The organism is Peribacillus sedimenti, from assembly GCF_046237635.1.
GTDB classification, from domain to species: domain Bacteria; phylum Bacillota; class Bacilli; order Bacillales; family DSM-1321; genus Peribacillus; species Peribacillus sedimenti.
On sequence record NZ_CP143547.1, the window covers coordinates 3,425,343 to 3,483,013 of the forward strand.

Sequence of the window (57,671 nt, forward strand, 5' to 3'; positions counted from 1 at the left end):
GTTGGAAATATTTCTTATTTATCATTGCCTATGTCAAGCACTCATTTTCTTATCAAGCCATGTTGGTACGCTACAGTCCCCCTTTCATGTTTTTTTGGAATCTGTCATCCTTGAACAACACGGACTGAAGGAAATGTAAAGCATTCTCGAGAATTCTTGGTATGTATTTAATTTGCCGATGGAAAATACAATTAAATCTACCGCACCACAAAAAAAGAACTCAGGAATGAGTTCTTTTCAGACAATTATTATAAAGGCAATAAGCTGACTGCTTCTTTTTGTTTTAAGCCTTCCACCATCGCAAGCCATTCCTGTGGTTTTTCTGGCAGGACATTGTAGTAATTTGTCAGAAAATCCACCACAAGGGACGCAGGGATTTCTGTTAGTTCATCATTTCCCGGCATGAAGCATAAATCCAGGCCACTTACCGCCTCTCCATCATTCTGCCAGGAAGGGTGTACATAGCTGAAATCCAATCTGCGGTAGCCCAAATGTGATAATACTTCTCGGCGTACGTAAGGATTCATTGCGGCAACTCCGCCAAAGGCGTGATTCTCTTCTACAATATAAGGATTATAGATTTCTGCGAACATACCGAATAATTCTTTGCCATTTTCTTTCGCTAATTGGTTCAAATCCTTTTGCCGGTTCTGTGCCAGGAAGCGTCCGATACTATGTCCAGACATGCCGATTATAGTAAAATCGGTCATTGCAATATTCCAGTTAGGATAATAACGGTACTCAGTCGAACCCACTACTTCATCTGCTTCGACAGCGACAAACACTCGGATACCAGGATCCTCTAAAGGCTCCTTCCACAATCCAAAGTCCAGTACTTCTTCCGGAGGAAATACTTGCTTCATTAAATCGTGCATCTTTTTGAACAAAGGGTCGTCTATATTATTAATTCTGATATATTCCATACATGCAACTCCTATGTATTAGTAAGGCTTCTTTCGCAAGTTATGAAAATTTCAGGCGTATGATTTCGCCCAAATTTCATGAATATGATACTGATTAAATATTCTTATGCATAGATTATCTGCGAAACAAACCAAATCTTTATTTAAAAGGATTTTTCCATTCCATTAATGTAGCATAATTATGAGACTCTGCATCATCGAGATAGTTTTCTACAATCGCCAGCGGCTTGCGGCCGCATTTAAGCAGGAAGCTGATGACAGGGTCCTTCACTTCTCCGCCGATTATCTTATTCAGGTATTCCTCAATCGTCATCTGCGGGGCGACCTTATGGTATCCGGGCATCCTTCCCCCGCCGAGTAATCGGTCCAGCTTTTTCTCAACCACTACCTGATACATCGACTGCATCATCAATTTTCCAAGTCCAAATTTTCGGAACCTTGGCCGTACACTAATATCAACAATATACATGGTATTGCCCAGCGGGTCATGATTTCTGATATATCCTGAATCGGTTATTTCTTCCCACGTATGCGAAGGCTGGGCAGGATCAAATTGAACACATAAGCCTGTTAATGAACCTGCCAGCTCCCCATCTACCTCCACACAAATCGCCCCATCCGGAAAGAGGCTCACATGGCTGTTCAACTGCTCTTCATTCCACAATAAATCGGCAGGAAATGGAGGAGGAAAACACTCCGCCTGTATCTTAATGAGCTCATCAAAATCATTATGATTATAATTACGAATCACAGCCGGAATAGGCTTCCCATTATCAAACACGTATATTTCATTGTGATAGCCCACTTTCCATCACCCTTCGATTTTAACAGCTTCCCAATCCGGGTATAAGTCACTCCGACGGTCTCTCCAAGTTGTTACTGATCCCTTTTCACGAACTTCATATAATAAGCTTAGGTCAAGGTCAGCTGTTACAATCATGTCACTGTTTAATTCACCTTCTACCAAAAGGCCTTGGGGCGGGAACGGTATATCGTTCGGCGTGATGACAGCTGCTTGTCCAAAGTTGGCACGCATGAAGTCTACTGTAGGTAGTGAACCGATCGTTCCTGTGACGACTACATATACTTGATTTTCAATGGCCCGTGCATGGCTGGTATAGCGTACACGATGGAATCCATGACGGTCATCAGTGCATGATGGACAGAATATTACATCCGCCCCTTTTGCTTTTGCCATTCTGACAATTTCAGGAAACTCGATATCGTAGCAAGTCAAGATTGCAATCCTGCCTTTATCTGTATCGAATACTTCAAGGCCATCACCTGGTGACATATTCCATTCATGGACCTCAGTCGGGGTGATATGCAGCTTCGCTTGTTCACCGATTCTCCCATCCGGATAAAACAGGTGTGCGACATTATAAAGCCGCCCTTCTTTTTGAATGACGTGAGTTCCGCCAATTATATGCATCCCTGTTTCCCTAGCAAACTTTGAAAACAGGTTTTTATATTGTTCAGTAAATCCAGGGAGTTCATTGATCGTCAATTTCGTTCCCTGCTCACTACCGATCGATAATAATTGTGTGGTGAAAAACTCTGGAAATAGTACAAACTCTGAACCGTATTCTTGTGCTGCTTTAATATAGTGTTCGCACTGATCGGCGAACTCTTCAAACGATTGGATAGTATGCAGCTGGTACTGCACAGCAGAAACACGAAATTTCATGATACTCCCCCTTAATTTATCCGTGCAAGTTTACGGATTTTTTATCACTAAATATAAATATATAACAGTAAACAGGATCGTTGTAAACATAAAAGTTTGTTTTTCCAAAACTTTTGTTAACAAGGGCTCACGCATGACATTTTCGTGTATAACCCAATATCTCATTCACATGCCTGCCAATTAGTTTGAGGCCTCGCTATGAAACTAAAAATGGGGTCTGCCCCCCTTCATTGCTTTAGCAGATAATGGAGGCTGGCCCCGTTCAGTACAAATTAAATTTCGAAAAATAGGAAACCTTCCTCTTGCGCTGGTATCGGTGTATAGCCGAGTTACTTATAAAACCCTTACGAGACTGCCTTGGCATTCCATTGGAGCCAGTCTCGTAAGGGTTTGTTCAGCCTGTATTCATGTTTTCTTATAAAGGAGCCGCCGCTCTTTATGCCTGTAATGCTGTTGGTAAAACAGGTCATGAAAGCGGACAAGTTTTTTCCCGTTCGCAAATATGCCCCATAATCCTGGGCCGAGGGCATAGCATGTGAAAAGGCCTCCGGTTTCAGATGCAATGACGTATAGGCTCCGATCTTAATCATCACTGACATTCATGCGGCACCTGTCATGCAGATCGGCAGCATCCCGCCATCCGTTAATTCCCAAAAACCTGACCAAACATCACATCTTTTGGTACCTAAACTCTATTAGCTTCATACCTGGCCGTCGTTTCCTATTGTCCCTGGAACTGCACACGATGCAAATTCGCAAAGATTCCTCCCTGCTCCAAAAGCTCATCATGCCTGCCCTCTTCAGCGATACCATCCTCAGTTACAACGACAATCCTATCGGCGTTTCTAATCGTGGCCAACCTATGGGCAATTACCAGGGTAGTCCGGTTTTGAGACAAATCACTAAGCGCCTTTTGGATGATCATCTCTGTCTCTGTATCAAGCGCAGAAGTCGCTTCATCCAAAATCAAAATAGGAGGATTTTTTAAGAACATTCTCGCAATGGCAATCCTTTGCTTTTGCCCCCCGGATAGTTTTAAGCCTCTTTCTCCTATTTGGGTATCATACCCGTCTGGCAGACCTGCAATGAAATCTTGCAGATGGGCCCGCTTTGCCGCCTCATGAATTTGTTCATCGGTAGCCCCAAGCATCCCGTACGCTATATTCTCCTTGAGAGTGCCTGTAAAAAGAAAAACATCCTGCTGTACGATTCCTATTTGAGAACGCAGCGATTTTTTTGCCATATTTTTTACATCTATATTGTCTATTGCAATACTGCCGCTGTCGACATCATAGAACCTTGGTATTAACGAGCAAATGGTGGTCTTTCCTGCTCCGGATGGCCCGACGAAAGCAACTGTCTCACCGGCGTTTATATTCAAATCTATGTTTGATAACACGGACTTTTTATTGTCATAGCTGAAGCTGACATCTTTAAAACTGATGTTTCCTTTTAATGAGTTTACTTCCACAGCATCATCGACATCTTCAACGTCAGGGTCAATATCAAGCAGTTCTGTAAAACGCTTAAACCCCGCCATTCCCTTAGGGTAAAGCTCCATCAATGCTGCAATTTTATCTATAGGCTTGAACAGTACGTTGACATAAAGCAAAAAGCCGACTAATTCGCCATAACTCAGTCTATCATGATAGCTAAGCCAGGCACCGATAACAAGTACTGATAGAGTCAGGAGACGTGTCAGAATATAAATGCCTGAAGAGCTATAGGACATTGTCTTGTACGCAAGCAGCTTCGCCTTACGAAATCTTTGGTTATTTACATTAAATCTTTGAATTTCATAATCTTCATTCGTGAATGATTGGACTACTCTCACTCCAGACACACTGTCCTCAACCCTTGCATTGACATCTGCTATATCACTGTACATCTGATCCCAAGCTCGATTCATACGGATATTGCTAAAGGTAATCAGCCACACTAAAAATGGAATGATGAACAATGCGACCAATGCCAGCTGAACGTTAACGGTGAACATGATCCAAAACGCTCCAATAAAGGTCATCACTGCTATGAATAAATCCTCCGGGCCATGGTGGGCAAACTCACCAATATCAAAGAGATCGTTTGTAATCCGGCTCATGATATGTCCGGTCTTTGTATTATCAAAGAACTTGAAGGACTGCTTCTGCACATGCTGGAACAGTTGCTGCCTCATATCGGTTTCGATATTGATTCCGAGTTTATGTCCAAGATAGTTCACCACGAACTGAAGCCCTGTGCTGAGGAGATAAAACGCCAGAAGCCCGGCGCTGACCATTATGATTTTCGGCCAATCGTCTCCCGGCAGAAGGGAATCGATGAACCATTGAACTGCAAGCGGGAATCCCAGCTCAAGGAGTGCAACTACGACGGCGCTGGAAAAGTCGATTATGAATAATTTTTTGTGAGGAATATAGTATGAATAAAAGCGTTTTAACATAAGATGCCCCTTTTTCTATTTTTACTGTATAAAAAAACTAAAGTAAAACAGTGGTTTCCTGTTTTTTTGCGTAAACTAAACAATTCTGAATGGAAATGAAACAGCCTTTTTTCTCCTAATACTAAAAATACACTAGAAAGCGATGGGGTGTAAATATTGGAATGCAATTTACATCCTCTGGGTGATAATGGAATCATTATTCAACTTGGGGAAGAAATCAGCGTGGGAACAAGAGAAAAAGTGAAGTCAGTCTCAGCATTATTAGATCGGTTCACCGAACTGGACTGGTTTGTTGAGTATATACCCGCTTTTACAACTGTTACGGTTATTTATGATCCTGCTGCTGTATCCTTCGGTAGCCAGGGGGAATCTCCATACATAATGGTTAGCGACAAACTGGCTAAAGGTATAGCAGATTTAAAAACAACAGTAACAGAAAACGAGAGAATCGTTGAAATCCCAGTCTGCTATGGAGGAGAGTTGGGTCCTGATTTGAAATATGTGGCGGATGTAAATCGGATTAGCGCCGACGAAGTTATTCACCTGCATTCTACAGGTGACTATATCGTTCATATGATTGGATTTGCACCGGGCTTCCCATATATCGGTGGTATGCCGGAACAAATATCTGCTCCGAGAAAAAAATCGCCAAGATTAAAAATTCCAGCTGGTTCTATAGGGATTGCAGGAAGTCAGACAGGAGTTTATCCTATTGAAACCCCTGGAGGATGGCAGCTGATTGGCAGAACGCCTTTGAAATTGTTCAGGCCCGAGAAAGAAATCCCCAGCCTGTTGAGAGCGGGAGACAAAATCAAATTTGTACCGATTACCTTAGAGGAATACAGAAGTTGGGAGGACAGTGATAAGTGATAAAAATATTAAAACCGGGCCTTCTTACCAGTTTTCAAGATTTGGGCAGATACGGGTATCAAAAATACGGAGTCATTGCGAGCGGTGCCATGGACCAGGTCGCCCACCGAATCTCTAACATCCTTGTTGGAAACGACGACGGAGAGGCAACAATTGAAATTACACTATCCGGTCCTGCTATTGAATTTGCCTCCGATGCCCTGATTTCCATATGCGGAGCAGACCTGTCCCCTGAAATCAACGGAGACCCTGCGAAACTGTGGAGACCGATATTTCTCGAGAGCGGAAGCGTACTCAAATTCGGCAAATGCAAAAACGGCTGCAGGGCATATCTTGCCATAGCAGGAGGCTATAGCATACCCAGGGAAATGGGCAGTTCGTCCACTTATCTACGGGCAGGAATAGGAGGGTGGAATGGCAGAGCCTTGAAAATGGGGGATGAAATCAGTCTCCGGACCCCGGGTACTCTTTCCAGCAGGATTGCCAAACAACTTCCCAAGAAATCCAACACGTCTTTCCGAGAAGCAGAATGGACTGTTGCTGGCAATGCATTGCCTATGTATGAGACAAATCCTGTTGTGAGAATTACAAAAGGAGCCCAATACGGGCTGTTCGACAGCTACAGTATTGATGATTTCCTCCATGCTCCATTCAAGATTACAAGCCAATCTGACCGGATGGGCTATCGGCTGGAAGGCTCCAAACTTATGCTAAAAAGTCCGGTTGAAATGATTTCAGAAGCGGTCCGTTTTGGGACGATCCAGGTTCCTTCCGAAGGGCATCCCATCATTCTACTAGCAGACAGGCAGACCACCGGCGGATACCCCAAGATTGCCGAAATTGCAACAGTGGACATTCCTCTTGTTGCACAGTCAAAGCCTGGAGAATCACTGAAATTCCAATTAATGTCGCTCGAAGAATCCCAACAGCTACTCATAGATCGAGAGGAAAACATCAAGCGGATTAAACAGGGCGTCCTTCTGAAATATACATAAAAAGCTATGAAATGATAAATAGATATTAGTCCTTGGCGTGGGAGAAGCTTCCCTGTAGGATAGCAAGGATGTGAATATATTGGTTTGTAAGGCAGCTTAATTATCAATATAAAAATATAATGCGGATTAACAAACCTTAACCGGTTTGGGATTGGTAAAAGCGCCAAATACATCCTGCCACAGACAGAAAAAACTGAGTGATGGTCATACATATCGTGTTTTAAATCCCCAAAAACCTCCCTGCCCACCCTTAAAAAACAGGGAATAGCCGTCTTAAATATCAGAAATAATATATACAGGCAAGCTTTCTCTTTTCAGACATCCAGAGGTGATACATAATAATGGACAAAAAGAGTAATTTTAGTGTTTTGATGGGTGCCGCGTTCCTGATGGCTACTTCAGCAATCGGACCTGGATTCCTAACCCAGACTACAGTTTTCACACAATCCCTGGCAGCAAGTTTCGGGTTTGTGATTTTGATTTCCATAGTCATCGATATCGGAGCCCAAATGAATATTTGGCGAATCATCGCTGTATCGGAAAAAAGGGCCCAGGATATTGCAAACGAGGTTCTCCCAGGACTGGGATATTTTTTGGCATTCCTGATCGTTCTTGGCGGACTTGCCTTTAATATCGGAAACATAGGAGGAGCCGGCCTCGGGATTAATGTATTATTTGGCTGGTCACCTGAAACGGGAGCACTTTTAAGCGGGATTATAGCTGTTGGAATTTTCGTGGTCAAAGAAGCTGGAAAAGCAATGGACCGTTTCGCGCAAATAATGGGATTTGTAATGATTGCTCTTACTCTTTATGTGATGTTTTCAGCCCAACCTCCCTACGCTGAAGCAGCAGTCCGGACGTTTGCACCTGAAAAAGTCAACCTTCTTGCGATTGTAACCCTGGTTGGCGGAACGGTAGGCGGCTATATTACCTTTGCTGGTGGACACCGTTTGCTGGACGCGGGCATCAGGGGCAAGCAAGCTCTGCCTCAGGTTACCAGGGGTGCAGTCAGTGCTATAGGTATTGCTTCGATAATGAGGATCTTTTTATTTCTTGCCGCTTTGGGTGTTGTAGCCCAGGGAATGGCAATTGATCCTGCAAACCCTCCAGCATCTGTGTTTAAGCTGGCAGCCGGGAACTTTGGTTATAAAATCTTCGGCATTGTCATGTGGGCGGCAGCAGTTACCTCTGTTGTGGGCGCTGCCTATACATCCGTCTCTTTTATCGTTACGTTTAAACCACTCATAAAAAAATACGAAAAATGGATTACCGTTATTTTCATAGTTATTTCCACCCTTGTATTCGTGCTCATAGGCAGGCCCGTAAAGATCCTCGTTCTGGTTGGTTCACTAAATGGGCTTATTCTTCCTATAGCCCTGGGTGTAATGTTAATTGCTGCGTACAGGAAAAAGATTGTTGGCGATTATAAGCATCCGGTTTGGATGACCCTTTTCGGTGTTATCATCGTTCTCACCATGGCATACATGGGAGGATATACCCTGATCAACGATATTCCACAGCTGCTAAAGTAAATCGAAAACAAAAGCATGCAATTCAGCATGCTCTTTGTTTGGTTTTCAGCTTAAAGAAGTCTTCTATTTAGGGTAAAAAATGTTTCTTAGGAACAATAGTGAAAGGTACCTTTTTTTCGAATTATTTTTTGAGGTCCAATCATCTATCGCGTTCTCATCGCCGTTTACCTAATCTTATGAAAGAATAAATAAAAGAGACCGTGGCATTCGCTATTCTGGTTTTGCTCACATGGTTTAGTATTACAATGCTTTTGCTCTGTCTTTATCAATTCATTTGATTTTGGCTGAACAATACTTAAAAAGAGGAAGATTTTTTATTGAATTCTGCAAAAAAAAGCAGGGGGAAGGTCAAAAAAATAGGATTTCATAGAATGGATACAGATTTTCAACCGTAATACAAAGTCTTATAATCGAAATTCTGGTTTTTATGGACTTCAGTCAAGAAAGTGGACAATAGGCTTTGATTTTATTTTGTTCTAAATCTCTAGCGCATTTCGTTTGCTGAAGGTTTCTGAAAGTGATCAGTCAAAAACCTGACTGTTCACTTCATACCCAAATGGTGAAATTATTAGTTATAAACTAGCTTGCGAAACCCATATTTCTCTCGAATTGATTAGGTGAACAGAAGCCTAAAGTCGAGTGTTTCCTTCTTTGGTTATAAAAACTGCTGATGTAGTAATTGATTGCTTTTGTTGCTTCTGCCCGAGACTTAAAACGTCTTCTATAAATTAACTCTTTTTTAATTGTCGCATGAAACGATTCTATGCAGGCATTGTCGTATGGATTGCCTTTTCTGCTCATGCTGATTTTAACGTTAAGTTCCTGCAGCCTCTCCACATACTGGTTAGAACAATACTGGGATCCTCGGTCAGAATGGTGGATTAATTCCTTTGTAGGCTGCCGCGTCAGGAGCGCCATGTTTAAAGCCTGCAGCGGCAGTTCCTTTTTCATATGGGAATCCATGCTCCATCCCACTATTTTTCGGGAAAACAAATCCATCACGGTCGACAAATAAACCCATCCTTCCAGGGTCCAAATGTATGTAATATCTGCTACCCATATCCGATCCCGCGCTTGCGCACGAAATTCTTGATTTAAAAGATTAGGATAAAGGCGCAAATCATGATTGGAATCCGTGGTCACGACAAATCTTTCTTCCGGGATAGCACGCAAACCTAAATCCTTCATGATTCGGGCGACCGTTTTTTTTGAAATCGTATATCCCCATTCGATTAAATCATGATGGACCCTGGGACTTCCATAAGTTCCTTCACTTTCATAGTAAGATTTTTTTATTTTCTGCTGGATTTCTTTCTTGTAAGCCTCTCTTTCGAGGTCGACCCTATCTTTGTTATCTATCCACTTGTAATATCCACTCTTCGATACTTTTAAGACTTTACACATCATCACCACAGTATGTTCATCCCGATGAGCATAGATGAAACTGTAAATTATGCTTGGTTTTTTGTGAAGATGTGCATAGCCTTTTTTAGAATTTCATTTTCCTCTCTTAACTGCTGAATCTCTTTTTCATGCTGTTTTTGTAGTTTTTTAAGTTCTGCAGGTGTTATATATGTCTCTTTTTCTGTCCCGTTTCTTAATTTCTTCTTATATTCACTAACCCACCTGCGAAGAGTGGGATACGGCACTTCCAGCTCGTATGCTACTTCCCGGGCTACCCGGCCCTCCTCAACCACTAATTTAGCTACATATTCTTTAAATTCCGGATCACGATGTTTCCCCACTCTGAACACGTCCTTTTAATAATTATGTTTATTATAAGTTATCTTTTTTACGTGTCCACTTTTTAGACTAACTTGATTTATGATCGGAATCCAGGATTTATGCTCGATATCTAAGATTGTATGCGCTAAATACGATATTTATGATCGAACTGCTTGTTAATAATGGAAGTGCTCATATGATATGTGGACTAGACCCCGATCACATCTCCGTGCGGCCTTTCAGGAAAAAGTCTTTGGCCAAGACGATGAAGGACTGAAAACAAGAACTTTAGGAAGGACTGTTTAGAGCACCGTCTTCAGGCATTTTCGTGTCCAATTAATTATGCGCCCAAAAAGAGATATTTCACTTTTTCAGCTATCACGCCAAAAAGGCATGCAAATCAGCATACTTTTTGGCGAATAACCTATTTTAATTTCAAGTGAAGATAAGCTGTGTTTACCTTTCGAAAAAAACTTAGTCCCATATGCTAAACAAGATTCGGCGTTTACATAGACAATCCCATTGTGTTTTTATGTTTGATGACCGTTATATTCTGCCTGATATATTCCCAATTTTGGGGGAAATCCAAGCTTAGCTGCCAGAAGGTAACGCCTCTTAGCCGATAGCCGTCTATTAATTGATACTTGCTTCTGATCCCTCTGATATCATCGAACCAAACTACATGCCTCTCTTCATTTTGCACGTACTGATAATGAGGAGCCTCGTTGGTTTCATCATAAGATATCCTGCTCCCCATTTCTATTGCCCTGTTTTGGGCATTCAGTACAGATATTGCCGTCGTTCGATTTGTCGGAGTTATCCAGTCATATCCATATAAGGCCATGCCCGCCATTATCTTTTCGCGATCTATATTCGCTATTGCATACTTTAGTACTTGTTCCATCCAGGGTAAAGGAGAAATTGGATTAGGCGGGCCTGTAGGATAACCGTAATCAATCGTCATTACGGCTACGATATCTGCCACATCCCCTATTGCCCTGTAATCTTGCCCTCCAACAATCCGGTTTGTTGGATTATCTGCTGTTTTGGCATGAACATTCACCTGGAGCACCAACATACCCAGCTCATTCTTTAATTCTCGCAGAAACTGTGAAAAATCATCACGGCGTTGTGGCGGTATGAACTCAAAATCAATCGACACGCCTCCATAGCCTTTCTGATTTATAAAATTCCTAAGACTGCGGATAAGATTCCTCCTGTATGCTGGATTTTGCAGCACCGCTCCGACAAGCTCAGCACTAAATCCGGCCTCGGTATAATTTCGAATCATGAGCAGAGGCAAAACACCTGCCCGCCTCGATCTCTCAATCATCTGACTGTCATCGCCCATGATAAATGCGAAACCTTGGCTGTTGAAAGAATATGCCACTATAGCAAGGTATGTTAGCTGGCCCCTCTGTCTCTCCAAATTGCGGATCACATCGCTTTCACCAGCAGAGGGAATGGCAAATGCAAGTGTTTCAATTGTCAGCCTGTGGCGTGAAGGAATTGATATTTTCTGTCCGGACACTAGCTTTTCCGGTGACAACCCCGGGTTGGTTCTTATTATGTCAGGAATCGTTACCCCAAAAATATGGGCAACCCTTGACAAAGAATCACCAGGGGCGATTATATAATTTCTATTCTCCTTCATATCTGGAATATACAGTGCCAATCCTGCTACAAGGGAACTGCTAGGAGACAAGCCATTTATTCTAATAAGATCTGTAACACTTATTTTATACCGATGCGAAATGCCGGTGAGTGAGTCGCCTTGTTTCACTATATGGATGGACATAGTAACCACACCTTTTTACGTTCGTATTATTAAGGTATGGCAATAAGTCATGAATATATGTCAGCTCATTAAATTAATGTCTTAATATCATAAAACTCCCCATTCTCAAGATCGCCTTTTTGCAGCAGGTGCATTAATTTTTCCGCTACAAATTCAGGTGTCCTTAAATCGCCTTTTTCTTTGTACATGTTAAATAACGCGGCATCGGCAAAATCCTCTTCAGGAGACTTCCGGATTTCAGCTTGCATATCTGTATCCATTTTACCAGGGGAAAACGAAATGACTGTAGCAGGATTTTCTTCTCGTTTTTGTTCCAACCCCGCAACCCTGGTGAACATTTCGAGACCTGCTTTTGTGCTGCAATATGCACCCCATCCATGATAAGGATTTTTGGCTGCGCCTGATGATATATTAACAATTACTTTCTTGGCTTTTAAACTTGCGGTTCTATGTAAGAATTCATTATTTAGAAACACCGGTGCCAGAAAGTTTATTTTCATACTGGCCTCAAGCTGTTCCAACTCAAGTTTCCCTGCAGGCTTTATTGGCTCAACCACTCCTGCATTGTTAATGAATACAATTTCGGAACTTTCATGTAAGGACTCAAAAATTTGCGCGGCATGTTCTGGAAGCTTAGTTATATCCCCAATATCGAACGTTAGATATGTAACCCTGACACCTTTATTTTTTGCTTCTTGCATCAGTTGCTGATTCAAAGTACGCGATATTAGTATACAATGGCTATCTTCACTGAAGCTAAGCCTGCTAAGTGCCTCGCCGAGACCCTTAGAGGCACCTGTTATTATAAATGTCTTCAAAAGGAACCCTCATTTCTATATTTTGTTTTATTTTAACAAACTAATCCCAAATCTAAACAACAATAGAGCTGCGATTCACAGCTCCATTAGAGTCTTCTTTTATATCCGCCTTAATAAACCCCCTGCACTCTACGCTGTATGACTATGCGAGAATCCCAAATCCCCCCTCTTAACTCGAATGCAGAGTATGGCTTATCTTTGGACGGCATTATGTAGTGAGAAAATATCGCTATTTTTCAAGTTATCGATTATATCTGATATTTGTTCTTCATTTGCAACCATCGCCATTCTGACGTATCCCTCTCCAGACGGGCCAAATGCACTTCCAGGAGTCACTACAAGATTTGCATGGTCTATCAATGCATAAGTAAAATCAATAGATTTCCAGCCGCTTGGAATTTTCGCCCAGATAAACATGCCTGCCTCTGGTTTTTCAACACTCCAACCCACTGAAGCCAGCCCATCTATCAATAAATCCCGTCTTCTTTGGTAAACAGTCCTGCTTTCTTTGCAGAACTCTTCTCCTTGTTCCATAGCAAGAATCGCAGCCTTCTGGATTGGCAAAAAGACTCCATAATCCAGATTTGATTTAAATTGCTGTAAAACTTGGATAATCTCTGCATTCCCAGCAGCATAACCAATTCGGCATCCCGCCATATTGAAGCTCTTTGAAAGAGAATTCATTTCAATGCCAACCTCTTTTGCTTCTGGAATCGAAAGGAAGCTAACCGGCTTGTGGCCATCAAAATATAATTCTGAATAAGCAAAGTCATGAAGGATGAAGATATTATATTTCTTGGCAAATTCAATGGCATGCGAAAAGAAAGATTCACCAGCAATAGCAGGAATAGGATTTCCCGGAAAATTCAGAATCATAAGCTTAGCCTTTTCAGCAACTTCCTCAGGAATAGCATCCAAATCAGGAAGGTAGCCATTTTCTTGTTTCAATGGCATAAAAAACGGGGTGGCGCCAGACATGGCAACTCCCGTTTCGTATGCTGTATATCCAGGGTCCGGCACAAGGATATAATCTTCTTCATCTGCAAGCATCATCGGCAGATGGACTAACCCGTCCTGCGAACCCATCAGCATTGCTATCTCCTTTTTGTCATCAATACTTATGCCATGATTATTCCGATAGTAGCCGGTTACTGCTTCATAGAACTCCTGGATACCGGTCATTGTATATCGGTATGAATCTAATTTTAGAGATTCGCTGCTTAGACAATCCCGGATAAAAGCTGGCGGAGGAAGATCAGGACTTCCTATACTTAAGTCAATCAACGAGAAGCCCGCTTTCATCCTATTTTGTTTGTAGGCTGCAAGTTCATTAAAAATAGATGGTTTAAAAGCAGAAATTTTCCTTGAAAAAGTAAAATTCACTGTATATCACCTTCCCCTTGATTTCGTGTCAATCAGAATCTTAGCTACGATTATACCGTATTTAGAATAAAAAAATCATATTTCCTGAAAGATATCATATGTTGAAACAGTAATCGCGCGAATCCAGAAGGGTCGTTTATTTCATTTCATTTTATCATCTTACCTTTATCCCTTTATAGTGCTAAAGAACTTTTTTCATAAACTTTTTTACTTTATATTGTCAGACTCCTAAACATAAAAATGAGAAAACTGTCGTCCCCTGCTTATCATTAATTTGAAACATTACAACAGTCTGTTTCATATATTAAAGTTCATCATAATAATTTGTGTGCACCTCAATTGTTAGATTGTAATTTATCTGATGAAGGCCTTTTTCTGGGCTCTGTCAGCTGTTTCTTAGGCCTTCATAACTCAAAGAGGATCCATTTTAAAGTTCCGGCGCTTTTTTTGGTCTTCATGACCGCAATTAAGCTCTTTTTCCAACTTTGAAGCTGCTTTTAGCTTCCTCATTCTCATCGAGATTTTCTACTAATTCAACAACCTAAAAAAAGACGCCGTGACGTCTTTTTTTGTTGGCATCCTACCAGTGGTGTGCTTTCGCGTTGCTTCTTAAGATAATGTTTGTCTTTGACATCTGTGTATGTCCATTAACCTGAGATTTAGCGCGCTTGGCCCTGGTCCAATTGTGGTGAAAGAGCGATGATTGTCTATCCAAATGTTCCCGATAACTCAATCTGGTCACCTCTTTTTTAGGATGTCATGATATTCATGGAATATCTATTATAGAATGTACATCTATACTGTTTTTTACCATTAAAATTTATAAAAATGTAACTTTCTGAGATGGTTATTCCATTCACCTCCTTGCAATTTGGGCAGTTAGTTCTTTTCCCATCGCCTCTGTAAGCGCAGCTGCCGTCTCTGGCACAAAAGACTTCAATACGGGATTGACTACGGCAGCCAATATTCCGTTTTGGATAATGTCCAGGAAACCCGTCATCCTGGTTGTTGTGTCCGTTATTTTTTCTGCTCTAAAAAAGCCGCTTCCAGAAAAGTTATCATTCAATCCTGTGAGATTAAAAGTCACTTTTTCAGGTTCTAACCATTCTGTAATATCCACTTGAAGCTTGATCTTTTTCTTCATAATTCCTAAATCGCCGGTGAATATCCAATTTGAGCGGCTGTCACTCAGAATTTCATGGGTTATGTAACCCGGCACCAGTGGCGCCCATTTATCCATTTCAGCAACAAATTCCCATACCTTATGGATAGGAGCACCGACAACAACAGTATGTTCACCCTGTGGCAACGAAAACACTCCCTTTCTCCAACAGCTTATGAACGGCATAAACTAGTTACTATTATTTTACCCAAAAAGAAAACCACTGAACATAATTCAGCGGTTTACCTCTATGTATCTATCAATATTTATTTTGCCCTTCGCTTCACGTCCTGAGTGTAAAGGAAGGCACTAACTTGCCAACCTCTTCCTGCCTGGCATTTTTCAGTTTCGGACGGTAATGCTCTGAAAGTTCCTGGATCTGCTGCCCGGACAATAGGTCTAACTGTTTTAAAACTTCTACGGCAACAGGATACATAGCTCGTGCATTACCATCTTCAATTTTAATGGCGATCCCCATACCGGTTTCATTATCCCCCATACAATAAACAGCTTCAGCACCTGCTTTCCCAAAGAAACGGCCTTTTCCGGCAATCATAAAATCCGTACAGAAGCGATTTGTACCCCCCACCATTTCAGGGGCAGCGACCATCGCTTTTTTGATACGGCTGACAGCTTGCTGACGGGCCACCGGCAATTTATCAGGATTGGCCATCTTCGCGTAACTCAACGCAAGCCTTTCAAGCGGAAGCCCATGTACAGGCACCCCGCATCCATCAATGCCTATCTCGATGTCATCCATGGGGAAATCAGCCATGTCACACACACTTTGTAAAATTCTTTGCTGGACAGGGTGCTGAAGTTCATAATAATCATGAAGAGACTCGTTCATATGTTTGGCAGTCACTAACATGCCTGAATGCTTTCCGGAGCAGTTATTATACAAAGGTGTCAGTTCTCGTCCGCTTCGGATGATCTCCTTATATGTATCTTGCCAGTGCGGTATATGAGTGCCGCATTGCAGAGCTCCCTCTGTCATTCCTGCTCGCTTTAAAATGGACATAACGCGATCGGTATGCATTTTCTCGCCGCTGTGCGAAGCACAGCACAGGGATAGATCTGCATCATCAAAATGATAACGGTCTGCTGCCCCGGTTTCTACTACAGGAATGGCCTGTAACGGCTTCATGGAAGAGCGCGCATAAACTTTTATACTGGGATCACCTGCAAAATAAAGCAATTTTCCCTCCGCGTCCATAACAGCAATATGGCCTCTATGTATACTTTCCACATGATCTCCTCTAATTACGTTCACCAGTTTTACAGAATCCATAACCATGACCTCACTCCATTTTTTAATAACTATGAATATTTTAACTCATGGAATTCGGAAAAATAAGAATAATTTTCATCTCCTGTTACGAATGGCTTTGTATAGGTTACTGTTTCAAGAAATAAACAAAAATCCCCCTCATAAATCGAGGAGGCATAAATGTTATTTTGGCCGCTCCAGTTCAAATAACTGGCCCAGCTTTGAATATGATTGGCCAGCCAGCCTGCTGACCGGTTTAAGGAGTAAAGGATCAATTCTACCCTCTTTATATAGACCTTCTGAGATATGATATTTTACAACTTTACCAATTAAAAAATCACATGAAACCGAGCCATCTTCACCCGGCAATTCGATATGCCGTTCCAGTTTACATTCAAAACGGATTTTTGCTTCCATGATGCCAGGCACTGAAATTCTATCACTCTGTACAGCAGACAGCCCTGATATGGATAGTTCGCTTTGATCAGGGGGCAACTGTGCAGCAGTTTTATTAGCTTCTTCGACCAGTTCTTCGTCAATAATATGAGCAACAAATTCTCCCGTGAGGCAAGCATTCCTTGCTGTATCCTTCTGTGAGCCATTCTTTCGCTGGATTGAAAGGGAAATCATTGGTGGATTTGAGCTTACAATATTGAAGTAACTGAAAGGAGCTGCATTGATCGTCCCGTCCTTACTTACGGAAGTAACAAGAGCTACAGGTCTCGGGATAATGCTGCCTGTCAGGAATTTGTAGTTATCCCTTTCAGTCATGGACTCTGGATTTAATGAAAGCAATATTTCCACCTACCCTTTTATGCCTTAAAATGTTTATCAAACCATGCCGCGGCTGCATCTACCTCGGTACGTGTCAGCTGATGCCCATACTGTTCCCAGTGAACAGATACTGAAGCCCCTGCTTTTTCCAATAAAACTGCTAATTCTTCAGTTTCAGCAGGCGGGCATATCGGATCATTGCTTCCTGCTCCAATAAAGACAGGGAACCCTTCAAGTCCGGGAAGGTCTATTCCCCTTCGCGGAACCATCGGATGATGCAAAACGGCTCCTTTTAAGATGTCTTTATAGTGAAATATCAAGCTTCCCGCAATATTTGCTCCATTGGAATAGCCAACCGCCACTATATTTCGTGCGTTAAAATGATATTCTGCAGCAGCATTTTCTATGAAATCGCGGAGCTCCTCGGTGCGGCTGATTAGATCTTTTTCGTCGAAGACCCCTTCTGCCAGCCGCCGGAAAAATCTTGGCATTCCGTTCTCCAGGACATTACCGCGCACACTCAGGACTGCGGATTCAGGTGAAATAATGGAAGCCAGACCGAGAAGGGATTCCTCTGTCCCCCCTGTCCCGTGAAGTAGCAGTAGAACTGGTGCATCATTGTTGGTTCCTTGCTGAAAAATATGCTTCATGTTCATAATGTATCCTCCTTTAATACCCTTGCTTCTGCAGGCAGAAGTCGTGATTGAATTTCCTGTCTGCGAGGCTCCAGCCATGGTGGAAGAAGCAAACTAGATCCCATTTTGTCCGCCGTTTCATCCCTCGTAAACCCAGGAGGGTCGGTAGCGATTTCGAACAGGATGCCTCCCCGCTCTCGGAAATAAATAGCATTAAAGTACTGGCGGTCCCTAATGGGTGTCACGCCATAACCGGCCTGCTGCACATACTCGCGCCATTTTTCATGATCCTCGAAATCTTCTGCTCGCCATGCGATATGATGAACGGTTCCTACTCCAATGGATCCAGGAGATAAAGATGTAAGCTTGACATCTATGATATTTCCAAGGTTACCGCGAGCTTTGAACCTTGCAAATTCTCCATCCTCCCCAATTTTCGTAAGGCCCAATACTTGTGATAACACATCTTCTGTGGCCTTAGGATTTCCGCTTAATAATACCGCTCCTCCAAATCCCTTAATTGCGAATTCGGCTGGCACCCCTCCGTATGACCATCTGCTCGTTTGGCCATCCTCTCTTTCTACAAGCTCAAGCTGCAGCCCATGAGGATCTTCAAACACCAGATAATCTTCACCAAAGCGTGTTATATGTTCAGAATTCACATGAAATTTTTCAAGCCTGTCCTCCCAAAATGGCATACTGCCTACAGGCACTGAAAACGACGTAATGCCTACCTGGCCAGAGCCTGCCTGCCCTTTATAGGCGTTTGGCCAGGGGAAAAAGGTCATGATTGTCCCCGGGCTTCCCTCCTCATTTCCAAAATATAAATGATATGTCCCGGGATCATCGAAGTTAACAGTTTTTTTAACCATGCGAAGTCCCAATATACCCGCGTAAAAATCGACATTCTCTTGGGGATTTCCTACAATCGCAGTGATATGATGTATTCCTTCGGTACGCATTTGCAAAATCATAGCTCCTTTCCTGGAGTGGTATCCAGCGGTTTTAGTCTTGCTTCTATTTCCTGTCGTCTTGGTTCCAAAAAAGGCGGAAGGGCGAGCGATTCTCCTAAGTGTTCAATTGCTTCATCGGTAGCAAACCCTGGTCCGTCCGTAGCCAGTTCAAACAGGATTCCGTTTGGTTCCCGGAAGTAGAGCGACCTGAAATAAAAACGATCGATGAAGCCCGAGTTCGGAATCCCGGCGTCAGCCACTTTTTCAATCCATTTCTGCATTTCCTGTTCATCCTTGACACGAAAGGCAACATGATGGACTCCTCCCCTGCCCAGCCGCTCAGGAGGAAGGTCCATTCGCTCCTCTATATGCACCTCTGCCCCGGTCCCTCCTTCACCTGTTTCATAGACAGCTATTTGACGTTCGGCGCCGCCCTCGGAAGGATACGTTCCCTTTTTCCTGAACCCGAGGATATCTGTCATAATTCTGGCTGTCTCTTCCATCCTGGCAACAGTCAGCTTTACAGGACCTAAACCTATAACCGCAAATTCAGACGGGATAGGACTTCGCCCCCATGGAGTTCCTGCCGCTATCCCCAAAGTATTTTCATCTGAAACCAGCAGCAGCCGCTGCCCTTCATGGTCCTTGAAAGGGAGGGCCATTCTTCCAAATACAGAAGTAATATCTCCATGTTGTACATTGTTTTCCTCAAACCGCATCTTCCAGTATTCAATGGCCCGATTACTTTTTACCCTTAAAGAAACCTGGCTAATACTGTTTGTACCCTCGTGAGTTCTTGCTGCCATCGGTATCTCAAAAAACGTAAGTTCAGTTCCTGGATTTCCCTGTTCATCTCCATAAAACAGATGGTAGATCGATACATCATCTTGATTTACCGTTTTTTTTATCAATCGGAGCCCTAAAATTTTTGTATAAAATTCATAATTCCCCGGTGCTTTTGCTGTCAAGGCGGATACATGATGGATCCCTTTAAGTTCCATAAGCCAAACTCAGCTCCTTACATTATCTTGATTTCAAGATATTACTGAAAATAAAAAAGAAACCATCAGTCTTATTTATCTTGAATTAAAGATAACTAAAGCTGATGAAATTGTCAATTATTTAATACTATTGGCTAAATGAAGCCTTCACCTCTAAAAGGTTAAGGAACAAAGCTCCGTTTCGATATCTGGCAAAAATATATGAACCTGGGGACCCTTAAAAGGACCCCTTAAAGAAAACGAAACTGACGGCTTGCTTTGTTCCTTTGTAATGGAAATAGGCAGACAGCTCTTGGGAGAAAAACATTCGTTTAACGCAATAGTCACTATCTAATTTTATGGCCATTCAAAGTAAATGTTGGCATACTGCTATGTATCCTTCCTCCAAACAGATTGGGTACACTTTACCATAAATTGCAATTATTCGAGAGTGCTATATCTTTTTTATAACTTTCGCAGGATTTCCGCCAACCACTGTTTTTTTGGGAACGTCCTTGGATACAACAGCTCCGGAAGCAATAACAGCATGGTCCCCAATGGTTACTCCCGGATTGATGATTGCTCCGCCGCCAATCCAGACATTGTTCCCAATTGTTACGGGCTTTCCATATTCCAGGCCGCTTAGTCTTTCTTCAGGGTCCAGCGGATGGTTGGCAGTGTAGATATGTACTCCCGGACCAAGCATGCAGTTGTCACCGATTTTCACTTTGCAGACATCCAGGATGACACAGTTATAATTGGCATAGAAATCTTCACCTATTTCAATGTTATAACCATAATCGCATCTAAAATCAGGTTCAATATAAATCCGCTCTCCTGTAGCACTAAATAACTTCTTAAGCATTTGTTCCCGCAATTCATTCTCATTTTCTATGGTTTGATTGAAATGTCTGGTTTTTCTTCTGGCATACTCTCGGTCTTTCACCAGCTCCTCATCAGAAGCATGGTATAACTCTCCATTTAGCATTTTTTCCTTTTCTGATTTTGACATAAAAATTCTCCCCCAGTGTTTCTTGTTTTTACCCAGAATCAAAAATAATCATCCTTTCTCTAGGATTTCCGTTATGTTATTTTAAAATCACTAAAGTATAACTTGGTAAGTATCGGGAGGAGATATAATGGCGGAACATCATTTTTTGTTAACAGCAGAATGGTCCGGATTACGTAATGGAGTAGGAGAGATAGAAACCAGTCATCTGAAAACCAAGATTTCCATCCCTACAGAAATGGATGGCCCCGGAGTAGGCACCAATCCTGATGAGATGCTGCTCGGTGCCGCAGCAACCTGCTACATCATTACTCTGGCTGCCATGCTTGAGCGCAGCAAGCTTGAAAAAAGGGAGTTACATATGGAGTCTGAAGGGATTGTGGATGTGACTAACGGTGTGTTTACCTATAAGAAAATCATCCATCGACCTACGTTAATTCTGCTTCCTGACGCTTCTGAGAAGGATCGAAGTCTTGCAGAAAAACTTGCGCGGAAGGCCGAATCCTCCTGCATGATTACGCGGGCGCTGCAGGGTAATGTAGAAATATCCGTGGAGGCTACGATAGTAAGTTCTTCGAAATAACAGAAAACATCGTCTGCATCTTAAAAGGAACAAGCTATAGCCTGTTCCTTTTATTATTTGTTTTCTATTGTAACCTGTCCTCTACCTCACGGACTACTTCGTCTGCAGACATTCCGCGTGCTTCAATGACCGATCCCTGATAAGATGTGTCTTGCATTCCCATCATGTTTCCATCCTGGCCCGTTATCACACAGCAGTCGCAGTTCTGTGCATCACCATCCCGCTTCAGTTCGACCACTTCATAGCCTCTATCCCGCAATGCTTCAGTAATATTGGTCAAAGATTCTTCAACACCAACTTTAGCCATTCTTTCACACCTCCTCCATGATGTTAAGCTTTCCCGGCAGCGCATCATCTATGTATATAAAAGCTCTTTTAAAGAGAAAGTAACATTGGAGGTGATGGCTTTGAACCATAAACATAAAAAGGATGGTTCCCAGATGCGTTTAGGATCTCCAAAAGTCGAAGGACAAGGAACTACCAATCAGGAAACCGGCTCATACCCTATCGATTCATCAAGAAAGAAAAAAAAGGTTTAAAAAAATATTCGGGTCAGCTACGTCAGAGGCTGACCCGTTGCCTTTAAGAATCGAGGTTTGCACTTCGAATATCGACTTCAGTCCTTTTCTCTTCTATGACATCCTCTGGCATTCCCTCAATCTCCATCCGTTTTGATGCATGATTTTCAGGCTCCATGCTGGATGGAGGCAAATTATTATTCGGTGCTGCCTGATCATTCCATTTATCCATATTTGATCACCTCATTTTTATCATCTGCCAATTTTAACGGAACTAATCAAACACATAAAATATAAATGTGGTTACAACCTAAATCTAAGGAGGTGCTCACATGGAACCAAGACAACCGGGAAACAAAAATCTTCCCGATTTTGACAAACTTAACGACCGAATCATTCGGGATGCCAACCAGGGACCCATGCTCTACATCCAAACTAATCTGGACAAGGATAATGTAAAGGATGATAACCCCTATATAGCCGAAAATAAACAGGTGGATGGTGAGCTCAAAGAATTCTTCGATGAGCCATGAACCTAACCTTTACCCAAACAGCTTCCATGATTATGTGAGTCGGTGACCCCGCAAAAAAACACCAAGAGGTGGCTGTCTCCACCTCTTGTACGGCTAAAAGTATTTCTTTTTCCAGAAAATAAAGCCTGTAATGCCTGCAAGGCATACAGCAATCACAAGAGTGATAATGAAAGCGAAGGGATTATGCTCAAATGGAAGCCTGACATTCATGCCGTAAAAGCTGGCAACCATTGTCGGCAATGTAAGGATGATAGTCACTGATGTCAAGAACTTCATAGCAATATTTACATTGTTGGAAATAATTGAAGCGAAAGCATCCATCATCCCGCTTAAAATGGAACTATACGTTTCGGCCATTTCAATGGCCTGGGTGTTTTCTATAATTACATCCTCGAGCAGGTCTTTGTCTTCCTCGTACATCTTTAAATAGTTAAACCTTAAAATTTTATCCAGAACTACTTTATTTGACTTTAACGAGGTAGTGAAATAGACAAGACTTTTTTCCAGCGCAAGGAAAGTATACAACTCTTTATTCTTCATGGATTGATGCAATTCCCGTTCTGTCTCGTTAGTTATTTTATTTATTTGTTTCAAATAGCGTAAATAAAAGGATGAAATATCGAATAGTAATTGCAAGGCAAAACGGGTTTTTTTATTCGTATAGAACTCTTTTTTCGTATTTTTTTTATAGCTGTCTAAAATGGGTGTATCCTTAAGGGAAACCGTAATAAAACATTCTTCGGTAAAAATCATACCTATCGGAATAGTCTCATATATCGGCAGGCCTGCATCATCTTGTGTGATACATGGATAATCGACGATAATTAAAAGCTGGCCGTCCTCACGTTCTATTCTGGGCCTTTCTTCTTCATCTAGCGGGTCTTTTATGAAACTGACTGGTATTTCAAGCCTGCTGCATATCTCATTTATTTCAGACTCGGTAGGAGAGACTATGTTGACCCAGCACCCTTTGGTATATTCATTAACTTGTTGCAGCTTTTTATTTTCTGTTGTTTTAAATATTTCAATCATATATATACCTCCTTATCATTTAAGGAAGCAAATCTATCATTTTAGTTGATACCTTAGAAGCTATCAAGCTGCCAATAATCCGAATGATAAAAGCTTCCTTGCATATACTGGGTTCGGGATCATGGGAACCGTTGCTCATTGTATCAACTCCTTTTTCATTTTATTGCTTATATTAGCCAATACAATCTTAATCCTTCTGAAAGTAAACCACAATAACCTCTTGTTCTAATTTTAAAAAATTAATTTATCAATAACTTCAAAAAATTATAATTCCAGAAGGATTTACCGGTGTTTTTGCTGAACATATGTACGATAGATTGGATAAAGGAGGAAAATGATTTGGAAAACAGGCACAGTGTTTTGCTTCAGCAGCTTGAAGATTATCGAAAAAACACATTGAACTGCGTAGAAAACATTACAGAAGAGGAAGCAACTATCGTACCAGAAGGCTTTAACAATAATATTAAATGGAATCTGGGGCATATTTATGTGGACCAATTTTTGTGGATACAGCATTTGACCAAAGAAAAAATAGAACTGCCGGAAGGATTTCTTGAGTTATTTAACTATGGCACGAAGCCCTCGGATTGGTCAGGAAACGTTCCAAGCCTCGACCAGCTCAAACAGCTTCTTATAGGACAGATAGATTTTATTAAACAGAATTACGCTGACACGCTGGAGGAAGAATTTCAAGTAACAGAATCAGGGATGCATACCATGGCCCAGGTGTTGGTCCGCACCATCTTCCATGAGGGTTTACATTTAGGGGCAATAATAGCACTTAAAAGATTTATTAAAAGCAAAAAAACCATAACCGGTTAAAAAATGCTTTGTAAATTCACTGTTATGAAGTCCACAACCTGAACCCCTTGAAGGGGACCACGCAACATTCGTGGTCCCTGCACGAATTGTAAACAAGGTGGTAAAGTGTCTCCCGAAACCATAGGCGATTTTAACGAAACTGAACTGACTCACTTGAAACAAATGCTTAGAATGATGAGGCTTTTTTGCACCTGCTCATTCATAAAGGGCATAAAAAAGGCCCGGAGTCAATATCCAGGCGCAGCTAATTATGTGTGCTGTAATTGTCTATTGTAATAATTGACGCTATACATGGCTCCTTCATCAACCATTCGATTGTCCTCAAAATCGTACGGGTCAGGATGGCCGGCTTTTTCCATCATATCCACACATTGTTCACTACGCCTGCCAAACATGGCCATCATTCTGCACTTCAATTTTTCATACATGCCCATGACTTGAGTTCTATTATCCTTATCTAACAAAAATGAGGCACTGGCAACTCCCATGCCAAGTAACAGATGAGGCTTGATTGTACTTGACCTTGCCACAAATACCATCCTCCTTTCCTTTTTTATGCTATTCCCTCTACTTTTCAGCCTAAAACGGTTCAATGTCATTTACCACAAAAAGGAAAAAATAATAAGAAAAGTACAAGTGCCCTAATCTAATGACCCTCGATGCAGGCACCAGTACATCTTGTACGTGGAAGCCAGCCATCAGTCTAATTTCATTTTCATATTTAACCAATAAAAAGAAACGGCTCAAGGCCGTTTCCTCGTTTCGTACACTACAATTAGAATGACTTTCCTAATTCTTTTGCTCTCGCGATACCGTCTTGCTTAATTTCTTCAGCCCTTTCCGGGAACTGGTTGTGTCCTTCGATAAACAATCCATCAAAGGATGGAACACCGAAGAAATTCATCATGATGCTTAGATATCTATTGCCCATTTCAAATTCAGCCGTTGGTCCTTCAGAATAGATACCTCCGCGCGCCTGGATATGAAGGGCTTTTTTATCAGTCAAAAGACCGACTGCACCTTGCTCTGTGTATTTGAAAGTTTTACCCGCTTGTGCCACGCAATCCAAATATGCTTTCATGATTGCAGGGAAGGAGAAGTTCCATAATGGAGTTACAAATACAAATTTATCAGCAGATACAAACTGTTCACTTAGCTCGTTGACACGGCTGACTTTCGCTTGTTCTGTTTCAGACAATTCATTAAATTGAGAGCCGGAACGAAGCTTTCCCCACCCGCTGAATAAATCTGCATCCAGTTGAGGAATATCCATTTTGTATAAGTCTAAATGAACAACCTCATCATTAGGATTGGCCTCCCGATATGATTCGATGAATGCGTCTCCGGCTGCCATGCTGTAAGAAAGTGTTTTGTCGTGAGGGTGTGCAGTAATATACAATACTTGTGCCATAGATGATACCTTCCTTTTCGCTTTATAGTTTATATAAAAGTAAGAGGTGTCATTTAAGCTGGAGCTGCGTGTGTCATGGATCGCTTTTGTCGGATACTCTTACTGATGGAGTTCCTGATAGCATCCATATAAATATTGTTTGCAGTCCAGGATGAATTACTAATGGTAATCCTTTGATTAATGACTATGTCCTTTTCCACTTACTTTACGTAAGGTAGTTTATTATTACCATTTCCTAACGTCAAGTAATTAGCTTGCCTGCGTTAAGTTGATGCTGTCGGGTTATTGGGTTATACTACTATTACGAGGTGATGTTATGACTAATTCTTCCATATGTCCCCGATTTGAAAAAGGAATGCAAATTTTGAGCAAAAGATGGTCAGGTTTGATTATCAGTCAACTGCTAAGCGGGCCTCACCGTTTTTGTAGTATAGAAGCTTCATTTCCCATAAGCGGCAGAATCCTGTCTGAGCGATTAAAGGATTTGGAACAGGAAGGCATAGTAAAAAGAGATGTATATCCGGAAACCCCCGTTCGTATAGAGTACTCTCTAACCGACAAGGGTAAGGCATTGGCTCCCGTAATCCGCGAAATCGAAATATGGTCGTCAAACTGGATTGAACTCGAAAAGAATTCTAACCCATAAAAAAGGGAAGCATAATTATAGCTTCCCTTTTTGTATAGTCTGAAAACCGAGAAAACCACTATACAGGCATTTTCAATTTAACTCCGCCGTGGTCTTATATTTGCCCTCATGATAAACCAGAGGGGTTCCTTCCTTAGTACGGAGGTGTGTAACCTCTCCGATAAACAGCGTATGGTCTCCTGCCACATGTTTGTTATACACTGTGCAGGTAAGATGCAGTAATGCATTTTCCAGAACAGGCATGCCATTAAAACTTATGAAGTCCACATCATGGTTGCCTGCAAATTGGCCGGCAAAGTACATCGACATTTGTTTTTGGGACTCCGATAAGACACTGACTGCAAATTGACCAGACGAAGAAATAAGTTGATTCATTTTTGCCCTCTCATCGATGGAGACTACTATCAATTTTGGATTCAATGAGACAGACATAAAAGCATTGGCGGTCATCCCGTGCACCTGACCATCAATCTCGGTAGTTAAAACTGTTATTCCTGTTGCGAATTTTCCCATTCCATTTCTAAAAGTTCTGTCATCCACTCCGTAACCCCCTCGCTAATCAGTAGCGGTAATTTATGTTCGTTTCGTTTGAAAACTGCTGGGAGCTGCAAAACCAAACCCAAACCGGTAAAATGCCCAAAAATTGCACACATCATATATTAAAGGCCGTTTCATTACATGATAAAATGAGGCTTATGCTGACCAAGATTCGGCTTCGATATATCTGCTATGTCTCCTGTATGAACATTTAGTACCAATGAAGCATCATTAAACCAGCAATCAGGGGCAGCAGCACCCCAAAATGTTTGCCTGCGCTTGTCATTAATATCCCATCGGATCGGCTGAAAATCCGGGTCACTGGTTAAGTAATCACCATTATATAATTCAATCCGATGACCGTCGGGATCTCTTAAATAGAGGAAGAATGCATTTGATAATCCATGGCGTCCCGGTCCCCGTTCAATTTGATCGGTATATCCCAGTGACGCTAATACGTCACAGCCATTAATCAGGCTCATTGGGTCACTTAACCAGAATCCAATATGGTGAAGGCGCGGACCCACGCCATTCATGAATGCTACATCATGCACAGAAGGTTTTCGGTGAAGCCAGGCTGCCCATAATTTATCTTCTGCTGTCGAGGTATATTCAGAACAAGAAAAACCCAATTCATTCACATAAAAATCATACGCTCTCTGTACATCAGTAACAGCACAATTAAAGTGGTCGATGCGCTGTACTTTTGCTCCCTGATAAAGATCATAGCGCTGGAGCATTCTTTCTGCCCCATCCATCTTTGCGAAAAACTCCACTGGCAGCCCAGATACATCCTGTACTCTTAACGCGCGTCCCAGTGCATGCTGCGAGCCTTCGTCCAGCCATACTGTCTGGATTCCCCTGGACTGAAAGTAATGATCCAGCGAGTCAAGATCAGAGTCCGAATGTACCTTATAGCTTATTGCCTCCACCACCGGTTTTTCCGCTTTTTTTAGAAGGAGGCTATGATGGCTATGTTCTTCAAGACCGCGTAAATATAAATGATTCTCATCAGACTCGGTAACAATAAATCCCAACGCGGTGACGTAAAACTTGCGTGAGGCATCCAGGTCTGTGACATGAAGAATTGCCCTGGCCGCACGAATAATAGTAAAATTCATATGTGAGTCCTCCATTACACAGCAGAGAATTTGGATCCGGATGATGCTCCTTTTCCAAGGAAATCCTTTATTCTGTCCTTAAACTGCTCTTTATCGTAATTATCAAAATAAGCCATTCCCATTCTGACAGGATCCCCGAAGAAGTAATATTCATAGTGCATTTGCCTGCTCCCAAAGGCACTTAAAGTTAAATCCCAGGCCAGCCTGAACAGCTGGACCCTTTCATACCCGTCCAGGCTCTTTCCCTGTAACCCCCGCTCAATAATTTTGCCAATTTCCGGATTTTTGAAATCAGCCTCGGTAGGTATTCCCATCAAACCGGAGGCCCCCAGTACCCGTACAATCTCAATCAGGCGAGGGTAAATCCTCGGGTACCAGTTGCGTGCTGCATTCAGTGCATGATAATCCGGTGTCATGGTACCCCATTGGTCTGGCTTGGCATTATGCTCAGCACGGTATAAATGAGACTTCATCGCCTCCAATGTCAGCATTATTTCAGTACCTTTGTCCTGAACATGCTGAAATTGGTCAATTCCGATTGCATCCATGAGGGATAATGCAACACCGAGAATAAACTCAGTCTTTACTATGTTTTTAGCAACAACCTGATGAGACATATGGACGACTGCATTTGTTTCACGGAAGGTCCTGTTGCATATAGAGGAGTTCCCGCAAACAAATACTCTGTGCCATGGAACAAAGACATTCTCAAACGAAACAATGGCATCCCCTTCCTCAAACCTGGAAGATAGAGGATGATCATAATGGCCTCTGCCATAATCAAACGATTCGCGGCAAATAAATTTTAATCCAGGAGTGTTATTCGGAATGGCGAAAGCCAAGGAATAAGGATCGTCCAGTTCTCCAGCCTTTTTTACTGTAGACGGAAAAACCAGTATCTCGTCTGTGATGCCTCCCTGTGTCGCTAACAGCCTTATACCATCTACAATGATTCCCTCATTGTTTTTCTCAACAAGGTGAAGCGCCGCATTTGCATCTTTTTGCTCATACTGTGCTTTTGCCCGGTTGACCTGGGGATGAATCAGTGTATGAGTTAGAGAAATGTCATTTTCACGCGCATACTCATAGTATGTCTTAGTATTTTCAGCAAAACTGGAATCTGCTTCTGCAAAAAAACTGCTGGATGCCCCCATGGCCATAACTTCAGCATTTAAATAATCGGGAGACCTGCCCATCATTCCTCCGGATGTCATGGCCCATGCCTGTATGGCCATTCGCCGGGTAATGATATCTTCTATTGTTTCAGGACGCAGGAAAGTAGTTCCAACCAGATGGCCGGAAGTCGGAGAGGTATATAGCATGACACCGGGTTTTTCAAATTGTAAATCATAAAGTCTGGCCATTGAATCGACTACCCCTTTTAAGGCTGGGTGTACCGTGACATCCTTGACTCTTTCACCATGAATATAGATATTATTGTCAGCATTCTTTAGGCGCTCCTTGTACTCTGCTCCTGTTTTGGCTGCCATTCTTTTACTCCCTTTCTATTTTCATTGTGATTTATTCAAGCCGAATCGCGGGATGTGGTGGTCGCCGATCGCCACATGGATCACCTTTGGTTCAGTATAGAATTCAAACAGGGCATAATGGCCCCCTTCCCTGCCGATGCCGCTGGATTTAGTTCCGCCGAACGGTATTCTAAGGTCGCGAACATTCTGCGCATTAATCCAAAGCATGCCAGCTTCCACCGCCTGTGCCACTCTATGCCCCCTTTTTACATCATTGGTCCATACATAGCCTGCAAGACCGTATTTAACGTCATTGGCAGTGGCTATAGCCTGATCTTCTGTTTCAAATTCCATGACAGCCATAACCGGACCAAATATTTCCTCCTGGCATACCTTCATATCATTCCTTGCCTCCAACAAAAGAGTAGGAGGAACAAAATTGCCCGCACTCAGATTTTCAGGAAGCGGGGCCTGAACCACATCACAGCCTTCCTTCCTGGCAAGCTCGATATAGTTGTTCACTTTATTGAAGTGTTCTCTTTCAATCAATGGGCCAAGCTCTGTAACTGGATCCATAGGGTCACCCATCCTGATGCAGGAAATACGCTCCTTAAGTGCAGATATAAAACGGGCCTTAATATCTTTGTGGACAAGGACCCTTGAATTGGCTGTGCATCGCTCACCGTTAAATGAAAACAGTCCCCATACCGCCGCATCCAATGCTCTTTCAAAATCAGCATCATCGAATAGGATAAGCGGGGATTTCCCCCCCAGTTCCATGGAGGTTTTCTTTAATGTATCTGCCGCATTCTTTATAATAATAGAGCCCGTTGCCGTCTCACCTGTAAATGAAACGGCTCTGACCTCCGGATGGGCAACTAAAGATGCGCCAGCCGTTTCTCCATACCCATGCACTACATTAAAAACACCTTTAGGCAGGCCTGCCTTTTGAATCACTTCGGCCAATATGTTTGCACTAAGAGGGGAAAGTTCAGCCGGCTTTAAAACGACTGTATTTCCTGTAGCAAGTGCGGGTGCAACCTTCCACGTTTCAAGCATAAACGGGGCATTCCATGGAGTAATCAGCCCTACGACGCCAAGCGGCTTGTAGATTGTATAATTGATGAATTCATCATCCACCTGATACGCCTCGCCGTGGAATCTTGTTTCCACCATTCTTGCGTAGAAACGGAAATTCTCAGCTGCACGCGCTGTCATATTCTTTGTCTGGCTTATGGGAAGCCCTGTATCCAGAGCCTCCAAAACAGCGATTTTCTCTATTTCATGATCGATGATATCGGCAATCCGGTTGATGTATTTCATCCGTTCGGAAACCTTCATTTTGCCCCAGGGCCCTTCTGTAAAAGCTTTCCGTGCCGCGTTTACCGCTTTTTTTATGTCCTCTTCCCTTCCCTCTGATACCTGGTTGATCACATTATTGGTATAAGGATTGACATTTGCGAATGTGCCTCTGGATTCCGACTCTACAAAATCTCCATTTATATAAAGTTTTATATCATCAACATGTGGGACTATGGATCCTTTCCCCTTATCAGAAACCTGATTAGCCATCTTTGTCACTCCTTACCCATTGGCAACCCGGTCGGACAGGTCAACGTATTTTTGTACAACCGAACGAATCTCCTCCTGGAGCTGTTTGGTTGGCATATCCATCGGCAGCCTCAAAACCGGGGAGATTTTGCCCATCATGCCCAATGCAGCTTTTAACGGAGCCGGGTTGGTATCTTTGAACAATACATCATTTAGCTCCATCAATTCATAATGAAGAGACAGGGACCTTTGGATATCTTTTTCAGCCCAGGCGTTATAAATGTCTGCCACCTTATCCGGCACAATATTTGCCGTGGCGCTTATATGGCCAGCACCTCCAATGGCAAGCATGGGATAGCAAAGAAGTTCAATGCCGGAATATAGCAGGAATTCCCTTCCGCATGCTGCCAGCACACGGTTTACATGCTCGAAATCTTTATTTGATTCTTTCACGCCGATAATATTCGGACAGTCCTCGCTTAGCCTTGCTAGAGTCTTCACTTCCATATTGACAGCTGTCCGGCCGGGAATATTGTAAACAATGATTGGTATCTCCACCGAATCTGCAACCGCCTTGAAATGTTTATATAATGCATGCTGGGATGGCCTATTGTAATAGGGTACAATAACCAGTGCCGCATCAGCCCCTAATTCCTGTGCTTTTGTTGTTAAATAAAGGGTTTCCTTATGATTAGTGGAGCCTGTACCCGGGACAAAAGGTACCCTTTTGCCTATTGTCTCCATGGCGGTTTCCATAAGCTTAATCCGTTCGACCATGGAAAGGGAGCTTGGTTCTCCTGTTGTTCCTGTAACCGATATCCCGTGGCTGCCCTTTGCAATATGCCATTCAATCAAGTTTTTGAAGGAGACTAAATCGAGTGATTCATCTTCATGAAATGGTGTTACAATGGGTGCAATCGAGCCTCGCAGCTTCTGTTTAGCTTCAGCCATTCCTGCCATTCATTCAACTCCTCATAAAGTATCCGATTTTGAAAGCATTTACATTTCAACTGTAACATGTGTTATGCTATAGGAAAAATATTGAAAATATTAGTTTTCCATATAAAATAAATATAGAAAGAGGGGTATTATGGATTTAAAACAATTGCACTATTTCTGTACAATTGTTGAAGAAGGACAGGTCACCCGTGCTGCTAAAAGACTTCATATGTCGCAGCCTCCTCTCAGCCATCAGCTTAAGCTGCTCGAAGAAGAGTTCGGCGTAACTTTGTTTGAGCGTGAAGGCAGGAAGATGGAGCTCACCGCTTCAGGAAGGATTCTTTATCAAAGGGCAAAACAACTCATTTCTCAGGTTAACGATACCGTTACTGCAGTAAGGGAGACATCAAACGGAATTCGGGGCAAACTTGCCATCGGGGCCAACAAGTCTTGCTTTTCCCATCTATCTGAGAGGATTCGATTGTTTAGAGAAAGCTTCCCGCACGTAACCTTCCAATTAAGAGAAGGTGATACCTACCACATTAGCGAGCTCCTTAAAAAACGGGAAATCGAGCTTGGAATTGTAAGGCTTCCCGTAGACGGCGACGACTTTTCCATGCTGCCCCTCCCTGGAGAACCCTATATTTTTGTGCTTCCAAAAGATTGGGTAAGACACACTAATAACCAGGCTTCAATAAACATGAAACAGATTTCCGAATACCCTTTATTACTGCTGCATCGAGCTAACGGTGTAGGCCAATTCGAGCTCGTCCTGAGCGAATTCAAAAGACACGGACTGGCTGCAGATATTGTTTGTGAATGTCCGGACCCTTCCATGATCCTTTCCCTTGTTGCAAAAGGTGTAGGTGCTTCCATCGTCCCAGCATCCACCCTTCACTCCATACAAATGTCGGATATTTTAGCCTTTACAATCGAAGATGCAGCGATAGAATCCAATTCTGCAGTAATTTGGTTACAAGACAGATACCTTTCCAAAAGCGCCATTCATTTATTAAAATCATTCGAGAATCTCCGTACAAAAAGAATAATTCCCACAAGCTAAAGTTTATGGTTCCATATTTGAAAAATTCAGTTAAATATTCTATGATTCAAGAAGTATTACTTTTGGCATGAGCCTATGTCGTCTTTACAATTCCAGTGCAGAACTTTTTTCGAACCCCCACCAATTTCATGTAGTCTTGTCACCGCCCGTTCATTTAGATCGCCTACCTTCTGGAAGGAGTTGGTAACATATGAGGAAAGTGGCAGTTAATCAGCCAGGCTTACTGCTTCAGAGAGACATGCAGCCGGAATTGCTATATGAAAAAATAACAAATGACAGTTTCATATGTAATCCTGTAGTAAGTGGGACCGTTTACGGAACACTGCTAAATTATAAGGGAGAGCTCGATTCTCTTGGGAATGCAATGCATGCCTCTCCTTACATCCAACCACCCAAAGCACCCATCCTTTATATAAAACCTGCCAACACTTTAAGCGGCTGTAATATGCCTATCCCGCTCCCTAAAGGCACAGCAGAACTGCAAATAGGGGCCGCATTAGCCGTTATTCTCGGGAAAACCGCCAAGGACGTTGCAGAAGATTCGGTTTTTGAATACATAGCTGGTTATACAGTAGCAAATGATGTCACCATCCCGCACAGCAATTTCTTTCGACCAGCCATCAAAGAAAAATGCCGTGACGGCTTTTGTCCTATTGGTCCCTGGATTGTAGGGGCTGAAGCTGTCCCCTCTCCAGACCGCTTAAGTATAACTGTATTTATTAATGGCCAGCTCAGGCAAAAGAATTCGACTGCTAATCTACTCAGGCCGGTTTCTAAGCTGGTTTCTGAGGTCAGCCGTTTTATGACACTATATGAAGGAGATGCCCTTTTGGTGGGCATTCCTGAAAACCCGCCTTCTGCAAAGGATGGAGATACTGTCCGGATTGAGATTGAGCAGGTAGGCGTACTACAGAATACAATTCTTTCAGAAACTGCCATGGTTTTGAAGGGGATGTTGTAATGAAGCGTGCAAGAGTAGCCTATTTAGGAGGGATTCATGATGCCATTGAAGAGGAAGGAAAATTGAGGCTGGGAAATAATTTACTGGCAGGTTTCGAGGATGTGGTCTGGCTTCCTCCCATAAGGCCAAGAACAGTCTTCTCCCTGGGGTTAAATTATAAGGACCATGCCAAGGAACTTAGTTTTGACACACCTGAGGAGCCCCTTATTTTTTTAAAGGGCCCCAACACATTTATAGGGCACCGGGGAACTACTGTACGTCCAAATGATGTCACCTTCATGCACTATGAGTGCGAGCTTGCCGTGATAATCGGGAAACGGGGCCGCAATATTAAACCAGAAGATGCGTACGGACATGTTGCGGGCTACACAATCGCTAATGACTATGCGTTTCGAGATTATCTCGAGAATTATTATCGGCCAAATTTGATCGTTAAAAATCGTGATGCCTCAACTCCCATTGGACCATGGGTAGTGGATGCCGAGGATATCCCGGATCCGATGAATCTGACTTTAAGAACATACATCAATGGAAAACTCACTCAGGAAGGCACAACCAGGGACATGATCTTCAGAATCCCAGAGCTAATTCAATTTTTGAGCAGTTTTATGACTCTTGAAAAGGACGATATGATCCTTACTGGAACACCCAGGGGATCAATAGATACCAAGATTGGTGATGAGGTGATTACGGAAGTAGAGGGAATAGGAAGATTGGTAAATACAATAGTCGGGGAACACAGCCCTGCTACTTCCAGAAAGGAAGGATTGTAATGCCCCATTTTATACTCGAATACACCGATAATATCAAAGAACAGGCAAATATCCCTCAGCTCCTGGAAAAGATTAATACCCTCCTGATGTCAAAATCCCCCATTATCCCTGTAGGAGGTATCCGTTCACGAGCGATTGAGCTGCAGGATTACAGAGTGGCAGATGGAAGTGAAGATGATGCTTTTGTCCATGCTACCTTAAAACTGGGTGCTGGGCGCTCCGATGATGTAAAAAAGGAAATCTGCGAGGATCTGTTCAACACAATGAAAGACCATTTTTCTGTTCTTTATAAAACCCGATTCCTGGCCCTATCACTTGAACTATATGAATTTACTGAGACAGGTACCTATAAACTGAATAATATTCATGACAGATTCAAAAATTGATGATTGAAGCATGCAGTTTGAAAAAGAGGCTGCATTAAATTATGATTTTCTGTATCGCTTCTGATTCCCTCCCCCCTGGGGAGGTTTTTTACAGCAAAAGAGCCAGCTTACTCAGCCCGGCCCTTTTGTTTGAAATGCAATAAATTTTGTGAAAATCCGCTTTACTTTTCAACCCGCTTTTTCGCAGGATTGCAGTTTGGGGGCCGCGTTTGTGTGGATTCTGCAATTTTCATTAAATAGTAGCATTCCTCCCTCGCCATATGGTCTGCCATTAATGGAGAAAAAGCGCTGAGTGCCTGATCCGTAAGCTCTAATTCTTCCAGCTCATTCAAAAAAATCCTAAACAATTCAATTTCAAGCTTAACTTCTTTATTCATCCTCTCCAATGCGGGAAATTTCGCGACGTTTGTACGCAAATAGCCTGTTAATTCTACAGCCTTTAAGTAAAAATCTTCAAATTTTTTACTGAATACCGCTGATTTATATTTTATATCTCTTTCCGTACTATCCATCCGATCATTTATGATACCTGCATGCCCAGAGGCGTCCAGCAGCCAGAGAAGATGGTGGTGAAGCTCATGGAACACCGGAGGAGAGACACCCTTTTGCAGATATGCCATAACGGCAAGATACTCTTCTAATTCATTGACCATATGATTTAGGAAGGTTGGTGTCAGACTAATTTTTATTCCGCCTTTTAAGTGGCGCTTAAGTAAATGGAGTTTAAATTTCCTGAAATGGACAGTTAATTCTTTGACATTTTCCGTAAAGGGAATAACCTGCTCTTCATTCACCCCCTCCACCCTGGCCAAAAATCCATCAAAATGTTTCCTGAAATATAATGCCTTTTGTATTTCATCCTCTTCTTCTGGCGAAAGAGAGTCCAGAATAAATCGTGCATGGTCGCCAAGTACTTGCAGCCAGAAACTGTGTTCGAATCTCATATCATCCATAAAAGCCATTCTCATCCCCCCTATCCACATCCATTTATATTCTGGGACAGAACAAATTAGACTGGGGATAACCGGTACACAGCAAGTTTATCTGTACATTCAAAGTGGTATATTCTGCAAATAAGGGTTTCACACTACTATAAAAGTGATCACTTCAATCCCTAAAAAAAACACTGATGATAGGCGGCGTTCATATATGACATATAAAGACTGTATTATTATTGGCGGAGGCATCGCCGGTCTTCAGGCAGCCATTCAATTAGGCAGGTATAACCACGACATTCTCGTTATTGATTCCAATCATGGCCGTTCCACGATTTGCAAAGGCTATCACAATATTCTCGGATGGCCGGATGGTGTCAGCGGGGACGAGCTCAGAAAGCTTGGAAGGCAGCATGCAGAAAAATACGGAGTTGAATTTTCATTAGACAAAGTTATACATTTAGCAAAGTCGGATGGAGGCTTTAAGCTGGCGACAGAACAAAATAAGGAGTATACAGCGAAAACCGTTTTTCTCGCAACCGGCCTGGTTGATCATCTCCCAAACATAGAGAATCTGTACCCTTGTCTGGGCAAAAATATATATGTATGCCCAGACTGCGATGGCTATGAAATTACCGGCCATAAGACAGCGGTCCTGGGAGGCGGAAAAACGGGAGTAAATATATCACTTATCCTGACATATTGGTCAAAGGACATTACTTTTATCAATCATACCAAAGCCAAACTGGAAGACCAGCAATTAGCCGCGTTAAGAAAGCATGATATTCAGGTAATAGATCAACCGATAGAAAAAGTATTGCTGAACGAAAATGAGGAGTTAACAGGTTTCCTGTTGCAAAACGGTGAAACAGTTGAAGCGACAAGAGGTTTTACCGGCTTTAGCGGGAATAAAATAAACACGGAGCTCGCCGAACAGGTAGGGATAGAATTAAATGATACAAACCATGTTATTGTTAATCCCCGCACCAAAGAAACAAATGTCGAAGGAATATGGTCAGGTGGCGATATGATTGCCCACTCTGAACAGGTTACGATCTCGATGGGTGACGGCTCACAGGCAGCCATCTGGATCCATAAACGATTACTTGGCGAACAACCTCCTAAGCATTGATACTGATCCTCTATAATAACAGTGGCCTAGACATATTGTGCGAAATGTATGGTCCTTAGGCTACAAAAAAAATTAAGAGCTGCTATTGCAGCTCCTTTTTTACGACCTTCCCCTTGTCCTTCCTGTAAATACCTTAATCAAAATAACGATTACCGCCAAGATTAAAAGGATATGGATAAATCCAGCTGCAACCTTAAATACGAGGCCAAGGATCCATAAAACAAGCAATATTCCAGCTAATGTCCAAAGCATATTTGTCCATCCTCTCTTTGATTCTGTGTTTTCTCCTAAATTACCCTAAAAAGACCATTTAAAAACACATTCTAAAGGATGCCCAATTTCTGTTTTTCTTCCTCTATCTTAGTTATTTCAATTCTTTCAAAAAGAGGATTTATATCTTTGATACGTCCCTGGACTCTTTCAATGAGTCTCCATTCCGCCACATCCAGCTCCAGCATTTCTGCCGCCATTCTAGTTGAAAAGGGGAGGAAAGGTTGCAGCATTGCAGTTAGATTGGCAATCGCCAGTAAGCAATCAACTATGATCTGTATGCAGTGATCCCGGTTTTCCTTTATAGTGATCCATGGCTTATTGTCATCGAAGTATTTATTAAAGCTCCTAATTAATCCAAATATCATTTCCAGGGCCTTTTTGAAATCTCCTTTCTCAATTAGCTCGCCTGCCTTCACAAACATCACGTTTATTTCTTCCAGCTTCCCAACCGTTCCTGCCGCTTCGGGAATATCTCCATTAAAGTACTTTTCCACGAACTTCAACGTTCTATTGACCAAATTCCCGTAAGCACCAAGAAGTTCACTGTTGTGGCTGTATATAAATTCTCTCCAGGAAAAGTCTGTATCCCTTTTTTCCGGGCCATTAATGGTTAAAAAATATCTTATGGAATCCGGATGGTAATCCTTTAGAATATCAGGAACCCACACTGCCCAATTTTTACTGGTGGAAAGCTTCTTCTTCTCCACCGTTAAATATTCGCTTGATATAATATGATCAGGAAGACGGAGATTCCCCAATGCCAACAGGATTGCAGGCCAAATGATAGTATGAAAAGGAATATTGTCTTTCCCATGTACATAATAAGCTTTGGATCCATTTTGCCAAAACGGCTGCCAATCCTCGCCTGATTCCTGGGCCCACTGTTTGCTCGCAGTTAAGTATCCGGAAACAGCCTCAATCCAGACGTAAATCTTCTTTTCTGTAAACCCGTCAATAGGTACAGGAATGCCCCACTCTAAGTCTCTCGTTGCAGCCCGGTCTTGCAATCCTTCTTGAAGATACCGTTCAGTAACCCACTGCGTTTTCACGCCATTTTCCATGCTTCTTTGCATTCTCCGCATATGATTCGATCTCCTCTTGAAGTTTGGAAATGGCAAAGTAAAAATGCTGCGTATTCTTTATGTCCGGCTCCATGCCACAAAGCTTGCATCTTTTACTTTCAAGCTCAAGCGGGTCTAGAATATGGGAACAGGCATCACATTGGTCCCCACGTGCCGGATTCTTGCAATTAGGACATAATCCTTCGACGTAGCGGTCTGGGAGAAATTGAGTACATGTTTTACAGTAAGCCTGGTCCACCCTTTTCTTGTATATATACCCTTTTTCAAGTAAGCTTTTGAAAATCGATTGGACCTCCCTATGGTGCTGGGAAGAATCAGTCCTTGAATACAAATCATATGAAAAGCCCATTTCTTGAAAGCATTTAGCGAATTCACCGTGATAATTGTCTGTAATCTTAGAAGCTGGTACTTGCTCCTGCTTGGCCCTAATCGCGATTGGAGTACCATTACAATCGCTTCCGGAGACATATAGTACTCGTTCTCCTTTAAGCCTGTAATATCTTGCAAGAATGTCTCCAGGCAGCAGACTTGCGATATGCCCCAAATGAAGAGAGCCATTTGCATAAGGCCATGCGCCCCCAATAAAAATTGTCATTGTAAATCCTCCTTAAAAAAAATAAAAAAACCCCGCCCATAGACAAATTGTCTAAGGGCGAGGTTTAAATCGCGGTACCACCTTAGTTTGCCGGCGCAATAAGCCAGCCTCTATGAAGTACGGAACAGCAAAATCTGTTCTTATACCCTGACATTTTTAACGGATGCCAAATCCCGTCACAATCTACTCCATTAAATGTTTCGGTGTGAAGCTCAGAGACCATTTTCAATCAAATTATCATCGCTTCTTTTCAGCTGCCGAAGCTCTCTGTACATGATTCCATTGATTTACTTTTCTCATCATTGCCTTTGGTCGATTATTTATCAGTATACTCTTTTTATGGATAATTTTACAATATATTTTCATTTGTAATTATGCTTATCACTTTCAAGGGCGATCAAGATTTTACAGCATTTTGGTTAATCGATTCATTTTAATTTTTTTAATGGAAAGAAAAAGAATTGCTTCTGTTTACAATAATGCATGAGCGGCGGGCTGTTTTGGTTCCCTTCTAACAGCTCGAACATAGTATTCCGGGATACTGATGCCTGCACACTGGCAACAGCCCATTTATCATGGTGGATATCCCCCCTGAACATGTTTTCGCCTATGAAACTATACATACAATACCGTTCCAGAAGCCAGTTATCCAAAGTTCCCGGCAGCGGATTAGTTGGCCCGGATTCAGGATAATAGTTTACATCAATCATTTTATTGTTTTTTATTCTATTACTGTAAAAGTTGATTTGATTATTATTCTTGTTATATTTCATCCTTGCTTGTCTATAGGGCAGACCTGTTGATAGCTTCGCACCTAATACAGCTAAAGGATGATCAGCGTCCAGGCTAAAGAAATAGATTCCCGGAATACCCTGATAGCGTACATAAGTCCTGACATTCAGCTCCGTATACTGATTAAGCATAGGTATAGGAGGAAGATACCTGGCCCTCATACCCGTGACATAAAATGGGATGATGCTCACCCATGCCTCCCCCTTAAAGGTGTCAATTTCCAGGCTGTCAGGTACCAATTTTCTTATATCCTCAACTTTTACGGGCCAATGCATAAACAGCAAGTCATTCCAAACCTGAGTGAGAATCCAGGGTGATTTTGGCAGGGGGAATGGCCGATGGTTTAATTGTTTAAATTCCTTATGCACCTAATCCCTCCTTTCTATTCCCATATTCGTACTTTCTCCCTTATTTTCATTCTTGAAACTATTAATTGAGGCTTTTTCACTTGAATGGCCTGCTACATTTGTTTTTTCCTCATAATTTTCTTTAAACGGCAAAAAATATACGCATCTTATAAAGGAGTGGTCTACAAATGAAGAAAACCATTTTTTCTCTCCTCATCCTGGCAGCCTTAATCTTCAGCCCATTTGAGTTATCAGCAAATGCACAGCTGCAAGAAGCACCAAGTCCCCAGAAACCGGCACAATTAACGGATGGGCAGAAAAAGCAGCTGGAGGAAATTCATTTAAAGCTGTTGGAAGATAAAAAACAAATGGTGCGCAAATATGCAGAATTCGGGATTATACCGCAAGAAAAGGCTGATCGAATGATCCAGCACTTTGAAGATCATTATAATCTGATGCAAAAAAATGGTTTCATACTTCCACACCATCCCCACCATTTTAAGAAATGGCATAATAAGCAAAACGGCGGGCAGTAAACATATTATTCCATACAAAAAGGCCAGCCTGAAATGTCAGATTGGCCTTTTTGTTTGGAAGGAAGCATCCTTTTCAGAAAACAGCATGAACCCCGATTTAATTTAAAAACGGGTGTTATTCTCGAATCTTGTGTTGATTTTTATCAATATTGGCATACCCTACTATGCACTCTAGTCATATTTAAAACCATATCGGGAATGACACTCCAAGTCGGCAACACATTTAATAAAAGCCGGTTGGAGCATGGATATAGTTTTAGTCTTGCATTCGAATGCCAGAAAACTGGTTTTTTTCTAACAACAAACTCCACGTTATGAACAATTTATTAATTTCTTAGGCCTACTATTTCGTTGCATGCTGGGCGAACCGGTAATTAAAAGCCTTCTAAGCTCGCAACATATTAGTTTATGAGAAAAATACCGGGTTTAGCGGAATCTGAATCAGTATGATCGAAAGCACGGACATAATGAGTGAAAATTGAAGTGTTTGACCGAACTGCCAAATCGAATAGTGAATCCCATACTTCTATATCCTCGTTTCTGATTAAATTCTTACATATGTTTGCAATCTATTTTTATTTAGACTTAGGGGCAGGTGTTGTATCCGCCACGGATAAAATTTTTATATAAATGTAAGAGGAATTTTATTTCTGATATCGAAATAATTAAGGATGCAAGTATTAGAAAGGATGGATTGAGATGGGTACACAAGGTATTCTTGCGGAAGACTTATTCAAATTAAAATCCGTTACAGACCCCCAGCTTTCACCTGATGGGAAAATGGCGGTATTTGTCCAAACAGAAATTGACGAGAAGACGGAGAAGTATTATTCCAATCTATACGTTTATGACTTTTCAGCAAAAACGCTAAAACAGTGGACATATGGACAGCATAGACATTCATCTCCGAGATGGTCGCCTGACGGCCAGTTTTTGGCTTTCTTATCAAACCGTTCTGGAAAAAATCAGCTATACATCATGAGTGTCCTTGGCGGTGAAGCTAAACAGCTTACCGACCTGGAAAACGGTGCAACAAAACCGATTTGGTCTCCCGGGTCAGACAAAATATTGAGTTCTTCGTTTGTAACAGCCGGCGGATCCCTGCTTGATACAAAAAAGGAAAAGAATGATAAAAACGATATCAAGACAGCCAAAATTTATGACCGAATCAAGTATAAATGGGATGGCAGAGGCTATTTTGACAATAAACATCAGCATTTATTCACTGTCGATATAGAATCAGAGGAAATAGACATACTTGCTGAAGGAGAGCTGGATTACACTCCATGTTCTTGGTCTCCGGATGGAAAGCAGATTACATATAGTACTGATGAATCGGAGGATCGCGATTATAATCTCCTTTCTGATGTTTTCATTTTGGACATCGAATCCAAAAAGTCTAAGAAAATCACCAGCAGCACAGGATTTTTTGGAGATGCCGAATGGTCTCCTGATGGGAAATACATCAGCATGGTCGGACATGAAAAGGAATATTTGGGTGCCACTCTTTCAAAAATATGGCTGTATGACACCTCTAGCGGAGATACAACCTGCCTCACGAAAGACTGGGATGTACAAATAGGTGATGTAGCAATTGGGGATTTCCAAATAGGGACAGTTGATCCTGGATTACTGTGGACTAACGACAGCCAGGGCTTTTACTTCCTGATCAGCGACCATGGAAATACAGGTGTTTATTACGGCACAGTGGAGGGTGCAATGTATCCCTCCCTGCTTGAAAAACAGCATGTTTATGGCCTGACCATTAACGCTGAAACTCATGAAGCAGTTGTGGCAGTCAGCACTCCTACCCAGCCAGGCGACCTCCATAGCATCAATTTGTCGACCGGAGAAAAAGAACAGCTTACATTTGTAAACGATTCGTTTCTCGCAGAAAAGACTCTTTCTAAGGCTGAGCCCCTATCGTTCAAAGCAAACGACGGGCTTGAAATACATGGCTGGATCATGAAGCCGGTCGGTTATGAAGAAGGCAAAAAATACCCTCTCATTCTTGAGATTCACGGCGGTCCCCATGCCATGTATGCAAACAGCTATTTCCATGAATTCCAGACGCTGGCTGCTTCAGGGTATACAGTTTTATTCACGAACCCGCGTGGAAGCCATGGATATGGCCAGGAATTCGTGAATGCTGTTCGCGGTGACTACGGCGGAAAAGACTATGAAGACCTAATGTCAGCGGTCGATTATGCTTTGGGCCAATATGATTTTATTGATCCGGAAAAATTGGGCGTAACGGGCGGAAGCTATGGCGGATTCATGACCAACTGGATTGTCGGACATACAGATCGCTTTAAAGCAGCTGTTACGCAGCGTTGTATCAGTAACTGGATTTCATTCTATGGGGTGAGTGACATCGGGTACTTTTTTACTGATTGGGAAGTAGGAGGAGATGTTCTAGAATCCGCAGAAAAGCTATGGCAACACTCGCCGCTAAAGTATGCAGGCAATGTGACAACTCCTTTGCTGCTATTGCATGGAGAACTGGATTATCGCTGTCCGATTGAACAAGCAGAACAGTTCTATGTTGCATTGAAACGGCAGAAAAAAGAAGCGGTGCTTGTATCCTTCCCAGGTGAGAACCATGAAGTTTCAAGAAGCGGTGCACCTAGGCTGAAACTTCAGCATGTGGAACATATAAGAGATTGGTTCAATAAATACGTGTAAGTTGTTTCATAACGACCTATAGTTGGCAACACGGGCAGATAAAAAATCTGCCCGTGTTCTTTTATCTGCTGCTTTCTTCTTCGTTATTATCACCTGGGTATCCTGCATAATTATCGCTTACCTGCTCATGAGTTTCTGCAAGACCGGACGATAATTGGTCATCCTTCTTATAGTCTTCGTTATGAAAAGTTCTTCCGGCAATATGGCTAGTATCAATCTTTGATTTATTTTCTTTGCTCATCTTTATTTCCTCCTAGTCAGTCAACGTATTTGCCATGGTCTGGTTTCGCAATGGCATCGAATTCTCTGGCCAGTTTTGCCAATCCGTCAGATAATTCCTGTCCTGACATTGGCATTCCATGGCCGGTTGCAGCAACAGCTGGTTCGAGCTTTTGCAGCTTTTTGACGGATTCTTTGGCTGCTTTCCAGTCAGTGGTGAAATATCTAGGCGGGCCATGTATTTCCTTGTCTTGAGTTATAACCTTGTAAAGCGATTCTTGCTTGACCGTCACAAATGCGTCTCCGGCAATAAGTGCTCGGTCTTTTTCCCGGAACAAAGAGATATGGCCTGGTGCATGTCCCGGAGTATGAACCCATCTCCATTCAGCAAGTCCTGGAACTGTCCCATCAACCGGAATCGGGTGAATATGCGGTCCCAGATCAATTCCTTCATTCGGGAACATTCGAGACATCTTGGCGACCAATCCTCCCTCGACAGTTGGGTCAGGCTCAGGATAATCCTTCCGTCCAGTTAAATAAGGTATTTCCAGTTCATGAGCATACACAGGAACCTTCCAATGTTCTACAAGTTCAACCAAAGCACCTACATGGTCAAAATGGCCATGTGTCAATATGATGCATGAAGGAGGCCGGTCCTCTCCGTACAATTCCTTTGCTGTACCAATAATTTCATCAGTTGAACGAGGCATGCCTGCATCGATTAGCACCCATTCAGAGTTTTTATCCGGGTCGCCAATAAAGAATACATTTACAATCTGGATCGGCAGGCAATAAATATCTTCCGCTGCATACCTCCCGTCCCCGCTTGCAACAGAGGTTACTGGAAGGAACTTTTTCCCAAGGTTATTGTCATCCATATGGCACCTCCTGAAAATAAAAGGACAATTTTATTGTTTCAGAAATAGAACATTAACATTCATAAAGCTCTTTCCTTTTGGCCATACATTATCTGATACCCGTTGCCGGGTAGAAATATTCTTCGTGCCTGTCATTTCTTACGGTTGGCGCGATTTACAAAAAAAATCTGCCCTATGGACAGATTTTACTTATTTAGTAGACATCCTGACGTGTAAATACAGCGAACGAGACAATGAGAGCAGCCGCCCACCATATTCCCAGTACGACCATAGACGACAGCAGAGTCATCCCTTCTATCGGTGGAGCGGTACCGGTCAGGTAATTCGTTAACTTTAAATTTACCATGAAGAGATATTTGGCAGATGCCCAAGAAGATACCATATTACTTAAGATCATGCCTGAAATAAGAGCAGCGAGCATCACTCCCATTCCTGCGGCAGTGCTCCGGATTAAAACGGAAAGCATAAAGGACAAAGTGCCGACAACCAAAGCCACGAACCATACAAGACCCAAATCCATCAGCAGAAACTTCCACTGGCTGATTAACCTTACATTGCTCGTATCCAGGTTTCCTCCTTCCGCAACAAATCCAGTAATAACGGGTGCATCCAATCCATGATATCCAAACACGATTCCAGAAAGGGCATATGACAGCACTCCTACCATCCCGACAATGATGGAAACTGCCAAAAGCAGGGTTATATACTTGCTTAAAAGAATGCGCCATCGCTTAACCGGCCTGGTTAAAAGCAGTTTTACCGAACCAAGGCTGTGCTCGGAGGAAACAAGATCGGCCGCTATGATCATGACAAGAAGCGGGATGAACATATCAATTGAATTTTCCACAAAAATTCTCACAAATGTTGCCGCTCCTGGTTCTGTCGGATTGATGTCATGGTCGAGATAGTATTGCTGCTGCTTAAGAGTCACCTGCAGCTGTTCTCTCCATTCATCTGACATTCGACTGGAGCCAAGCCGGTTTGTAATATCAATGATCTGCTGCTGGACCACAGCACGCCAATCCCTTGTGCCAAGTTTACGCAGCTGCTCCTCAGTTTGCTTATATTGAGCATATGTAAAGAGTATGACCAATACAGAAACAATGAGACCTATAACCAGCAGCCTTCTTCTTGCAAACAGCTTCATCATTTCATTTTGTACTAACTTATTCAAAACCGGTACCTCCTCCAGTCAATTCAAGGAACAAGTCTTCAAGTGCCGGCAGCTTCCGGTTCATCTCTATCACAGAAACCCCTTCTCTCATTAATTCCAGGTTCCACAAACCAGCCTTCTCTTCACTGAAATAGGTCTGGAGATACCCATCGTCCAGTGTTTCAACCTCCGTATAACGCTCCAGCACCTCTCTCCCTTTTGCTAATGGCTTCAGTTTCCAATGCATTTTCTCCTGTCTGTTCAATAAGTTCTGTACAGTATCAATCTGAATGATCTTGCCTTTTGTAATAATGGCAACCCTGTCACAGAGCAGCTGGATTTCACTCAGAAGATGGCTGGAAACCAAAACACTGAGTCCCTCTTGTACAGCGAGTGTGCGAATGAATTCACGCATTTCACGGATACCTGCCGGATCAAGTCCGTTTGTCGGCTCATCCAAAATCAACACCCTTGGATTGTTGAGCAAAGCCTGGGCAATCCCAAGCCGTTGGCGCATTCCAAGCGAGTAGGTTTTTACTTTGTCGTGAATTCTTTTCTGGAGCCCTACTAAATCAATAACCTCATTCATTCTTTGTTCATCCACATCCGGAAGCATCCTGGCAAAATGCAGCAAATTATCCCAGCCGGACAAGTATGGGTAAAGTTCCGGGTTTTCCACAATGCAGCCCAAATGCCTCATTGCCTCGGTAAAGTTGTCACGTACATCATAACCACATATCCTTATTGAACCAGATGTTGGCCTGATCAATCCGACAAGCATCCGGATGGTAGTTGTTTTTCCCGCACCATTCGGGCCGAGGAACCCGAATACCTCCCCTTCCCGCAATTCAAAATTGAGGCCTTTAATTATTTCCTTATTCTTAATTTTTTTTCGCAAGTCTTTGACGGAAAGTGTAACCTGGCTCATTGCTGCCCCTCCCATGTGATTAAAGGAGCGACCCGTTCTGAAATCAAACGGTATCCCTCTTTATTTGGATGAAATTTATCCGTATATAGATAATCGTCTACGGAAAGCTGGAACAAATCAAAGGTAGGTACTAATACTGTTTTTGGAAAAGCGCTTAAGGTTTCTGCAGTCTGAAAATTCCATTCCCTGACAACGGCGCTTGTTTCCGCTCCGTCGTCAAGTTCGATAAAAGGGTTATATAATCCAACCATGAAAATAGCTGCCTCCTTGTTTGCCTTCCTTATATCGTTAATAATGGATTTTAGATTTGAGAGATACTGCGTCTGTAAAGCCATTATGTTTTCCTGTTCAAATTCCAGCAACGACCTGCCTTGTTGAAATAGGTCGTTTCCGCCTATGGTGATAAGGACAGTATCCGCTGAAGATAGCTGGCGCTGCACTTCCGCTTGTTTAACCTGTTTCATTAACTGCGAAGAGGTCTGTCCATTTATTCCAAGATTATGAACAATTACATTCCCCTTATAGCGTTGTTTAACATCCTGTGTAACCAATCCTACATAACCTTTACCTGTTTCATCCCCGGTTCCTCTTGTAAGGGAGTCTCCAAGGGCTACAATTGTTAAGTCACTTTCCTTATTTTTCGGCTGGCTCGCGGGTTCCTTCTTTGTAAGACCGGTTTCACTTGATCCATAATAATCCTGTACAGCCCAGCCAAATCCAAAAAACCAGAGGGCAGCGAGGCATACGGAAACAATAGTTATTACTTTTACTCTATTTTTTTGCAATTGTAATCTTCCTTTCACGTATAACTCATAATCATATTAAAGCATAACTTTAGGCAGATTAAAAAAATGTATCATTCTTTTTTGCTGTATTATGGAAATTCGTGTCCTTAATGCCGTCATGCCAAAAATATTTCCGAATTACTAACAGACAAATCCGCCTTTTCAGAGTTCGAGCATAAATTTCGAAGTTCACTCATACTTGCCGCGATTTCGAGCATAAATATCGGATTTCGAGCATAAACATAAGACTTCGAGCATAAAATCCCTTTTTTCGAGCACAAACTTATTTCTGTTAGTTCAGAAGGCATTAAGTCCGGCTTGATAATGGTTGTATGAAAAAATATAAAATGGAATTAAAAATTTGTAGAGAGAACATTGTTTTTTCGCGCTGGCAAATCCTATTTTTCTGTGTTCGAGCATAAAACTCCATTTTTCTAACAAAAACCTAGTAGTCCGGAAGTTCTTTCGCAATTTTTGCATTGAGTTCAAGCAATCGGCTGGTAACAGTCTGTTAATAAATCATCAATTCCCATCCACACAAAAAAACCAGTTCCGCAAGGAAACTGGTTGTATATACTCAATATAAGGACTAAGAAAAAAAGCTGCCATTGCCGTAGCGTGTAAGAAAGTTTTAAACCACCACTCCTCAAAGTGGGTGTTTGCAGAAACGTTCCTGTATATCCAAAGTCCGTGACATTGGCCCGCCATTCCGGTTTCGATGTAAAACTCCCTGTTACAGCTTAAAGGTTAAAACTTTATTATGCAATACGAACAATGCAGCCTTTGATAATTATCATACACTAATAGACGCTGGATAACAATATCAATATCTTCCAAATGAGCTGATTAAAGGCTGTTTGTACTGCCCCTCCGTTTCTCCATCAACAGCTTTACCTTATCGGCAGGCTGCCAGCAATTGAATTTATATGTTGTATGGGTCTCATACCCCAGTCGGGAACATATATATTTTAATTTTCCATTTTCTTTCACGCTTCGAAAATGTATGCAAGTGGCACAACAATGAAAAGATTCCATAATCCTCCCTCCTTTTCTCATTATATATTATTTCAATTGCTGCCTGGCAGTTTTGGTATCCAAAGAAAGGACAAATCGGTTTTGTGTCGTAGTATTAATGTAGAAAAATTACAAGGAGAATGACCATGGAATCAATTACAATTAGATATCTCGGGCCCAAGGATGCGGAGGAGTATGTCAGGCTGCGCCTCCAAGCCCTTCAGGAGAGTCCGGAATCCTTTCTGGCAACCTATGAGGAAACAATCGCTGATGAAAATTTGATCCAGACATACGAACACCGGCTAAAAGATGGTCCAGACCATTTTACACTCGGAGCATTTGATGGCGGATTATTAGTGAGCGTAGCCACACTGGTAAGGCAAAACAGGGCGAAAATCAGGCATAAAGCCGAAATATTTGCTGTTTATACGGCGCCCTGCAATCGCAGAAAAGGAATATCCAGGAGGATTTTAAAAGAATTAATAGCAAATGCAAGAGAGATGCCAGGCTTGGAGAAAATCATGCTTACCGCAGTCACTGAAAACTAGGCAGCAATCAATCTATACGAATCGATAGGTTTCATAAAATATGGTACGGAAAGATTTGCGACTAAATATAATGGCCAATATTGGGATGAGACTGACATGGTTTTATTTCTGTGCTGAAACTTTGGCATATTACGTCTGCCGCAAAATGACCCGCTCACTTTATAAAATCCCTCCCATTGGGAGAAGGGTTGTTTTTGATGTCTTTAACTGTTATAAAAATTTTTATAATTCAACAAAACGCAAGTTAACACCGGGCCTGCGAACGCGCCGTCAACTATTATTAAGGAAACCAGGAAGGTTTCAGCTTTCCGGCGGCACACAGTGAAACACCCTATTTGTCATAAGGTTAAAATACCAGCCTTAGAGCTTCGTTCCATTTTGATAAGCAAAACAGTAAGAATTACTCCCGCTAATGTCATTGCTCCAAAGAATAGATAGACAACGTATATACTGGTTGTTTCCATAAGGATCCCGCCAAAGAATGTAAAAAACCAGTTGCCAAGTCCGTTTCCAAAAGCTGAGTAAACAGTGACTGCGGTTACAGTAATATGAACCGGTACAATATTTCGTATGTATTGCAAGCCTGCGGGAATGAATAATCCTATCGCAAATCCCTGAATGACAGAGGTAGCATACACCAAACTTAATGCTGGCTCGGTAAAATAAAATACCCATCTTACTAGCGAAGCAATTCCAGCTATGAGTGCTACAGGAAGCAAGCCTAACCTTCTGGACCAGCCTCCGGCAATCCGCATAAACGGGACTTCGGACAATACAGCTATCAGAAAAGCAATCCCGATGCCGGTATACGTCCCTCCCCTGTCTTCTACAAATAAGCCAAAGTAAACATTATTGGCCAGATTAGGTCCGAATATCAGAAAAGTAACTACCAAAAACATAATAAATCGATTCAGCATGAACAATTCTTTAAGACCTGCTGCAATAGCAATTCGTTTCTCCTGATTTTGCTGTGGCAGCCTGACAGCCAGTATGGCAGCTATTGCAAGGCCTATGGCAAATGCATAAAATATGATTACCGGCCCAGTTGCGGTTTCTGATAAACGACCCATGATAAATACCGCAAAACCAAAGCCCAGAGAACCAAATAAACGTATGCTCCCATAGTTGGCACCTACCTTGCTTGCATACTGAAGCGAAATACTGTCTGACACCGGAATCATGCCGCTCTGAAACACAGATAGCATAAAAAAAAGGACAACAAGCAAATAATATTGATGTAGGAATATAAATCCTAAACCAAATACTCCTGCAAATAAAGTGGCGATCGCTAAAACCTTGGCAGGCTTCCTTGTAATATCACATACAATGCCCCAAACCGGTTGAAAGATGATCATCGTTATAGGCCCGATGGACATTATAGTGCCGATCTGATACCCATTAAAATGTTCCACTTCGCTTAAATATACACTAAGGAGAGGAGTGAGGCTGCCGACAGCAAAAAACGAAAATAAATAATAAGCCTGTAAATTAATGATAGTTTTCTTAATATTTTTCTCCACTGAAATGTATCCCCCTGTTGTTATAACACCGAGGTTTCAATAATATCTCTTGGTATTGGCAATTAATATGAACGGGCATAATTCCGTGCACATTCCTCGAATATTAATAATTGGCAAACACTTTCTTTCTTTTGTTGCAGCAACTATCATAAAATATTTGCCGGACTATATTCTGCTGCAGGCAACATAACATTAAAGGTTGTACCTCTGTTGATTTCACTTTCAATGGACACCCGACCATTGTGGCTTTCTATGATTTTAAAACTCACCATGAGTCCAAGTCCGTTACCGGTTTTTTTCGTAGTATAAAACGGTTCACCCAATTTTGTCAGTTCTTCAGGAGGAATTCCTACTCCTGAATCCTGGATCGATACCACTACTTCCCCATTTGCCAATTTTGCAAGGATTCGGAGCCTCCCTCCGCCAGGCATTGCTTCGATTCCATTCTTGATGAAATTGAGGAACACTTGCTTTAACCTGTTTTCATCACATGAAACCGGTATCTGCTCCCTGTCATACTCAAAATGTATGGTAATCTCTTTTTTCCTGGCTTCAAATTCTAAAAAGGAAAGCACCCTCTGTATAATAGGGATGATATTTTTAGTTTCCAGACTGGCCGCCCGCGGCTTTGCCAACACCATAAAATCTTCTACAATATCATTGACACGGTCTATTTCCTCTAGGATAATATCCAAAAATTCACGACGCTTGCTGTCTGTTTCGTCCAGCTGTAAAAATTCAGCATATCCCTTCATTGAAGTAAGCGGGTTGCGTATCTCATGTGCAACACCAGCAGCTAATTGTCCTACAGCAGCCAGTTTATCCTGCCGATGGAGAAGATCTTCCGCCTGCTTTCTCTCTGTAATATCATTTCTTATCGCCAGGTATTGATAGGGATTCCCCTTTTCATCCAGAAAAGGAACAATCGTAGTATCCACCCAATAAAAAGAGCCATCCTTTGCCTTATTCCTGATTTCACCCTTCCATACTTTTCCGGAAGCGATTGTCTTCCAGAGTTCGGCGAAAAATTCTCTCGGGTGATATCCTGAATTTAACAAGGAATGGGTATTGCCTATCAGTTCGTCTCTTGAATACTTTGATATTTCACAAAACTTGTCATTTACCCTGGTTATTACCCCTCTTTTATCTGTAAAGGCAACAATAGAGGATTGATCTAAAGCATAATTGATATCCCCAACTTCTTTCAGCGAGTCTTTTAGGTTCTCTTCAGCTATTTTCCTGTTTGTGATGTCCGTTCTAATAGCAATGAATTGATACGGTTTTCCATTTTGCAGAAAAGGAACAATCGTAGTATCCACCCAATACATGGTCCCGTCCTTTGCCCTGTTACATAGTTGGCCCTTCCATGTATGCCCTTTTTGTATTGTCGCCCATAAATCACTATACATTTCAGGAGGATGAAAGCCCGAGTTCACGATACTATGTGTGCTTCCGATGAGTTCTTCTTTTCTATATTGGGAAATCTCAATGAATTTTTGATTCACATAGGTAATAATCCCCTTTGCATCCGTTATTGCTACAATCGAGGACTGGTCCAGGGCTGACCTTATATCTCGCAAATACTGGTCGCTTTTAGCAAGCCGTCTGCTGATAATGGCACTTGTGCCGAGCAGCCCTGCAAGAATTATAAACGTCAGAACAGCAACAACATAGATAATGGATGAAGTTTGAAATACTTGATTTGCGGAGTTAGCCGCTTTAACCATCGGCAGGGCGCTCAAATATAAAGAAAACCCTTCTGCTATGGTACCAGTGATGATTATAGCTGAAACATATTTAAACCAGAGGCGCTCTTTTGTTCCTGAATGATTTGCATAAAAAAGCACCATGAACGAAAACAAAAACAAAAAAAACATCAGGAAGCTGGTGACCAGGAATAATGTTATATTCATCATAAGAGTATGATGAAGTGAATACATGCCTATTACATAATTGGACATAACAGCCATGGTAAGCAAAATGCTTGCAGTGAGGATATTAGGCAGTTTTACCTCGGCGGTTATCAAAGATAACATTCCTATTGCCGCAAGAGCAATCCCTAATACGATGGAAAGTACGGTCAGCGGAAGATTATACGTATTTGCCCCGCTGCCATCGAAAGCCAGTATTCCGAAAAAATTAAATGTCCAGATTCCTATTCCCATGGAAAAAGTTGAACCTAAAAATAAGAACCGTTTATTTCGCTCAGCACTATGGAGCATCAAGAGCAGGTCAAGGGCCGTGTAGGTTGACATATAAGTTAATACAGTCGCTAAAAGCAATAAAATAGGATTGGTGGATAAAGTAATCTGACTCACTAGTGGACATAACCTCACCGTCTCAAAGTTTGATAACCTTATCATAAAGTAATTGCCAATGTTATAAAAGGACTATTTACAAACTCTTGAGAAACTTCTTAAAATTCCCCGGATGTTAGTCTTTTCCTACCTATTTGCAGACGTTATAGCACAGTATAATCTCTCCATAAGTCAGGCAGCATGGACTGGTACTTTCTTTGGAGGAATCTATCATCGATAAGCACAATCATTCCATGGTCCTGTTCAGATCGGATCAGTCTGCCTCCTGCCTGGAGGACCTTGTTCATTCCCGGATAAACATAAGCATAATCGAACCCATTTTTTTCGTGTTTCTGAAAATAATTTTTAATGATATCACGTTCCGGCCCAATCTGCGGCAACCCCACTCCGACGACCATTACACCGTTAAGCCTATCCCCTTTTAGGTCAATTCCTTCTGAAAACACGCCTCCCAGTACTGCAAAACCGACAAGTGTCCCCGCTTCCCCTGTATCAAAACGCTCCAAAAATGCCTCTCGTTCTTGCTCTCCCATGCCGGCTTCCTGTATGATGGTCTGTATTTCACTTATACTTGTAAACTCTTCATATACCATTGACATGTATTGATATGAAGGAAAAAAAACCAGATAATTTCCTGAACGGGAGAGGATCAATTGATTGATAACCTGTGCAATTTCAGGAGCGGAGGTTTGCCTGTCGTTATACCTAGTCGAAATCTTCTTAATATAAACCTCCACCTGTTCCGGCAAAAACGGTGTTGGAACCGATATTGAAAAATCCCCCTCCTGTCCTCCTAGCATTTCAATATAGTACGGCATGGGTTCAAGTGTAGCAGAAAAATTGATCCTGGACCGAAATCCCTTTGAAATCTTCCTAAGAATGTCTGAAGGATCCAGACATAGCAGCTTGGCTCTTACTTCCCTGCTGCCTGACTCTATATAATATACAAAGTGCTCATCAAACAATTCAGCAATGCGCAAAAATGATAAAGAAGAAAAATAGGCATCCAGCAATAAGGGATGCTGTTCCATAAACGCAGTATCAGCAAGCAGCCCTTCTCCTTGTTCTGTAAATTTCTTCAGCAGCAAAATCAGCTGTTCCGGCAATGCTTCTGATATAACATACGGCTCCGCTCCAGCCTGTTTCCTTACATTAATAAAAAATTGATTTAGTTCCTTTGTCACCTGGTATAACTCTGCATGGGAATGCTGAAATTCCCGTTTCAGTTGAAGGAATGTCGATTTGACCAATTCCGCGGAATACATATCCCTTGCCCTGTCCACAAGATTGTGAGCTTCGTCCACGAGAACTGCAGTCCGCTTCTTTTGTTCTTCCAGCAGCCTTTTCAGGGAAACCCGGGGATTAAATATATAATTATAATCACCTATGATAGCGTCAGCATTATACGCAAGATCCAGAGAAAATTCAAAAGGGCACAGCCTGTGTTTTTTTGAGTACTCTTCAATAACTTTCCTCGTAATGATTTGCTCATTCTCCAAAACATCCAGCAACGCTTCATTCAGCCGGTCATAATATCCATCTGCGTACTGGCAGGCACCCGGTGTACAAATGGCCTCATCCTGAAAGCAAATCTTTTCCTTGGCTGTAATCGTTACCGCCTTGATCACCATCCCTTTTTCTGTTAATAATGCCAGGGTCTCCTCCGCCACAACCCGTGTTATCGTCTTCGCCGTAAGGTAAAAGAATTTGTTTAGGTGATCATCCGAAAAAGCTTTGATGACAGGAAAAATGGCAGAAATGGTTTTTCCTATGCCGGTAGGGGCATTGGCAAATAAATTCTTTCCATCCTTTATCGTTTTATAAACGGCTCCTGACAGCCTTCTCTGTCCAGCACGATATTCAGGAAAAGGAAAATCAATCTTACGCATGCTTTTATTCCTCGCCTGAAGATGCTGGACCTGCCACCGGGCATATGGATAAAAATTTTCCGCCATATCATAGATAAAATCGCGAAGCTCATCAAAAGAATATTTTTTTTTGAAGCGTCTAAGCTGTCCGGTTGGAATATGGACATAAGTTAATTGAACGTCTATGTTCTCCAGCTCAGTATCCTTTGCGTAAATATAGGCGTATACTTTCGCTTGAGCCCAATGCACAGGATGGGTGTCCTCCATAAGATCATCGAATTCGCCAGAGGTTGACTTGATCTCATCAATCGTAACTCTATCGTTTCCATATAATAATCCGTCACAGCGGCCCTCAATCAAAAATTCAATATCATGTGCATTAATCCTTGTTTTGAGGTATACCTCTTTTTGATCCGCCTCAGCATACTGGCCCTGGACTTCCTTATGAATCCTGGTTCCTTCAGACATCTGGGTCATTGTTTGAAATCCTGTATAGATACTGCCACTTCGCAATACATATTCAACAAGCGCACGGGCAGACACTTTAAATTCAGAAGACATTACATCACCTCTCATGTGCAAGATTTGTCATCAAAAGATATGACCTCTTATCAAATAAGCTATAACTGCATTGTCCAAGTGGATATACCATATGTAAGCAGTTGAAAAAAACTTAATAACCGTACAGATAATCGATATAATAAAATAAATAGAGGTTGAAAGGAGGAGTGATAATGTCCAATTTACCCCCACAGATTCAAATTGCGGAGGTTGTGCAAAATAAAGTTCAGCACAAAAAGTTATCCGCCGGTAAAATTATTCAAAGGGCACTTCTGATCACCCTGGGGGCCATGCTAATGGGAGTTGGCTTAGAGATATTCCTTGTGCCCAACAAAGTAATCGACGGGGGAATAACGGGTATATCAATCATGCTGTCTTATTTATCCGGATTTCCTCTAGGCTTCTTCATCTTCCTGCTTAACCTGCCTTTTTTCTTCATAGGGTATAAACAGATCGGAAAGACTTTCGCCATATCCACAATTTATGGAATTATAATCCTTTCCATAACCACCACCCTGCTGCATCCGGTACCTGCCCTAACACAGGACATTCTGCTGGCAACCATATTTGGCGGCATTCTACTCGGTGTAGGAATTGGTGTCGTAATCCGTTACGGCGGTTCACTTGATGGCACCGAGATACTGGCTATTCTCGCTAACAAACGTCTCCCTTTCTCTGTGGGTGAAATTGTCATGTTTTTCAATTTTTTTATTCTCTCCCTATCCGGATTCGTTTTTTCCTGGGACAGGGCTATGTATTCCATTTTAGCCTACTTTGCAGCTTACAAAACGATAGATATTACCATAGCAGGGCTTGACGAATCTAAATCAGTCTGGATTATATCAGATGAATATCAACAAATTGGCGATGCAATCATAAATCGATTAGGCCGGGGAGTTACCTACCTTTCCGGTGAAGGAGCATTTTCAGGCGATGACAAAAAAATTATTTTTTGTGTGATCACCAGGCTTGAGGAATCCAAACTTAAAGAAATAGTCAGTGAAAACGATCCTTCAGCCTTCCTTGCGATTGCAGACATTGCAGAGGTGAGAGGAGGGCGTTTTAAGAAGAAAGATATTCACTAAAAACAAGCACCCAAAGACGGCTGCTTTCCTGAAGTATCTTTTTCGCAATTGGCTGTGCCTGCAGTCCGTTTGGAAAACTCCAGGTGGCATATGACACCGACCACGCCATTCATCAACTGATCGCCGCAGAAAAAGAACATCAGTTCCCTCTCAGCATAAAAGGATAGGACTGACAACATTCGCCAGTCCCCTATAAACGTATTTTTTTGATACCGTATGCAGGCACTCTTTACTTCATGCCTGGATTATTAATCGCTTGAAGCATTTTTACAGATGCAACCATTTCGCTTTTGCATAAAGGACACTCCGGTTTTTCTTCGTAGGTAAAATTTGCCCTTATCCAGCCATTGCATTTGTCTGATGTACATTCCCAAACCTTTGTTTCTTCGGGCTGAACTTCTTCGCCATTATTATTGCGTTTGTACAATACATCTCACTCCTTCGATTGTTAAAGTATTTTTTCGATAAACAATCCTTTTTCTCTTTGGAACAAGATGAAAGAACTGCCTTTCAACCTAATTTTTAGGTAGGCTTTGTATAATTATATCATACTGAACCATGAAGCCGGCATAGTTAAAAACTTGAAAGCACCTATATCGGTATGGCTCGAGTCCAAAGTTCTAAATTACTTCATACAGAAAAAGGCTGCCCCTATAGGACAGCCTTTTACCAGCATGTGATTTTTTCATCTTGCTGCTAAGCTATTTTCCTTTAACAAAATAATGGGAAAATGCTGGAGAGTAATTTTTAGCGCCCAACCCAAAACAATGAAAGCCCTGCCTCTCTCCCATCAATACGGTTCCTAGACCGCGCCAGTGAGAATCAGGTTCCGGCTGTTAGCACATGTTTATTAAAGGGATTAGTCGAAAACTGCCTTCGGAGATGTGTGAAAGCAGATTTGAAGAAAGAATGCTGAAGAATAAAATAATAGAGGTAAAAGAAATATAAAATGTAAAACATTCTTAGTTGTTATCCATCTAAAAAATTCTGACTTTCTTTAAAAAATGCCGTGAGCCGCATTATACTTTAATAAAGATGTACCATTAAATTACCCTCACTGTTCCACTACTCAGTGCAACAGAATATAAATTATATCAAACTACCTCAAAAATGTAAAT

Annotated in this window: 58 protein-coding genes, 1 other RNA gene, 1 pseudogene and 1 other annotated feature; of the genes and pseudogenes, 17 read left to right on the plus strand and 43 right to left on the minus strand. The window is 42.0% G+C overall.

Annotated elements, in window-relative coordinates; genetic code table 11:
* Positions 1 to 248: 248 nt before the first annotated feature.
* From V1500_RS16840 to V1500_RS16860, 5 genes are all read right to left on the minus strand, one after another.
* Positions 249 to 923: a GNAT family N-acetyltransferase gene (locus V1500_RS16840; protein WP_409300998.1), complete on the minus strand. Its 675-nt coding sequence runs from the start codon at positions 921 to 923 to the stop codon at positions 249 to 251.
* A 139-nt stretch (positions 924 to 1,062) separates the two neighbouring features.
* Positions 1,063 to 1,728, minus strand: coding sequence for a GNAT family N-acetyltransferase (locus V1500_RS16845; protein WP_409300999.1), 666 nt, complete (start codon positions 1,726 to 1,728; stop codon positions 1,063 to 1,065).
* 6 nt (positions 1,729 to 1,734) lie between these two features.
* Entirely contained in the window at positions 1,735 to 2,610 is an 876-nt protein-coding gene (locus V1500_RS16850) for a carbon-nitrogen hydrolase family protein (protein WP_409301001.1), read from the minus strand.
* 344 nt (positions 2,611 to 2,954) lie between these two features.
* Positions 2,955 to 3,209 carry a hypothetical protein gene (locus tag V1500_RS16855; protein WP_409301002.1) on the minus strand — a complete coding sequence of 85 codons (255 nt, stop codon included), beginning with the start codon at positions 3,207 to 3,209 and terminating at the stop codon, positions 2,955 to 2,957.
* A 122-nt stretch (positions 3,210 to 3,331) separates the two neighbouring features.
* Positions 3,332 to 5,050 carry an ABC transporter ATP-binding protein gene (locus tag V1500_RS16860; protein ID WP_409301004.1) on the minus strand — a complete coding sequence of 573 codons (1,719 nt, stop codon included), beginning with the start codon at positions 5,048 to 5,050 and terminating at the stop codon, positions 3,332 to 3,334.
* Positions 5,051 to 5,206: 156 nt separating this feature from the next.
* On the opposite strand from V1500_RS16860, the gene pxpB reads away from it, so the two are divergent.
* The 3 genes from pxpB to V1500_RS16875 all read left to right on the plus strand — a co-directional run bounded on the left by pxpB (position 5,207) and on the right by V1500_RS16875 (position 8,447).
* Complete coding sequence (gene pxpB, locus V1500_RS16865) at positions 5,207 to 5,920, plus strand: 5-oxoprolinase subunit PxpB (RefSeq protein WP_409301006.1); 714 nt, start codon at positions 5,207 to 5,209, stop codon at positions 5,918 to 5,920.
* Complete coding sequence (locus tag V1500_RS16870) at positions 5,917 to 6,915, plus strand: biotin-dependent carboxyltransferase family protein (RefSeq protein WP_409301008.1); 999 nt, start codon at positions 5,917 to 5,919, stop codon at positions 6,913 to 6,915. Before pxpB ends, V1500_RS16870 begins: the two co-directional genes overlap by 4 nt.
* A gap of 341 nt (positions 6,916 to 7,256) precedes the next feature.
* Positions 7,257 to 8,447: an NRAMP family divalent metal transporter gene (locus V1500_RS16875; RefSeq protein ID WP_409301009.1), complete on the plus strand. Its 1,191-nt coding sequence runs from the start codon at positions 7,257 to 7,259 to the stop codon at positions 8,445 to 8,447.
* 579 nt (positions 8,448 to 9,026) lie between these two features.
* Here the strand turns inward: V1500_RS16875 and V1500_RS16880 are convergent.
* The 13 genes from V1500_RS16880 to V1500_RS16940 form a co-directional block, all read right to left on the minus strand.
* Positions 9,027 to 9,902 carry an IS3 family transposase gene (locus V1500_RS16880; protein WP_409305893.1) on the minus strand — a complete coding sequence of 292 codons (876 nt, stop codon included), beginning with the start codon at positions 9,900 to 9,902 and terminating at the stop codon, positions 9,027 to 9,029.
* Complete coding sequence (locus V1500_RS16885; RefSeq protein WP_409300131.1) at positions 9,899 to 10,192, minus strand: transposase; 294 nt, start codon at positions 10,190 to 10,192, stop codon at positions 9,899 to 9,901. Before V1500_RS16885 ends, V1500_RS16880 begins: the two co-directional genes overlap by 4 nt.
* A gap of 485 nt (positions 10,193 to 10,677) precedes the next feature.
* A complete protein-coding gene (locus V1500_RS16890; protein WP_409301011.1) occupies positions 10,678 to 11,970 on the minus strand; it encodes a glycoside hydrolase family 18 protein in 1,293 nt (430 codons plus the stop codon).
* A gap of 68 nt (positions 11,971 to 12,038) precedes the next feature.
* On the minus strand, positions 12,039 to 12,788 hold the full coding sequence (locus tag V1500_RS16895; RefSeq protein ID WP_409301013.1) for a (S)-benzoin forming benzil reductase: 750 nt from the start codon (positions 12,786 to 12,788) through the stop codon (positions 12,039 to 12,041).
* A gap of 192 nt (positions 12,789 to 12,980) precedes the next feature.
* Complete coding sequence (locus V1500_RS16900; RefSeq protein ID WP_409301015.1) at positions 12,981 to 14,171, minus strand: LL-diaminopimelate aminotransferase; 1,191 nt, start codon at positions 14,169 to 14,171, stop codon at positions 12,981 to 12,983.
* Between the two features lie 580 nt (positions 14,172 to 14,751).
* Positions 14,752 to 14,904, minus strand: a complete 153-nt coding sequence (locus V1500_RS16905) for a YpzG family protein (RefSeq protein ID WP_409301017.1) — start codon at positions 14,902 to 14,904, stop codon at positions 14,752 to 14,754.
* A gap of 123 nt (positions 14,905 to 15,027) precedes the next feature.
* A complete protein-coding gene (locus V1500_RS16910) occupies positions 15,028 to 15,480 on the minus strand; it encodes a CoxG family protein (protein WP_409301019.1) in 453 nt (150 codons plus the stop codon).
* Positions 15,481 to 15,616: 136 nt separating this feature from the next.
* Positions 15,617 to 16,624, minus strand: coding sequence for an asparaginase (locus V1500_RS16915; RefSeq protein WP_409301021.1), 1,008 nt, complete (start codon positions 16,622 to 16,624; stop codon positions 15,617 to 15,619).
* Between the two features lie 162 nt (positions 16,625 to 16,786).
* Positions 16,787 to 17,398 carry a flavin reductase family protein gene (locus V1500_RS16920; protein ID WP_409301023.1) on the minus strand — a complete coding sequence of 204 codons (612 nt, stop codon included), beginning with the start codon at positions 17,396 to 17,398 and terminating at the stop codon, positions 16,787 to 16,789.
* Positions 17,399 to 17,415: 17 nt separating this feature from the next.
* A complete protein-coding gene (locus tag V1500_RS16925; protein ID WP_409306022.1) occupies positions 17,416 to 18,027 on the minus strand; it encodes an alpha/beta hydrolase in 612 nt (203 codons plus the stop codon).
* A 2-nt stretch (positions 18,028 to 18,029) separates the two neighbouring features.
* Complete coding sequence (locus tag V1500_RS16930; protein WP_409301024.1) at positions 18,030 to 18,986, minus strand: ring-cleaving dioxygenase; 957 nt, start codon at positions 18,984 to 18,986, stop codon at positions 18,030 to 18,032.
* Positions 18,983 to 19,966 (minus strand): ring-cleaving dioxygenase, encoded by a 984-nt coding sequence (locus V1500_RS16935; protein WP_409301025.1) that lies wholly within the window; start codon positions 19,964 to 19,966, stop codon positions 18,983 to 18,985. The genes V1500_RS16930 and V1500_RS16935 overlap by 4 nt, the downstream gene beginning before the upstream one ends.
* A gap of 433 nt (positions 19,967 to 20,399) precedes the next feature.
* Positions 20,400 to 20,957: a sugar O-acetyltransferase gene (locus tag V1500_RS16940; RefSeq protein ID WP_409301027.1), complete on the minus strand. Its 558-nt coding sequence runs from the start codon at positions 20,955 to 20,957 to the stop codon at positions 20,400 to 20,402.
* Between the two features lie 127 nt (positions 20,958 to 21,084).
* Here V1500_RS16940 and V1500_RS16945 point away from each other — a divergent pair, with 127 nt between their 5' ends.
* Positions 21,085 to 21,537 carry an OsmC family protein gene (locus V1500_RS16945; protein WP_409301029.1) on the plus strand — a complete coding sequence of 151 codons (453 nt, stop codon included), beginning with the start codon at positions 21,085 to 21,087 and terminating at the stop codon, positions 21,535 to 21,537.
* 64 nt (positions 21,538 to 21,601) lie between these two features.
* Here V1500_RS16945 and V1500_RS16950 read toward each other — a convergent pair whose 3' ends face one another.
* Positions 21,602 to 21,844 carry a YkuS family protein gene (locus V1500_RS16950; RefSeq protein WP_409301030.1) on the minus strand — a complete coding sequence of 81 codons (243 nt, stop codon included), beginning with the start codon at positions 21,842 to 21,844 and terminating at the stop codon, positions 21,602 to 21,604.
* Positions 21,845 to 21,944: 100 nt separating this feature from the next.
* Here V1500_RS16950 and V1500_RS16955 point away from each other — a divergent pair, with 100 nt between their 5' ends.
* Entirely contained in the window at positions 21,945 to 22,076 is a 132-nt protein-coding gene (locus tag V1500_RS16955; protein WP_409301031.1) for a YuzL family protein, read from the plus strand.
* 43 nt (positions 22,077 to 22,119) lie between these two features.
* Here V1500_RS16955 and V1500_RS16960 read toward each other — a convergent pair whose 3' ends face one another.
* The gene (locus V1500_RS16960) at positions 22,120 to 22,287 is read right to left on the minus strand and encodes a hypothetical protein (protein ID WP_409301033.1); all 168 of its coding nucleotides are present in this window, start codon (positions 22,285 to 22,287) and stop codon (positions 22,120 to 22,122) included.
* Between the two features lie 100 nt (positions 22,288 to 22,387).
* Here V1500_RS16960 and V1500_RS16965 point away from each other — a divergent pair, with 100 nt between their 5' ends.
* Entirely contained in the window at positions 22,388 to 22,588 is a 201-nt protein-coding gene (locus tag V1500_RS16965; RefSeq protein WP_409301035.1) for a hypothetical protein, read from the plus strand.
* A gap of 93 nt (positions 22,589 to 22,681) precedes the next feature.
* Here the strand turns inward: V1500_RS16965 and V1500_RS16970 are convergent, their stop codons facing one another.
* Positions 22,682 to 23,620 (minus strand): magnesium transporter CorA family protein, encoded by a 939-nt coding sequence (locus V1500_RS16970; RefSeq protein ID WP_409301037.1) that lies wholly within the window; start codon positions 23,618 to 23,620, stop codon positions 22,682 to 22,684.
* A 339-nt stretch (positions 23,621 to 23,959) separates the two neighbouring features.
* Between V1500_RS16970 and V1500_RS16975 the strand changes: the two genes are divergently transcribed.
* Positions 23,960 to 24,442, plus strand: a complete 483-nt coding sequence (locus V1500_RS16975) for a DinB family protein (RefSeq protein WP_409301039.1) — start codon at positions 23,960 to 23,962, stop codon at positions 24,440 to 24,442.
* A gap of 248 nt (positions 24,443 to 24,690) precedes the next feature.
* On the opposite strand, the gene V1500_RS16980 is transcribed toward V1500_RS16975, so the two are convergent.
* Both V1500_RS16980 and V1500_RS16985 read right to left on the minus strand, forming a co-directional pair.
* Positions 24,691 to 24,972 carry a hypothetical protein gene (locus tag V1500_RS16980; protein WP_409301040.1) on the minus strand — a complete coding sequence of 94 codons (282 nt, stop codon included), beginning with the start codon at positions 24,970 to 24,972 and terminating at the stop codon, positions 24,691 to 24,693.
* Between the two features lie 245 nt (positions 24,973 to 25,217).
* A complete protein-coding gene (locus tag V1500_RS16985) occupies positions 25,218 to 25,853 on the minus strand; it encodes an FMN-dependent NADH-azoreductase (protein ID WP_409301042.1) in 636 nt (211 codons plus the stop codon).
* Between the two features lie 316 nt (positions 25,854 to 26,169).
* On the opposite strand from V1500_RS16985, the gene V1500_RS16990 reads away from it, so the two are divergent.
* Entirely contained in the window at positions 26,170 to 26,499 is a 330-nt protein-coding gene (locus V1500_RS16990) for a winged helix-turn-helix transcriptional regulator (RefSeq protein ID WP_409301043.1), read from the plus strand.
* Between the two features lie 72 nt (positions 26,500 to 26,571).
* Here V1500_RS16990 and V1500_RS16995 read toward each other — a convergent pair whose 3' ends face one another.
* The 5 genes from V1500_RS16995 to hpaI form a co-directional block, all read right to left on the minus strand.
* The gene (locus V1500_RS16995; RefSeq protein ID WP_409301045.1) at positions 26,572 to 27,039 is read right to left on the minus strand and encodes a flavin reductase family protein; all 468 of its coding nucleotides are present in this window, start codon (positions 27,037 to 27,039) and stop codon (positions 26,572 to 26,574) included.
* Between the two features lie 134 nt (positions 27,040 to 27,173).
* Positions 27,174 to 28,157, minus strand: coding sequence for a 3,4-dihydroxyphenylacetate 2,3-dioxygenase (gene hpaD / locus V1500_RS17000; protein WP_409301047.1), 984 nt, complete (start codon positions 28,155 to 28,157; stop codon positions 27,174 to 27,176).
* A 14-nt stretch (positions 28,158 to 28,171) separates the two neighbouring features.
* A complete protein-coding gene (gene hpaB, locus V1500_RS17005) occupies positions 28,172 to 29,647 on the minus strand; it encodes a 4-hydroxyphenylacetate 3-monooxygenase, oxygenase component (protein ID WP_409301048.1) in 1,476 nt (491 codons plus the stop codon).
* 21 nt (positions 29,648 to 29,668) lie between these two features.
* The gene (gene hpaE / locus V1500_RS17010) at positions 29,669 to 31,198 is read right to left on the minus strand and encodes a 5-carboxymethyl-2-hydroxymuconate semialdehyde dehydrogenase (RefSeq protein ID WP_409301050.1); all 1,530 of its coding nucleotides are present in this window, start codon (positions 31,196 to 31,198) and stop codon (positions 29,669 to 29,671) included.
* A gap of 12 nt (positions 31,199 to 31,210) precedes the next feature.
* Positions 31,211 to 32,137: a 2,4-dihydroxyhept-2-ene-1,7-dioic acid aldolase gene (gene hpaI / locus V1500_RS17015; protein WP_409301051.1), complete on the minus strand. Its 927-nt coding sequence runs from the start codon at positions 32,135 to 32,137 to the stop codon at positions 31,211 to 31,213.
* Between the two features lie 130 nt (positions 32,138 to 32,267).
* On the opposite strand from hpaI, the gene V1500_RS17020 reads away from it, so the two are divergent.
* The 4 genes from V1500_RS17020 to V1500_RS17035 all read left to right on the plus strand — a co-directional run bounded on the left by V1500_RS17020 (position 32,268) and on the right by V1500_RS17035 (position 35,299).
* Positions 32,268 to 33,179: a LysR family transcriptional regulator gene (locus tag V1500_RS17020; RefSeq protein ID WP_409301053.1), complete on the plus strand. Its 912-nt coding sequence runs from the start codon at positions 32,268 to 32,270 to the stop codon at positions 33,177 to 33,179.
* A 190-nt stretch (positions 33,180 to 33,369) separates the two neighbouring features.
* Positions 33,370 to 34,140, plus strand: a complete 771-nt coding sequence (locus V1500_RS17025) for a fumarylacetoacetate hydrolase family protein (RefSeq protein WP_409301054.1) — start codon at positions 33,370 to 33,372, stop codon at positions 34,138 to 34,140.
* Positions 34,140 to 34,913, plus strand: a complete 774-nt coding sequence (locus V1500_RS17030; protein WP_409301055.1) for a fumarylacetoacetate hydrolase family protein — start codon at positions 34,140 to 34,142, stop codon at positions 34,911 to 34,913. The genes V1500_RS17025 and V1500_RS17030 overlap by 1 nt, the downstream gene beginning before the upstream one ends.
* Positions 34,913 to 35,299, plus strand: a complete 387-nt coding sequence (locus V1500_RS17035; protein ID WP_409301057.1) for a 5-carboxymethyl-2-hydroxymuconate Delta-isomerase — start codon at positions 34,913 to 34,915, stop codon at positions 35,297 to 35,299. The genes V1500_RS17030 and V1500_RS17035 overlap by 1 nt, the downstream gene beginning before the upstream one ends.
* Before the next feature lie 161 nt (positions 35,300 to 35,460).
* Here the strand turns inward: V1500_RS17035 and V1500_RS17040 are convergent, their stop codons facing one another.
* Positions 35,461 to 36,267, minus strand: a complete 807-nt coding sequence (locus V1500_RS17040; protein WP_409301059.1) for a DUF2935 domain-containing protein — start codon at positions 36,265 to 36,267, stop codon at positions 35,461 to 35,463.
* A gap of 181 nt (positions 36,268 to 36,448) precedes the next feature.
* Between V1500_RS17040 and V1500_RS17045 the strand changes: the two genes are divergently transcribed.
* Positions 36,449 to 37,366, plus strand: coding sequence for an NAD(P)/FAD-dependent oxidoreductase (locus tag V1500_RS17045; RefSeq protein WP_409301060.1), 918 nt, complete (start codon positions 36,449 to 36,451; stop codon positions 37,364 to 37,366).
* A gap of 99 nt (positions 37,367 to 37,465) precedes the next feature.
* Here V1500_RS17045 and V1500_RS17050 read toward each other — a convergent pair whose 3' ends face one another.
* The 3 genes and pseudogenes from V1500_RS17050 to V1500_RS17060 all read right to left on the minus strand — a co-directional run bounded on the left by V1500_RS17050 (position 37,466) and on the right by V1500_RS17060 (position 40,476).
* Positions 37,466 to 37,618, minus strand: coding sequence for a lmo0937 family membrane protein (locus V1500_RS17050; protein WP_409301061.1), 153 nt, complete (start codon positions 37,616 to 37,618; stop codon positions 37,466 to 37,468).
* Positions 37,619 to 37,689: 71 nt separating this feature from the next.
* Positions 37,690 to 39,316: pseudogene (gene metG / locus V1500_RS17055) on the minus strand (methionine--tRNA ligase).
* A 50-nt stretch (positions 39,317 to 39,366) separates the two neighbouring features.
* Positions 39,367 to 39,628 (minus strand) — a binding site (T-box leader).
* A 116-nt stretch (positions 39,629 to 39,744) separates the two neighbouring features.
* Positions 39,745 to 40,476 carry a YqjF family protein gene (locus tag V1500_RS17060; protein WP_409301063.1) on the minus strand — a complete coding sequence of 244 codons (732 nt, stop codon included), beginning with the start codon at positions 40,474 to 40,476 and terminating at the stop codon, positions 39,745 to 39,747.
* A 167-nt stretch (positions 40,477 to 40,643) separates the two neighbouring features.
* Here V1500_RS17060 and V1500_RS17065 point away from each other — a divergent pair, with 167 nt between their 5' ends.
* Together V1500_RS17065 and V1500_RS17070 are read left to right on the plus strand one after the other, a co-directional pair.
* Positions 40,644 to 40,991, plus strand: a complete 348-nt coding sequence (locus tag V1500_RS17065; protein ID WP_409301064.1) for a YckD family protein — start codon at positions 40,644 to 40,646, stop codon at positions 40,989 to 40,991.
* A gap of 699 nt (positions 40,992 to 41,690) precedes the next feature.
* Complete coding sequence (locus tag V1500_RS17070) at positions 41,691 to 43,676, plus strand: prolyl oligopeptidase family serine peptidase (RefSeq protein WP_409301065.1); 1,986 nt, start codon at positions 41,691 to 41,693, stop codon at positions 43,674 to 43,676.
* A gap of 61 nt (positions 43,677 to 43,737) precedes the next feature.
* On the opposite strand, the gene V1500_RS17075 is transcribed toward V1500_RS17070, so the two are convergent.
* From V1500_RS17075 to ssrS, 6 genes are all read right to left on the minus strand, one after another.
* Complete coding sequence (locus V1500_RS17075; RefSeq protein ID WP_409301067.1) at positions 43,738 to 43,917, minus strand: YozQ family protein; 180 nt, start codon at positions 43,915 to 43,917, stop codon at positions 43,738 to 43,740.
* A 16-nt stretch (positions 43,918 to 43,933) separates the two neighbouring features.
* Positions 43,934 to 44,773: an MBL fold metallo-hydrolase gene (locus V1500_RS17080; RefSeq protein WP_409301069.1), complete on the minus strand. Its 840-nt coding sequence runs from the start codon at positions 44,771 to 44,773 to the stop codon at positions 43,934 to 43,936.
* Positions 44,774 to 44,966: 193 nt separating this feature from the next.
* A complete protein-coding gene (locus V1500_RS17085) occupies positions 44,967 to 45,947 on the minus strand; it encodes an ABC transporter permease (protein ID WP_409301071.1) in 981 nt (326 codons plus the stop codon).
* Positions 45,940 to 46,854, minus strand: coding sequence for an ABC transporter ATP-binding protein (locus V1500_RS17090; RefSeq protein ID WP_409301073.1), 915 nt, complete (start codon positions 46,852 to 46,854; stop codon positions 45,940 to 45,942). Before V1500_RS17090 ends, V1500_RS17085 begins: the two co-directional genes overlap by 8 nt.
* On the minus strand, positions 46,851 to 47,639 hold the full coding sequence (locus V1500_RS17095) for an SGNH/GDSL hydrolase family protein (protein ID WP_409301075.1): 789 nt from the start codon (positions 47,637 to 47,639) through the stop codon (positions 46,851 to 46,853). Before V1500_RS17095 ends, V1500_RS17090 begins: the two co-directional genes overlap by 4 nt.
* Before the next feature lie 595 nt (positions 47,640 to 48,234).
* A non-coding RNA gene (gene ssrS, locus V1500_RS17100) (6S RNA) lies at positions 48,235 to 48,425 on the minus strand.
* Positions 48,426 to 48,799: 374 nt separating this feature from the next.
* Here ssrS and V1500_RS17105 point away from each other — a divergent pair.
* The gene (locus V1500_RS17105; RefSeq protein WP_409301077.1) at positions 48,800 to 49,201 is read left to right on the plus strand and encodes a GNAT family N-acetyltransferase; all 402 of its coding nucleotides are present in this window, start codon (positions 48,800 to 48,802) and stop codon (positions 49,199 to 49,201) included.
* Between the two features lie 338 nt (positions 49,202 to 49,539).
* Here V1500_RS17105 and V1500_RS17110 read toward each other — a convergent pair whose 3' ends face one another.
* The 3 genes from V1500_RS17110 to V1500_RS17120 all read right to left on the minus strand — a co-directional run bounded on the left by V1500_RS17110 (position 49,540) and on the right by V1500_RS17120 (position 55,468).
* Positions 49,540 to 50,721, minus strand: coding sequence for an MFS transporter (locus V1500_RS17110; protein ID WP_409301079.1), 1,182 nt, complete (start codon positions 50,719 to 50,721; stop codon positions 49,540 to 49,542).
* Between the two features lie 146 nt (positions 50,722 to 50,867).
* Positions 50,868 to 53,039 carry a PAS domain S-box protein gene (locus V1500_RS17115; RefSeq protein WP_409301081.1) on the minus strand — a complete coding sequence of 724 codons (2,172 nt, stop codon included), beginning with the start codon at positions 53,037 to 53,039 and terminating at the stop codon, positions 50,868 to 50,870.
* 143 nt (positions 53,040 to 53,182) lie between these two features.
* Entirely contained in the window at positions 53,183 to 55,468 is a 2,286-nt protein-coding gene (locus V1500_RS17120) for an ATP-dependent DNA helicase (RefSeq protein WP_409301083.1), read from the minus strand.
* 173 nt (positions 55,469 to 55,641) lie between these two features.
* Between V1500_RS17120 and V1500_RS17125 the strand changes: the two genes are divergently transcribed.
* Positions 55,642 to 56,553 carry a YitT family protein gene (locus V1500_RS17125; RefSeq protein ID WP_409301085.1) on the plus strand — a complete coding sequence of 304 codons (912 nt, stop codon included), beginning with the start codon at positions 55,642 to 55,644 and terminating at the stop codon, positions 56,551 to 56,553.
* On the opposite strand, the gene V1500_RS17130 is transcribed toward V1500_RS17125, so the two are convergent.
* Together V1500_RS17130 and V1500_RS17135 are read right to left on the minus strand one after the other, a co-directional pair.
* The gene (locus tag V1500_RS17130) at positions 56,550 to 56,732 is read right to left on the minus strand and encodes a hypothetical protein (protein ID WP_409301086.1); all 183 of its coding nucleotides are present in this window, start codon (positions 56,730 to 56,732) and stop codon (positions 56,550 to 56,552) included. The genes V1500_RS17125 and V1500_RS17130 overlap by 4 nt on opposite strands.
* 50 nt (positions 56,733 to 56,782) lie before the next feature.
* Positions 56,783 to 56,980, minus strand: a complete 198-nt coding sequence (locus V1500_RS17135; RefSeq protein ID WP_409301087.1) for a cold-shock protein — start codon at positions 56,978 to 56,980, stop codon at positions 56,783 to 56,785.
* Positions 56,981 to 57,671 lie beyond the last annotated feature (691 nt).

Coding starts and splice junctions, on each gene's coding strand:
- hpaI (WP_409301051.1), bottom strand. CDS start 32,137: ATGGCAGGAATGGCTGAAGCTAAACAGAAGCTGCGAGGCTCGATTGCA.
- V1500_RS16930 (WP_409301024.1), bottom strand. CDS start 18,986: ATGATTTTGCAAATGCGTACCGAAGGAATACATCATATCACTGCGATT.
- V1500_RS16970 (WP_409301037.1), bottom strand. CDS start 23,620: ATGATTGAAATATTTAAAACAACAGAAAATAAAAAGCTGCAACAAGTT.
- V1500_RS17070 (WP_409301065.1), top strand. CDS start 41,691: ATGGGTACACAAGGTATTCTTGCGGAAGACTTATTCAAATTAAAATCC.
- V1500_RS16850 (WP_409301001.1), bottom strand. CDS start 2,610: ATGAAATTTCGTGTTTCTGCTGTGCAGTACCAGCTGCATACTATCCAA.
- V1500_RS17105 (WP_409301077.1), top strand. CDS start 48,800: ATGGAATCAATTACAATTAGATATCTCGGGCCCAAGGATGCGGAGGAG.
- V1500_RS17045 (WP_409301060.1), top strand. CDS start 36,449: ATGACATATAAAGACTGTATTATTATTGGCGGAGGCATCGCCGGTCTT.
- V1500_RS16940 (WP_409301027.1), bottom strand. CDS start 20,957: ATGTCAAAATCAGAAAAGGAAAAAATGCTAAATGGAGAGTTATACCAT.
- V1500_RS16950 (WP_409301030.1), bottom strand. CDS start 21,844: ATGGCTAAAGTTGGTGTTGAAGAATCTTTGACCAATATTACTGAAGCA.
- V1500_RS16890 (WP_409301011.1), bottom strand. CDS start 11,970: ATGTCCATCCATATAGTGAAACAAGGCGACTCACTCACCGGCATTTCG.
- V1500_RS16860 (WP_409301004.1), bottom strand. CDS start 5,050: ATGTTAAAACGCTTTTATTCATACTATATTCCTCACAAAAAATTATTC.
- V1500_RS17090 (WP_409301073.1), bottom strand. CDS start 46,854: ATGAGCCAGGTTACACTTTCCGTCAAAGACTTGCGAAAAAAAATTAAG.
- V1500_RS17125 (WP_409301085.1), top strand. CDS start 55,642: ATGTCCAATTTACCCCCACAGATTCAAATTGCGGAGGTTGTGCAAAAT.
- V1500_RS16925 (WP_409306022.1), bottom strand. CDS start 18,027: ATGAAGCATATTTTTCAGCAAGGAACCAACAATGATGCACCAGTTCTA.
- V1500_RS17050 (WP_409301061.1), bottom strand. CDS start 37,618: ATGCTTTGGACATTAGCTGGAATATTGCTTGTTTTATGGATCCTTGGC.
- V1500_RS16935 (WP_409301025.1), bottom strand. CDS start 19,966: ATGGAACTTAAAGGGATCCATCATGTATCCGCCTTGACAGCAAAAGCA.
- V1500_RS16840 (WP_409300998.1), bottom strand. CDS start 923: ATGGAATATATCAGAATTAATAATATAGACGACCCTTTGTTCAAAAAG.
- V1500_RS17080 (WP_409301069.1), bottom strand. CDS start 44,773: ATGGATGACAATAACCTTGGGAAAAAGTTCCTTCCAGTAACCTCTGTT.
- V1500_RS17030 (WP_409301055.1), top strand. CDS start 34,140: ATGAAGCGTGCAAGAGTAGCCTATTTAGGAGGGATTCATGATGCCATT.
- V1500_RS17035 (WP_409301057.1), top strand. CDS start 34,913: ATGCCCCATTTTATACTCGAATACACCGATAATATCAAAGAACAGGCA.
- V1500_RS17020 (WP_409301053.1), top strand. CDS start 32,268: ATGGATTTAAAACAATTGCACTATTTCTGTACAATTGTTGAAGAAGGA.
- hpaD (WP_409301047.1), bottom strand. CDS start 28,157: ATGAATTTTACTATTATTCGTGCGGCCAGGGCAATTCTTCATGTCACA.
- hpaE (WP_409301050.1), bottom strand. CDS start 31,198: ATGGCTAATCAGGTTTCTGATAAGGGGAAAGGATCCATAGTCCCACAT.
- V1500_RS17040 (WP_409301059.1), bottom strand. CDS start 36,267: ATGAGAATGGCTTTTATGGATGATATGAGATTCGAACACAGTTTCTGG.
- V1500_RS17065 (WP_409301064.1), top strand. CDS start 40,644: ATGAAGAAAACCATTTTTTCTCTCCTCATCCTGGCAGCCTTAATCTTC.
- V1500_RS16875 (WP_409301009.1), top strand. CDS start 7,257: ATGGACAAAAAGAGTAATTTTAGTGTTTTGATGGGTGCCGCGTTCCTG.
- V1500_RS17130 (WP_409301086.1), bottom strand. CDS start 56,732: ATGTTGTCAGTCCTATCCTTTTATGCTGAGAGGGAACTGATGTTCTTT.
- V1500_RS16990 (WP_409301043.1), top strand. CDS start 26,170: ATGACTAATTCTTCCATATGTCCCCGATTTGAAAAAGGAATGCAAATT.
- V1500_RS16960 (WP_409301033.1), bottom strand. CDS start 22,287: ATGGATAAATGGAATGATCAGGCAGCACCGAATAATAATTTGCCTCCA.
- V1500_RS17120 (WP_409301083.1), bottom strand. CDS start 55,468: ATGTCTTCTGAATTTAAAGTGTCTGCCCGTGCGCTTGTTGAATATGTA.
- V1500_RS16915 (WP_409301021.1), bottom strand. CDS start 16,624: ATGGATTCTGTAAAACTGGTGAACGTAATTAGAGGAGATCATGTGGAA.
- V1500_RS16855 (WP_409301002.1), bottom strand. CDS start 3,209: ATGTCAGTGATGATTAAGATCGGAGCCTATACGTCATTGCATCTGAAA.
- V1500_RS17075 (WP_409301067.1), bottom strand. CDS start 43,917: ATGAGCAAAGAAAATAAATCAAAGATTGATACTAGCCATATTGCCGGA.
- V1500_RS16985 (WP_409301042.1), bottom strand. CDS start 25,853: ATGGCACAAGTATTGTATATTACTGCACACCCTCACGACAAAACACTT.
- hpaB (WP_409301048.1), bottom strand. CDS start 29,647: ATGGCAGCCAAAACAGGAGCAGAGTACAAGGAGCGCCTAAAGAATGCT.
- V1500_RS16965 (WP_409301035.1), top strand. CDS start 22,388: ATGGAACCAAGACAACCGGGAAACAAAAATCTTCCCGATTTTGACAAA.
- V1500_RS16945 (WP_409301029.1), top strand. CDS start 21,085: ATGGCGGAACATCATTTTTTGTTAACAGCAGAATGGTCCGGATTACGT.
- V1500_RS17025 (WP_409301054.1), top strand. CDS start 33,370: ATGAGGAAAGTGGCAGTTAATCAGCCAGGCTTACTGCTTCAGAGAGAC.